The sequence below is a fragment of the Achromobacter sp. 01N37 genome (assembly GCF_056399725.1).
Genome location: NZ_JBFTRX010000001.1, coordinates 458,590 through 515,813, shown reverse-complemented (window position 1 = coordinate 515,813; position 57,224 = coordinate 458,590). Strand labels below are relative to the sequence as shown.

Annotated in this window: 49 protein-coding genes and 2 pseudogenes (2 of these 51 only partly in view); 22 read left to right on the top strand and 29 right to left on the bottom strand. The window is 62.0% G+C overall.

Features of this window, described 5'->3' with window-relative positions; genetic code table 11:
• Positions 1–943: the 3' portion of an NAD(P)/FAD-dependent oxidoreductase gene (locus AC1DSJ_RS02230; protein ID WP_054422382.1), read on the top strand. It extends 671 nt beyond the left edge of the window; the window shows 943 of its 1,614 coding nt (coding positions 672–1,614); its start codon lies beyond the left edge, outside the window; it ends in the stop codon at positions 941–943.
• Between the two features lie 16 nt (positions 944–959).
• Here AC1DSJ_RS02230 and AC1DSJ_RS02225 read toward each other — a convergent pair whose 3' ends face one another.
• Positions 960–1,199, bottom strand: a complete 240-nt coding sequence (locus AC1DSJ_RS02225) for a tautomerase family protein (RefSeq protein WP_054421427.1) — start codon at positions 1,197–1,199, stop codon at positions 960–962.
• Positions 1,200–1,258: 59 nt separating this feature from the next.
• On the bottom strand, positions 1,259–1,969 hold the full coding sequence (locus AC1DSJ_RS02220; protein ID WP_441370912.1) for an SDR family NAD(P)-dependent oxidoreductase: 711 nt from the start codon (positions 1,967–1,969) through the stop codon (positions 1,259–1,261).
• 81 nt (positions 1,970–2,050) lie between these two features.
• Between AC1DSJ_RS02220 and AC1DSJ_RS02215 the strand changes: the two genes are divergently transcribed.
• The 3 genes from AC1DSJ_RS02215 (at position 2,051) to AC1DSJ_RS02205 (ending at position 3,947) form a co-directional block, all read left to right on the top strand.
• A complete protein-coding gene (locus AC1DSJ_RS02215; RefSeq protein ID WP_054421425.1) occupies positions 2,051–2,938 on the top strand; it encodes a LysR family transcriptional regulator in 888 nt (295 codons plus the stop codon).
• A 134-nt stretch (positions 2,939–3,072) separates the two neighbouring features.
• A complete protein-coding gene (locus AC1DSJ_RS02210; RefSeq protein WP_054421424.1) occupies positions 3,073–3,513 on the top strand; it encodes an Hsp20/alpha crystallin family protein in 441 nt (146 codons plus the stop codon).
• A 29-nt stretch (positions 3,514–3,542) separates the two neighbouring features.
• A complete protein-coding gene (locus tag AC1DSJ_RS02205) occupies positions 3,543–3,947 on the top strand; it encodes an Hsp20/alpha crystallin family protein (RefSeq protein ID WP_441370911.1) in 405 nt (134 codons plus the stop codon).
• A 95-nt stretch (positions 3,948–4,042) separates the two neighbouring features.
• On the opposite strand, the gene AC1DSJ_RS02200 is transcribed toward AC1DSJ_RS02205, so the two are convergent.
• Together AC1DSJ_RS02200 and AC1DSJ_RS02195 are read right to left on the bottom strand one after the other, a co-directional pair.
• Positions 4,043–4,825, bottom strand: a complete 783-nt coding sequence (locus AC1DSJ_RS02200) for an SDR family NAD(P)-dependent oxidoreductase (RefSeq protein ID WP_054421422.1) — start codon at positions 4,823–4,825, stop codon at positions 4,043–4,045.
• A gap of 52 nt (positions 4,826–4,877) precedes the next feature.
• Entirely contained in the window at positions 4,878–5,972 is a 1,095-nt protein-coding gene (locus AC1DSJ_RS02195) for an alkene reductase (protein WP_441370910.1), read from the bottom strand.
• A gap of 316 nt (positions 5,973–6,288) precedes the next feature.
• On the opposite strand from AC1DSJ_RS02195, the gene AC1DSJ_RS02190 reads away from it, so the two are divergent.
• Positions 6,289–6,894, top strand: a complete 606-nt coding sequence (locus AC1DSJ_RS02190) for a TetR/AcrR family transcriptional regulator (protein WP_441370909.1) — start codon at positions 6,289–6,291, stop codon at positions 6,892–6,894.
• A 48-nt stretch (positions 6,895–6,942) separates the two neighbouring features.
• Positions 6,943–7,395, top strand: a complete 453-nt coding sequence (locus AC1DSJ_RS02185) for a MaoC family dehydratase (RefSeq protein ID WP_054421420.1) — start codon at positions 6,943–6,945, stop codon at positions 7,393–7,395.
• A gap of 153 nt (positions 7,396–7,548) precedes the next feature.
• Here the strand turns inward: AC1DSJ_RS02185 and AC1DSJ_RS02180 are convergent, their stop codons facing one another.
• Positions 7,549–8,538: a PAS domain-containing protein gene (locus AC1DSJ_RS02180; RefSeq protein WP_054425652.1), complete on the bottom strand. Its 990-nt coding sequence runs from the start codon at positions 8,536–8,538 to the stop codon at positions 7,549–7,551.
• Positions 8,539–8,811: 273 nt separating this feature from the next.
• On the opposite strand from AC1DSJ_RS02180, the gene AC1DSJ_RS02175 reads away from it, so the two are divergent.
• From AC1DSJ_RS02175 to AC1DSJ_RS02160, 4 genes are all read left to right on the top strand, one after another.
• Positions 8,812–10,425, top strand: a complete 1,614-nt coding sequence (locus AC1DSJ_RS02175; RefSeq protein WP_342065752.1) for a BCCT family transporter — start codon at positions 8,812–8,814, stop codon at positions 10,423–10,425.
• A gap of 85 nt (positions 10,426–10,510) precedes the next feature.
• Positions 10,511–11,692: an aromatic ring-hydroxylating oxygenase subunit alpha gene (locus AC1DSJ_RS02170; RefSeq protein ID WP_441370908.1), complete on the top strand. Its 1,182-nt coding sequence runs from the start codon at positions 10,511–10,513 to the stop codon at positions 11,690–11,692.
• Complete coding sequence (locus AC1DSJ_RS02165; RefSeq protein ID WP_346550271.1) at positions 11,689–12,657, top strand: PDR/VanB family oxidoreductase; 969 nt, start codon at positions 11,689–11,691, stop codon at positions 12,655–12,657. Before AC1DSJ_RS02170 ends, AC1DSJ_RS02165 begins: the two co-directional genes overlap by 4 nt.
• Before the next feature lie 60 nt (positions 12,658–12,717).
• On the top strand, positions 12,718–13,794 hold the full coding sequence (locus AC1DSJ_RS02160) for a porin (protein ID WP_441370907.1): 1,077 nt from the start codon (positions 12,718–12,720) through the stop codon (positions 13,792–13,794).
• On the opposite strand, the gene AC1DSJ_RS02155 is transcribed toward AC1DSJ_RS02160, so the two are convergent.
• Positions 13,791–14,678 (bottom strand): methylenetetrahydrofolate reductase, encoded by an 888-nt coding sequence (locus AC1DSJ_RS02155; protein ID WP_441370906.1) that lies wholly within the window; start codon positions 14,676–14,678, stop codon positions 13,791–13,793. The two genes, AC1DSJ_RS02160 and AC1DSJ_RS02155, sit on opposite strands and share 4 nt — an antisense overlap.
• Positions 14,679–14,732: 54 nt before the next feature.
• Positions 14,733–15,665 (bottom strand): LysR family transcriptional regulator, encoded by a 933-nt coding sequence (locus AC1DSJ_RS02150; RefSeq protein WP_342065757.1) that lies wholly within the window; start codon positions 15,663–15,665, stop codon positions 14,733–14,735.
• Positions 15,666–15,808: 143 nt separating this feature from the next.
• Here AC1DSJ_RS02150 and msuE point away from each other — a divergent pair, with 143 nt between their 5' ends.
• The 3 genes from msuE (at position 15,809) to AC1DSJ_RS02135 (ending at position 18,537) form a co-directional block, all read left to right on the top strand.
• Positions 15,809–16,390 (top strand): FMN reductase, encoded by a 582-nt coding sequence (gene msuE / locus AC1DSJ_RS02145; protein WP_342065758.1) that lies wholly within the window; start codon positions 15,809–15,811, stop codon positions 16,388–16,390.
• 103 nt (positions 16,391–16,493) lie between these two features.
• Positions 16,494–17,477 (top strand): DUF1852 domain-containing protein, encoded by a 984-nt coding sequence (locus AC1DSJ_RS02140; RefSeq protein ID WP_441370905.1) that lies wholly within the window; start codon positions 16,494–16,496, stop codon positions 17,475–17,477.
• Positions 17,478–17,508: 31 nt separating this feature from the next.
• Positions 17,509–18,537: a methionine synthase gene (locus AC1DSJ_RS02135; protein WP_441370904.1), complete on the top strand. Its 1,029-nt coding sequence runs from the start codon at positions 17,509–17,511 to the stop codon at positions 18,535–18,537.
• 152 nt (positions 18,538–18,689) lie between these two features.
• Here the strand turns inward: AC1DSJ_RS02135 and AC1DSJ_RS02130 are convergent, their stop codons facing one another.
• The 3 genes from AC1DSJ_RS02130 to AC1DSJ_RS02120 form a co-directional block, all read right to left on the bottom strand.
• Positions 18,690–19,673 carry a Bug family tripartite tricarboxylate transporter substrate binding protein gene (locus AC1DSJ_RS02130; RefSeq protein ID WP_441370903.1) on the bottom strand — a complete coding sequence of 328 codons (984 nt, stop codon included), beginning with the start codon at positions 19,671–19,673 and terminating at the stop codon, positions 18,690–18,692.
• A 406-nt stretch (positions 19,674–20,079) separates the two neighbouring features.
• A complete protein-coding gene (locus AC1DSJ_RS02125; RefSeq protein WP_054428188.1) occupies positions 20,080–20,472 on the bottom strand; it encodes a nuclear transport factor 2 family protein in 393 nt (130 codons plus the stop codon).
• Between the two features lie 4 nt (positions 20,473–20,476).
• The gene (locus tag AC1DSJ_RS02120) at positions 20,477–21,376 is read right to left on the bottom strand and encodes an MBL fold metallo-hydrolase (protein WP_441370902.1); all 900 of its coding nucleotides are present in this window, start codon (positions 21,374–21,376) and stop codon (positions 20,477–20,479) included.
• 212 nt (positions 21,377–21,588) lie between these two features.
• Here AC1DSJ_RS02120 and AC1DSJ_RS02115 point away from each other — a divergent pair, with 212 nt between their 5' ends.
• A complete protein-coding gene (locus AC1DSJ_RS02115) occupies positions 21,589–22,557 on the top strand; it encodes a LysR family transcriptional regulator (protein ID WP_054428190.1) in 969 nt (322 codons plus the stop codon).
• Between the two features lie 44 nt (positions 22,558–22,601).
• On the opposite strand, the pseudogene AC1DSJ_RS02110 reads toward AC1DSJ_RS02115, so the two are convergent.
• The 9 genes and pseudogenes from AC1DSJ_RS02110 to AC1DSJ_RS02070 form a co-directional block, all read right to left on the bottom strand.
• A pseudogene (locus tag AC1DSJ_RS02110) lies at positions 22,602–22,882 on the bottom strand (Arm DNA-binding domain-containing protein); the annotation flags it as partial.
• Positions 22,883–23,194: 312 nt separating this feature from the next.
• Complete coding sequence (locus AC1DSJ_RS02105) at positions 23,195–23,401, bottom strand: hypothetical protein (RefSeq protein WP_441370901.1); 207 nt, start codon at positions 23,399–23,401, stop codon at positions 23,195–23,197.
• Between the two features lie 47 nt (positions 23,402–23,448).
• Entirely contained in the window at positions 23,449–23,982 is a 534-nt protein-coding gene (locus AC1DSJ_RS02100; protein WP_441370900.1) for a DNA-3-methyladenine glycosylase family protein, read from the bottom strand.
• 98 nt (positions 23,983–24,080) lie between these two features.
• Complete coding sequence (locus AC1DSJ_RS02095) at positions 24,081–25,370, bottom strand: site-specific DNA-methyltransferase (RefSeq protein ID WP_441370899.1); 1,290 nt, start codon at positions 25,368–25,370, stop codon at positions 24,081–24,083.
• Position 25,371: 1 nt separating this feature from the next.
• Positions 25,372–26,421 carry a bstEII gene (locus tag AC1DSJ_RS02090; RefSeq protein ID WP_441370898.1) on the bottom strand — a complete coding sequence of 350 codons (1,050 nt, stop codon included), beginning with the start codon at positions 26,419–26,421 and terminating at the stop codon, positions 25,372–25,374.
• A gap of 41 nt (positions 26,422–26,462) precedes the next feature.
• The gene (locus AC1DSJ_RS02085) at positions 26,463–27,062 is read right to left on the bottom strand and encodes a recombinase family protein (RefSeq protein WP_441370897.1); all 600 of its coding nucleotides are present in this window, start codon (positions 27,060–27,062) and stop codon (positions 26,463–26,465) included.
• Positions 27,063–27,178: 116 nt separating this feature from the next.
• Positions 27,179–27,424: a HigA family addiction module antitoxin gene (locus tag AC1DSJ_RS02080; RefSeq protein WP_441370896.1), complete on the bottom strand. Its 246-nt coding sequence runs from the start codon at positions 27,422–27,424 to the stop codon at positions 27,179–27,181.
• Positions 27,425–28,387: 963 nt separating this feature from the next.
• The gene (locus AC1DSJ_RS02075; protein WP_441370895.1) at positions 28,388–29,338 is read right to left on the bottom strand and encodes a replication initiator protein A; all 951 of its coding nucleotides are present in this window, start codon (positions 29,336–29,338) and stop codon (positions 28,388–28,390) included.
• Between the two features lie 28 nt (positions 29,339–29,366).
• Positions 29,367–29,588 carry a helix-turn-helix transcriptional regulator gene (locus AC1DSJ_RS02070; RefSeq protein WP_441370894.1) on the bottom strand — a complete coding sequence of 74 codons (222 nt, stop codon included), beginning with the start codon at positions 29,586–29,588 and terminating at the stop codon, positions 29,367–29,369.
• A gap of 442 nt (positions 29,589–30,030) precedes the next feature.
• On the opposite strand from AC1DSJ_RS02070, the gene AC1DSJ_RS02065 reads away from it, so the two are divergent.
• Complete coding sequence (locus AC1DSJ_RS02065) at positions 30,031–30,516, top strand: hypothetical protein (RefSeq protein WP_441370893.1); 486 nt, start codon at positions 30,031–30,033, stop codon at positions 30,514–30,516.
• Between the two features lie 57 nt (positions 30,517–30,573).
• Here AC1DSJ_RS02065 and AC1DSJ_RS02060 read toward each other — a convergent pair.
• From AC1DSJ_RS02060 to guaB, 3 genes and pseudogenes are all read right to left on the bottom strand, one after another.
• Positions 30,574–31,775 (bottom strand): annotated as a pseudogene (locus tag AC1DSJ_RS02060) (tyrosine-type recombinase/integrase).
• A 306-nt stretch (positions 31,776–32,081) separates the two neighbouring features.
• Complete coding sequence (gene guaA, locus AC1DSJ_RS02055; RefSeq protein ID WP_046805861.1) at positions 32,082–33,674, bottom strand: glutamine-hydrolyzing GMP synthase; 1,593 nt, start codon at positions 33,672–33,674, stop codon at positions 32,082–32,084.
• Between the two features lie 99 nt (positions 33,675–33,773).
• On the bottom strand, positions 33,774–35,234 hold the full coding sequence (guaB, locus tag AC1DSJ_RS02050) for an IMP dehydrogenase (protein ID WP_054425503.1): 1,461 nt from the start codon (positions 35,232–35,234) through the stop codon (positions 33,774–33,776).
• Positions 35,235–35,497: 263 nt separating this feature from the next.
• Here guaB and AC1DSJ_RS02045 point away from each other — a divergent pair, with 263 nt between their 5' ends.
• From AC1DSJ_RS02045 to AC1DSJ_RS02030, 4 genes are all read left to right on the top strand, one after another.
• Positions 35,498–36,130, top strand: a complete 633-nt coding sequence (locus AC1DSJ_RS02045; RefSeq protein ID WP_441370892.1) for a DUF2239 family protein — start codon at positions 35,498–35,500, stop codon at positions 36,128–36,130.
• A 137-nt stretch (positions 36,131–36,267) separates the two neighbouring features.
• Positions 36,268–37,638 carry an HdeD family acid-resistance protein gene (locus AC1DSJ_RS02040; protein WP_441370891.1) on the top strand — a complete coding sequence of 457 codons (1,371 nt, stop codon included), beginning with the start codon at positions 36,268–36,270 and terminating at the stop codon, positions 37,636–37,638.
• A gap of 209 nt (positions 37,639–37,847) precedes the next feature.
• Positions 37,848–38,603: a sulfite exporter TauE/SafE family protein gene (locus AC1DSJ_RS02035; RefSeq protein WP_175169172.1), complete on the top strand. Its 756-nt coding sequence runs from the start codon at positions 37,848–37,850 to the stop codon at positions 38,601–38,603.
• Positions 38,604–38,663: 60 nt separating this feature from the next.
• Entirely contained in the window at positions 38,664–39,044 is a 381-nt protein-coding gene (locus AC1DSJ_RS02030) for a DCC1-like thiol-disulfide oxidoreductase family protein (protein ID WP_441370890.1), read from the top strand.
• Positions 39,045–39,080: 36 nt separating this feature from the next.
• Here the strand turns inward: AC1DSJ_RS02030 and AC1DSJ_RS02025 are convergent, their stop codons facing one another.
• Positions 39,081–39,998 (bottom strand): LysR family transcriptional regulator, encoded by a 918-nt coding sequence (locus AC1DSJ_RS02025; RefSeq protein WP_054425491.1) that lies wholly within the window; start codon positions 39,996–39,998, stop codon positions 39,081–39,083.
• A 246-nt stretch (positions 39,999–40,244) separates the two neighbouring features.
• Here AC1DSJ_RS02025 and AC1DSJ_RS02020 point away from each other — a divergent pair, with 246 nt between their 5' ends.
• Together AC1DSJ_RS02020 and AC1DSJ_RS02015 are read left to right on the top strand one after the other, a co-directional pair.
• Positions 40,245–41,240, top strand: coding sequence for a Bug family tripartite tricarboxylate transporter substrate binding protein (locus tag AC1DSJ_RS02020; protein ID WP_342065770.1), 996 nt, complete (start codon positions 40,245–40,247; stop codon positions 41,238–41,240).
• A gap of 192 nt (positions 41,241–41,432) precedes the next feature.
• Positions 41,433–42,398: a 2-hydroxyacid dehydrogenase gene (locus AC1DSJ_RS02015; RefSeq protein ID WP_441370889.1), complete on the top strand. Its 966-nt coding sequence runs from the start codon at positions 41,433–41,435 to the stop codon at positions 42,396–42,398.
• Positions 42,399–42,453: 55 nt separating this feature from the next.
• Here the strand turns inward: AC1DSJ_RS02015 and AC1DSJ_RS02010 are convergent, their stop codons facing one another.
• The gene (locus tag AC1DSJ_RS02010) at positions 42,454–42,855 is read right to left on the bottom strand and encodes a hypothetical protein (protein ID WP_054425468.1); all 402 of its coding nucleotides are present in this window, start codon (positions 42,853–42,855) and stop codon (positions 42,454–42,456) included.
• A 229-nt stretch (positions 42,856–43,084) separates the two neighbouring features.
• Here AC1DSJ_RS02010 and AC1DSJ_RS02005 point away from each other — a divergent pair, with 229 nt between their 5' ends.
• Positions 43,085–43,285, top strand: a complete 201-nt coding sequence (locus AC1DSJ_RS02005; protein WP_054425465.1) for a hypothetical protein — start codon at positions 43,085–43,087, stop codon at positions 43,283–43,285.
• Between the two features lie 47 nt (positions 43,286–43,332).
• Here the strand turns inward: AC1DSJ_RS02005 and AC1DSJ_RS02000 are convergent, their stop codons facing one another.
• The 5 genes in view from AC1DSJ_RS02000 to AC1DSJ_RS01980 are tightly spaced (at most 15 nt apart) and all read right to left on the bottom strand, a layout consistent with a single transcriptional unit that may run on beyond the window.
• Positions 43,333–44,124 (bottom strand): efflux RND transporter periplasmic adaptor subunit, encoded by a 792-nt coding sequence (locus tag AC1DSJ_RS02000; RefSeq protein WP_441370888.1) that lies wholly within the window; start codon positions 44,122–44,124, stop codon positions 43,333–43,335.
• 13 nt (positions 44,125–44,137) lie between these two features.
• Complete coding sequence (locus AC1DSJ_RS01995) at positions 44,138–46,111, bottom strand: preprotein translocase subunit SecA (RefSeq protein ID WP_054425462.1); 1,974 nt, start codon at positions 46,109–46,111, stop codon at positions 44,138–44,140.
• A gap of 15 nt (positions 46,112–46,126) precedes the next feature.
• Complete coding sequence (locus AC1DSJ_RS01990; protein ID WP_441370887.1) at positions 46,127–48,280, bottom strand: efflux RND transporter periplasmic adaptor subunit; 2,154 nt, start codon at positions 48,278–48,280, stop codon at positions 46,127–46,129.
• A gap of 7 nt (positions 48,281–48,287) precedes the next feature.
• Complete coding sequence (locus AC1DSJ_RS01985) at positions 48,288–50,111, bottom strand: efflux RND transporter periplasmic adaptor subunit (protein ID WP_054425459.1); 1,824 nt, start codon at positions 50,109–50,111, stop codon at positions 48,288–48,290.
• Positions 50,104–57,224 carry the 3' portion of a DUF4347 domain-containing protein gene (locus AC1DSJ_RS01980; protein WP_476760262.1) on the bottom strand. Its footprint extends 25,138 nt past the window's final position, so 7,121 of the gene's 32,259 nt are visible here — the last part of the coding sequence; the start codon falls outside the window, past its right edge; its stop codon occupies positions 50,104–50,106. Before AC1DSJ_RS01980 ends, AC1DSJ_RS01985 begins: the two co-directional genes overlap by 8 nt.

Below are 57,224 nucleotides of genomic sequence, written 5' to 3'. Positions count from 1 at the left end.
CGAAGTGCGCTTTTCCAGCAAGGTTGAAACGCTGCACCGCGAAAACGGCCAGGTGACGGGCGTGACGCTTGCCAACGGCGAGCACATCGAAGCCGACCACGTCGTGCTGGCCATCGGCCACAGCGCACGCGATACGTTCCAGATGCTGCACGAGCAGGGCGTGTTCATGGAAGCCAAGCCGTTCTCGATCGGCTTTCGGATCGAACACCCGCAATCGCTGATCGACCGCGCCCGCTTCGGCCCCAGCGCCGGCCACCCGATTCTGGGTGCGGCCGACTACAAACTGGTGCACCACGCCAGCAACGGGCGCTCGGTGTACAGCTTCTGTATGTGCCCGGGCGGCACCGTCGTGGCCGCCACGTCGGAACCGAACCGCGTCGTCACCAACGGCATGAGCCAGTACTCGCGCAACGAACGCAACGCCAACGCCGGCATCGTGGTGGGCATTTCACCCGAGGTGGATTACCCCGAACACGTGTTGGCCGGCGTGGACTTTCAGCGCAAGTGGGAATCGCAGGCGTATGTGCTGGGCGGCGAAACGTACAGCGCGCCGGGTCAGCTGGTGGGGGATTTTCTGGATGGCAAGGCGTCGACGGAATTCGGTTCCGTGCTGCCGTCGTATACGCCGGGCGTGCATCTGACCGACCTGGCCACCGCACTGCCCGACTTCGCGATTACCGCCATTCGTGAAGCGCTGCCGGCGTTTGATAAGACGATCAAGGGTTTCGGCATGCACGACGCCGTGCTGACCGGCGTGGAAACGCGCACGTCGTCGCCCGTTCGCATCAAGCGTGACAACGACACGCTGCAAAGCCTGAACACCAAGGGCTTGTTCCCGGCGGGCGAAGGCGCGGGTTATGCCGGCGGGATTCTGTCGGCGGGCGTAGACGGCATCAAGATCGCCGAAGCGGTGGCCTTGAGCATCATGGCCCGCCAGGGGTAATGGCGGCCGCTTGCCACTAGGGCTTGTCGGCTTTGGCCTGTTGCGCCCGGTATTCCGGCACCGTGACGCCGCCGACGCCCCAGTTTTCCATTTCGACTTCGTCAATCACGACGAACGTGGAGGCGTGCGGCTTGCCCAGCACCTCAAACAGCAAATCACTGACGCCTTTGATCAGCGCGCGCTTCTGTTCGGGCGTCGTCGCCGTTGCGCCGGGCGCGGTGCCTTCACGCGTGACCTTGATATTGACGTAGGGCATGTTGTTCTCCTTTGAATCAAGCGTTGCCGCGGGGGGATGAGGGTCGTGAATGTTGAAGGTCAGGCGCCCGCCACCTGCCCGCCATCGACATGCAGGATTTCACCGGTCACAAAACCGGCGTCCTCAAGATACATCACCGCCTGCGCCACGTCGGCAATTTCGCCCAGGCGCTTCATGGGATGCAAAGCCGCCAATGCCTGATGCGAATCGGGCGCATGCATGGGCGTCTTGATGATGCCGGGCGACACCGCATTGACGCGAATATTCCGGGTCGCGTATTCGATAGCCAGGCTGCGCGTGGCGGCGGCCAGCCCGCCCTTGGTCAACGACGCCAGCACGGACGGCACGTTGGAATTGGCGTGGTCCACCAGCGTCGTGGTGATTTGCACGATGTGGCCGCCACCCTGCTTCAACATGGCGTCCACGGCGTGCTGCGTCGTATAGAAAAAGCCGGCCAGGTTCGTCGACAGCATGTCGCGGTACTGCTGTTCCGTATAGGCAGTAAACGCGTTGGCGATGAAAATGCCGGCATTGTTCACCAGCGTGTCCACCCGCCCAAAGCGGGCCAGCGCCTGCTCCACCACAGCCTTGCCCGTGGCGAGGTCGCCGATATCCCCGGCGATGGTCAGGTAGTTGGGATCGTCCGACGGCTGGATCGACCGCGACGTTCCCACCACCCGGTAACCGCGATCCAAAAATGCCCGGGCGATGCCCTCGCCCAGCCCTTGCGACGCGCCCGTAACGATGGCGACTTTCTGTTCGTTGCTCATGATGTTTCCTTCTTAACGTGGTTGGTGTGAGAGGAACATTAGGCGTATCGGCGCTGTTCGAAAATCCGCTAATCTTGCGCAATGGCTGATAAAAAACGCACAGACCCCGACTGGCAGGACATCCGTGTTTTCCTGGCGCTTGCGCGCTACGGCAGCCTGTCGGCCGCCGCGCGGGCGTTGTCGACCAACCATTCGACGATTTCCCGGCGGCTGCACTCGCTTGAGGCCACCCTGGGCGAAACGCTGGTCGAACGCCGGCCCGACGGCTACGTGCTGACCGCCGCCGGCTCGCATGCGCTGGCCGCCGCCAGCGACATGGAAGCCGCCGTCCACACCTTGGGCAGAGGCGGCGCGGACAGCGCGTTACGGGGCTTGGTGCGGATCAACGCCCCGCCCGCCTTGTCGCAGGGTTTTCTAGTCGGCAGGCTTGCCCAGCTGCCGCTGCGGCATCCCGGCATCGATATCGACCTGGCCACCGATTTGCGGTCGGTAAGCCTTGAGCGGCATGTCACCGACATCGCGGTACGGCTGGGCCGCCCGCAAGACGGCGACTTCATTGCGAAAACACTGGGGCACATGGGGTTTGGCTTCTATGCCGAACCGGCGCTTTGCAAACGTATGGAAAGCGGCGCCGAACCGGTGTTTGTGGGCTTTGACGAAGCCAATGCCTATCTGCCCGAAGCGGCGTGGCTGGCCCGCCGCTTTCCGCGGGCGCGCATGATTTTTCGCGCCAATAACCAAGTGGCGCAGGCCTTGGCGGCGCAGTCCGGCGTGGGCATTGCGCTGCTGCCGCACTACATCGGACGCACCACGCCAGGGCTGCAAGCATGCCCCCTGGAAGCCCCCCCTGCCCCGCGCGAAATCGTGCTGCTGACGCGCCGGCAAGACCGCAAGGACGCGCCGATCCAGACGGTGGCGGACTATCTGATCCAGGTGTTCGCGGACGAAAAGGCGCTGTTTGAAGCCTGACGCTGCCGCACGGCCTCTTGAAACCTGCAAACCCGATCCCACATTTGCGCTATGGCGGGGTAGCGCAGCTTGAAAGAACTCCATGCAGCAGCGTCCTACGCCCGTCTGAACCAGACCTTTATCGGGAGACGAACATGGCAACGTATCCATTTTTCGATAGCGGCATCCGTTCCGCCCTGGACACCCTGCAACAGCTGGACAACATCCTGCGATCTTCGACCGCGCCTTCCAACCTGCGGTCCACGGCGCGCGCAGGCTTTCCGCCCGTGAACGTGGGCGCAAGCGCCGACTCGATTGAAGTCGTGGCGTTTGTGCCGGGCATAGACCCGGACGCGCTTGAGGTCACCATGGAAAAAGGCCTGCTGACGATTTCCGGCGAACGGCGCGAAGAAGAACCTGCCGGGCAAGCCACCCTGTACGCACGCGAACGCGCACATGGCCGTTTCAGCCGCGTGGTGGAATTGCCCAGCGACGCCGATCCGGAAAACATCCAGGCGCGCTACACCGACGGCTGCCTTTGCATTTCCATCGGCAAGCGCGAATCCGCCAAGCCGCGCCTGATTTCCATCCAATGAACACTGGCCGACGACACAGGAGGATCATCATGGAAGAACGCAACCAAGTGGCCGCCACGCGCGGCTCGGAATCCTTGACCAAGGTCTCGAACGAGAGCAACCGCGCGGCCACCCTGCCTGCGGTGGACATCTACGAGAACGCCACCGGCATTACGCTGCTGGCCGACCTGCCCGGCGTGTCCAAGGACAGGCTGTCGATCAAGGTGCAGGCGAACGAACTGTTGATCGAAGGCGAAGCCGCGGTGCAGGTGCCGGCCGAGGTGCGCCTGGTGCACAACGAACTGCGCGAACCGTTGTTCCGCCGCAGCTTCACGCTGGGCCACGACCTGGACAAGGACAATATCTCGGCCAACTTGAAGCACGGCGTGCTGACGTTGCAGATTCCGCGGCTGCGCGAAGCACAGCCCCGCAAAATCTCGGTCAAGGTGACGTGATCTTGTGACGCGGCTTCGGTCGCCAATGCTTCAATCGTCAACGCGGCAACGATGGGCGGGCATGTCGGGAACGACGCGGCCCGCCCATCGGCTCATCAAGCCATCTTGTAGCGGGCGGCGGCGCTGGCCATCTTGATATCGCCCAGCAGCGCCTGCCGCGCGCCGTCCAACGCCTCCCAGCGCGACGCCTCATGCAGCGGCGGAATCGTCACGGTCTCGCGCCGGTCAAAGCCCACCAGCGCCGCATCCACCAGTTCGCCCACGTCCATCACTTCCGGCAGCGCGTTGATGTCGATGCCCGCGCGTTGCCAGATTTCGGTGCGCGTGGCGGCGGGCAGCACGGCCTGCACATAGACGCCGGCGGGCGACAACTCTTCGTGCAACGCCTGCGACAGAAACAACATATAGGCCTTGGTGGCGCCATAAACCGCCATGCCGAACTGCGGCATGAAACCCACCACCGAACCGACATTCACGATGGCGCCCGTGCCGGCCTGCACCAGCCGCGGCGCAATCGCGCTGGCCAAGCGCGTGGGCGCGGTGCTGTTCAACCCCACCAATTGCGCGACCGCCTTGGGGGTTTGCGCGACAAAATTGCCCGTCTGGGCGGCGCCGGCGTTGTTGATCAAAATCTGGATACGAGCATCGTCGCGCAATCGCGCCTCGACTTGCTCAAGGTCTTCTTCGCGCGTCAGGTCTGCGGCAAGCACGTCGACCGCCACGCCGTGCTCTTGCCGCAAACGCGCCGCAGCGGCCTCAAGCCGGGCGACGTCACGCGCCACCAGCACCAGGTCGTGGCCGCGCTGTGCAAAGCGTTCGGCGTAGGTGGCGCCAATGCCCGAGGACGCGCCGGTAATCAAAACGGTAGGGGAAGTCATCTTGCGATTCTCTTTGTAAAGTGGAACGGAACACGCCGCGATAGGCAGCGGATCAACGCGCGTCGGCGTCGGCCAGCGCCGGGTAGTCGATGTAGCCTGCCGCGCCGCCGCCATAAAGCGTGGCCGGGTCCAACTGCGCCAGCGGCGCGCCGGTCTTCAGGCGCTGGACCAGATCCGGGTTGGAGATGAACGGACGCCCAAAGGCGAACAGGTCGGCATGGCCTTGGGCGAGCTGGGTTTCGGCCAGCTCCAAGCCATAGCCGTTGTTCGCGATATAGGTGTTCTTGAAGCGTTGGCGCAGCGAACCGTAGTCAAACGGCGCAACGTCGCGCGGGCCGCCCGTGGCGCCCTCCACCACATGCAGATAGACCACGCCCAGCGCATTGAGCTGGTCGGCGATGTAGTCAAACTGCGCCTGCGGATCGCTGCACGAAATGCCATTCGCGGGCGACACCGGCGAAAGCCGCACGCCCGTGCGGTCAGCCCCGACCTCATCCGCCACCGCCTGAGTCACCTCAAGCAACAGCCGGGCGCGGTTTTGCACCGAACCGCCGTACGCGTCGTTGCGCTGGTTGGCGCCGTCCTTGGCGAACTGCTCAAGCAGATAGCCGTTGGCGCCGTGAATTTCCACGCCATCGAAGCCCGCCGCAATGGCGTTCGCGGCCGCCCGACGAAAGTCTTCGACGATGCCGGGCAGCTCGTCCAGCGCCAACGCGCGCGGCGCCGACACCGGCTCAAAGCCATTGTTCACAAACGTCTTGGTCTCGGCGCGAATGGCGGACGGCGCCACGGGCGCGGCCCCGTTCTCTTGCAAGTCCACGTGCGACACGCGGCCCACATGCCACAGCTGAAGGAATATCTTGCCGCCCTTGGCGTGCACGGCCTGCGTCACCTGCCGCCAACCTTCGACCTGCGCAGCCGTGTAGATCCCCGGCGTGTCCTGATACCCCTGCCCCTGCTGCGAGATTTGCGTCGCCTCGGCAATCAACAAACCCGCCGAGGCGCGCTGGCTGTAATAGGTTGCGGCAAACCGGCTGGGAACAAAGCCCGCCTCGGCGCGGTTGCGCGTCAGCGGGGCCATCACGATGCGGTTGGAAAGCGTCAGGGGTCCCAGGGTGTAGGGCTGGAACAAAGCGTTGTCGGTCATGGTCAGGGTCCGTCGAAAAGGGTTGATCGCCGCGGCCGAAGGCGGTGCCTTGGGCGGGTCGCGGCGCTTGCTGGGTCGGTCAACGGCGTTAATGATGATGATCAACATCTAAATCGTCAAGCACTTTGATGATGGTCGACATCAATGTATATTCACTGCCTGGACGCGGCATTGACGTGTAGGCACGGGGCATCGGGCTGGCGAAATAAGCTGGCGAACTCAGACTCAGGAAATGAGACTCGCGAACTAAGACTGGCGAACTAAGACTCGAGAACTAAGACTCGCGAAATAAGGGTCACCACATGAAGGTCATGAAATGAAGGTAACCAAGGCGCAGGCGCAGGCCAACCGGGCGCACATCGTTGAGACCGCATCGGCGCTCTTCCGCGAGCGCGGCTACGACGGCGTCGGCGTGGCCGAATTGATGGCCGCCGCCGGGTTCACTCACGGCGGTTTCTACAAACACTTCCGGTCCAAGGCCGACCTGATGGCCGAAACCGCGGCATCGGGGCTGTCGCAATCCCTGGCAATGACGGGCCAGATGGACCTGGCCAAGTTCATCAACGTCTACGTGTCACGCGCGCACCGCGACGGACGCGGCGCCGGCTGCACCATGGCCGCCCTGTGCGGCGACGCCGCGCGCCAGACAGACGACGTCAAGGCCACCTTCGCGGCGGGCATCGAAGACATGCTGGCGGTGCTGGGCAAGGACGACGTTGCGTCGCAAGATTCAGAGCTGGCTGCGGACCCGAATTCAACCGCCAAGCGCGCCCGCGCCAAGCGCATTGATATGCTGGCGCACGTGATTGGCGCCGTCGCGCTGTCGCGCGCCTGCCCCGATGATTCCCCCCTGGCCGACGAAATCCTCGAAGCCTGCCGCAGCGAACTGCTGGCGTCTTTGGCGCCGAAAGCCGCCGGCTGATTCTTCGTTATTCCCGTATTCCCCGCCTATTTGACGGAGCAAGCCGACATGGCCGAGCACTACCTTGAAGACCTGACCCCTGGACAACGCTTCATCGGCGCCGCCCGCGTGCGCGTCACCCGGGAACGCATCAAAGCCTTCGCCGCAGAATTCGACCCGCAGCCGTTTCACCTGGACGAAGACGCCGCCAGCGCCACGCTATTCAAAGGCCTGGCCGCCAGTGGCTGGCACACCGCCGCGCTGACCATGCAGCTGCTGGTCGCCAGCGAATTCAAACCGGCAGGCGGCATCATCGGCGCGGGCGTGGACGAAATTCGCTGGCCGATGCCGGTACGCCCGGATGATGAATTGAGGATCGAAAGCGAAGTGCTGGAGGTGCGGCCGTCGAAGACGCGCCCCCAGCAAGGCTTGGTGAAGGCGCGCACGACGACGCTGAATCAGAAGGATGAGGTGGTGCAGATCTTCGTCAGCAATTTGGTCGTACAGCGTCGCGGGGAGTAAGGGGCGAAGGATAGAGGGCGAGGGATAAAGGGGTGAGGGATAAAGGGCGGGCGTGTCTGGGGCCTTAATCTGGCCGTCACCGCTAGCTGGTCTTCACCGCGAGCTAGCCTTCGCCGCTAGCTAGCCTTCACCGCTAGCTGGCCTGCTCCGCGCTCATCCTTCTTCGACCGCCAACGCAAAGTACGCGGCCGCCCCGTCGTTATCACGCGTCAGCACAGCGCGCACCCGCACGCTCTGCGCGCCGCCATCCTTCGCGCGCATTTTTGCGCCAAAGGCAGCGGTCGGCTTGCCGTGCCGCATCTTCTTCAAACGCGCCCCGCCATCGGCAAACACGCTCATCAGCCCGTCGCCCATCAGCTCTGCCTTGCCGTAGCCCAGCATCTGCGCCAGCGCCGTGTTGGCGGACTCGCAGCGCAGGTCGGCATCCAGCAGCGCCATCCCCTGCACCGTCAACTCAAACACCGCTTCGAATCGCGCTTGCTGGTCCCGTAGCGACTGTTCCGTCAGCTTGCGCGCGGTGTTGTCCATGCTGATGCCCACGATCTTGACGATGCGCCCATCAAAGTCGCGCACGGGCGTCGCGCGCGACGAGATCCAGCGCAGGCTGCCGTCCGGCTGGATCAGGCGAAAGTCGAATTCGTGCGCATTGCCCGTGCGTAGCGATTCCTCGTACGCAGCGTTCATCATCGGCACGTCATCGGCGTGCACGTGCTTCCAGAAGCTCTCGTTGCTGACAATCCGCCAGCCGTACACGGCTTCAACGTTGGACGAGTAGCTGACGTCGTCCGTGATCAGGTTCCATTCCCACGTGACGATGCGCGCGCCCTCTTGCGCCAGCTTCATGCGCGCTTCGCTTTCCATGATCTCGGCCATGTAGCGGCGGCGCGTATCGGTCATGGGCATCGCCACCGCGCTTGATGCGCCTGCCTCCTCCCGCGCCTGCTCGCCGTAGCGCAGCCAGATCCAGTTCACGCCCAGAAACGCCGCCAGCTTGCGCAGCTTTTCGTAATCGATCTCGCCGCCCTTGGTCCATTTATGAACGGCGGGGCGCGACACGTTGAGCGCCGTGGCGACGGCTTGGAGTGTCAGTTGCTTGTGTTCAAGCAGCTCTTTCAAGCGAAACGCAAAGCTGTCTTCGGTCATGTTCACGCCCCTTCAGCCGCGGCAATTCCCCGCCACCGCTTGAAAAACGCCGCGCAAGCACGACGATGAAAAACACCGGTCGTTACAAACGCGCGGTTTTCCGATAGATGCTTGTGCATGGAAGAAGTCTTGCCTACATTGAGTTAATTACTGGTTAATGTAAACCAGTGGTTTACTGACAACAAGAAAAACAAACCTAACAAACACAACAAACACAACAAACACAACAAACACAAAAAAATCTGTGCGCAACGACGCATGAGAGGAGACAACGTGAAAACATCCGCGCCACGCCGCGACGGGTTCCTGACCCTATGCACGCTTACCGCCGTGCTGGTGACCGTCATCGCCATGGTTCGCTGGCCCGCCGAAGCCGCTGCAACCGCTAACGTCTTGTTCGATTGGTCGACGCGCTCGTTCGGGTCGGTCATTCAAATATTTGTCTTTGGCTGTGTCATCGCCTGCATCGCGCTGGCGTTCAGCAAGTATGGCAACGTGCGCTTGGGCGATGGCAAGCCCGAGTACTCGACGCTGTCATGGATCTTCATGTTCATCTGCGCCGGCATGGGGTCGTCAACCTTGTATTGGGGCGTGATGGAATGGGCCTATTACTACCAGTCGCCCGGCCTGAATGTCGCCGCCGGCACGCGCGACGCGCTGGAATACAGCATCAGCTATTCCTTCTTTCACTGGGGCCTGAGCGCCTGGGCGGTATACGCCCTGCCCTCGCTCGCGATGGCCTACCACTTCCATGTGCGCAAGAAGGCGGGCTTGAACCTCGCGTCCATCATCCAGGCCATTACAGGGTTTCGCGCCACGGGTCCGGTCGGACGCTTAGCAGACCTGATTTTCCTGCTGACGATGTTCGGCGCGCTGACGGTTTCCATCGCCCTGACCGCAACCACCTTCACGCGCGGCCTTGCAAGCCTGGCCGGCACCCCCGACACCTTCACCATGCAGTTGATCGTGATCGTCGGCGTGTCCGCGCTGTTCTCGGCAAGCGCCTACATCGGCATCGCCAGCGGCATGAAACGCCTGAGCCATATGGTCTGCTGGGGCGCGCTGCTGCTGGCCGCCGTCGTCTTCGTCGTCGGCCCCACCCAGTTCTCCGGCAACAACATCGTCAACGGCCTGGGCCTGATGCTGCAGAACTACATCCGCATGAGCCTCTTCACCGACCCCGCCGGCGACGGCGCCTTCAACCGCGGCTGGACGGTGTTCTATTGGCTGTGGTGGGTGTCGTACTCGCCGGGCGTGGCGATGTTCGTGGCGCGCGTCTCCAAGGGTCGCAAAATCAAGGACGTCATCGGCGCCCTCTTGCTGGGCGGCAGCGCCGGCTGCTGGTTCTTCTTCGGCGCGCTGGAAAGCTACTCGATGCACCAGTTCATGTCAGGCGCGATCGATGTCCCGCACATCTTGAAGGAGCACGGCGGCGAGACGGCCGTCGAAATGCTGCTAAGCGCGCTGCCCGCCGGCAAACTTTTCCTGGCCCTGTACCTGGCGATCATGATCGTCTTCCTGGCGGCGCACGTTGATGCCGTCGCCTATGCCGTGGCCGCCACCACCACGCGCAACCTGTCCGAAGGCGCAGACCCCACGCCCACCAGCCGCGTCTTCTGGTGCATAGCGCTGACGCTCGTGCCGCTGGCGATGCTGTTCACCAAAGCGTCGCTGGAAACCATGAAGACCGCGGTGGTGCTCACCGCCATCCCCTTCCTGTTCATCCTCGCCATCAAGCTGTTCGGCCTGTTCCGTTGGCTGATGCAGGACTACGGGGATGTTCCGGCGCACTTGATCGAATCGGCCGCACAGCCGGGATCAGAAGAAGCCGTCGTGACGGACCTGCGTCAGGCGGTCCAGAAGCCACGCGCTGTCGCAAACGGATAGCCCTGCACGAACGGGCACGCGGTAAGCGCCGCCCGCTTCCCAATCTATCGCTGGCCCCCACGCCAGCACTTCCATGGAGACCATCATGACCCCCATCCCCCAGTTGCCCGCCAATTTCTGCGCCGACGAAGAAAACGCCTGGACCCTGCCCGCCTCGTACTACACCCAGGACGCGGTCTTCGATTACGAGAAAGAGCAGGTGTTCGCCAACATGTGGATCTGCGTCGCCCATCGCAGCGAACTGGCTGCGCCTAACGACTACGTCACGCGCGACATCATCGGCGAGAGCATCATCGTGCTGCGCGACCGTGAAGGCATCCTGCGCGCCTTCTACAACGTCTGTCCGCATCGGGGCCACCAATTGATGCAAGGCAGCGGCCGCGCCAAGAACGTCATCACCTGTCCGTACCACGCCTGGACCTTCAAGCTGGACGGCGAACTGGCCCTTGCCCGCAACTGCGACAACGTACCCAACTTCGACCGTGACAATGCCAGCCTGGTCCCCATCAAGGTCGAAGAAGCCGCGGGCTTCATCTTCATCAACATGAACCCGGACGCCGGCTCGGTAGAGGACCAGCTCCCCGGTTTCGAAGCCCGCCTGCGCGCCGCCTGCCCGGTGGTGGACGACCTGCACCTGGCCGCCCGCTTCGTCACGGACACGCCCGCCAATTGGAAGTCCATCGTTGACAACTACCTGGAGTGCTACCACTGCGGCCCCGTACACCCCAGCTTCGCGGACTCTGTCCAAGTCGACAAATACAACCACACCATGCACGGCAACTGGTCGTTGCAGTTTGGCCTGGCCAAGTCATCGGAAAAGTCCTTCAAAGTTGACCCCTCGGTGAAGGACCCCAGCTTCGCCGGCTTCTGGACGTGGCCCTGCACGATGTTCAACGTGCCGCCCGGCGCCGACTTCATGACCGTCATCTATGAATTCCCCGCAAGCGCGGGCGTCACGTTGCAGCACTACGAAATTTACTTTCTTAACAAGGACTTGACCGACGAACAGCAGAAACTGGTCGAGTGGTACCGCGATGTTTTCCGCCCTGAAGACTTGCGCCTGGTGGAGAGCGTGCAGAAGGGCTTGAAGTCGCGGGGCTATCGTGGCCAGGGCCGCATCATGGTCGACCGGCAGCGCAGTGGGATCAGCGAACACGGCATCGTGCATTTTCATCGGAGGTTGGCGACGGAGTACAAGGGTGCGCAGTGCGAAGGTGCGACGTCATCCCTTACCCCTGCGCTGGCGTCGCAACGCGCCCCCGCATGATCATGGCAGCCCACCAGACCCTGCTCGTGCGCGTCGCACGCATCGAACAGGTGACCCCGCTGATCAAACGCTTCACGCTGGAATCCCGCGACGGCAGCGCCCTGCCGCCCTTCACGGGCGGCAGCCACATCATCGTGCAAATGCGTAACGGTGAAAGCCACTACAACAACGCTTACTCGCTGATGAGCTCGCCGCACGCGCTTGATAGCTACCAGATAGCCGTTCGGCTGCAGGCGCCATCCAAGGGCGGTTCGGCCTACCTGCACGACAAGGTCGGCGAAGGCGACCTGCTGACCATCACCACGCCGAACAATCTTTTCGCGTTGGACGGCTCGGCCGGCCACCACGTGCTGATCGCGGGCGGCATCGGCATCACGCCGTTCATGTCGCAATTGCATGAATTGCACAAACGTGGCGACTCACACGAACTGCACTACGCCTTCCGCGCGGATGGGCATGGCGCCTTCCAGGATGAGCTGGCCCAGTCTTGCCAGGACTGCGTCAGGTTCTATGACAGCGGCAATGGCCAAACCATGGACGTGGCCAGCCTGCTGCGTGACATGAAACCCGACGCGCACGTCTATGTGTGCGGCCCCGGCACGCTGATCGATGCCGTGCGCCGCGCGGCGCAAGACGCCGGCGTTGCGCCGTGGCGCGTACACGTAGAGAAGTTCGCCGCCGCCAAGCCGTCTGGCGCCGCGTTCACGCTGGTGCTGGCTAAGTCCGGCGCCACCGTGGAAGTGGCCAGCGGCGAATCCATCCTCGACGCGATTGAGCGTGACGGCACGGCCCCGATCGAATGTCTGTGCCGAGAAGGCGTGTGCGGCACCTGCGAAACCCGCATCCTGGAAGGCGAAGCCGTCCACTTCGATCAGTACCTGACTGACCAAGACCGCGCGGCGCAAAAGACGCTGCTGATCTGCGTGTCGCGCGCCAAGGGCGAAAAGCTCGTGCTCGACCTGTAAACCACAACATCGCGCCGGCGCCACCGAATGCCGGGCATCACGGGGGGGAGGAAACCACCAATGAAACAGATAGCCGGCCTTTGGCTGCTGGCGGGCGTCGTGCTGCCTTTCGCCACGCATGCGCAGACCAACATCACCCTGTACGGCGTCATCAGCACCGCCGTGCGCTACACCTCCAACATCGACGGTGAACATGGCAGCTTGAGCCAGCTCGTCTCCAGCGGCATCGGCGGCAGCCGCTGGGGCTTGAAGGGTTCCGAAGACCTTGGCAACGGCAACCAGAGCATTTTCGTGCTGGAAAATGGCTTCGGCACCAACGATGGCAAGACCGCCTACGACGCCCTGTTCGGCCGCCAGGCCTATGTGGGGGTGTCCGGCGCCTGGGGCAGCCTGACCCTCGGCCGGCAATACAACGCCTTGAACAACATCGGCTGGGCATACAACCCGCTGGACCAAAGCTGGGGCAACTTCTGGTCCGACCCGCTCTACACCGGCGGCGACGTCTTCTTTCAGGATTACCGCATCAACAACAGCGTGGTCTATAGCCGCAGCACGGGGCCGCTCACCTTGCAGGTGGACTACGGCTTTGGGCAACAGGCTGGCAGCATCGCGCGCGGCTCGACGTTTGGCGGCGGCCTGATGTACCAGCAAGGCCCGCTGTCAGTCGGCGTGGCCTATGACCAGCATCGCGCGCGCAACGGCGACAACACGCTGCATAACTATTCCATTGGCGGATCGTACGCGGTCGGCAACGCCACGGCCTACCTGGGCCACATGGGCCGTCGCGAAACCGCGCAACACCCGCGCTACGCCATCAGCTTTATCGGCCTGGGCTATCAGGTCACGCCCGCGCTGCACCTTTCCGGCGCCTACTATCGCTACCAGCAGCGCGGCAAGGTCACGACGCAGTACCAGCCCGTGCCGGTGCTGCTTGGCAGCGGCAATGGCGACATCGTTGCGGCCGTGGCGGACTACGCCCTATCCCCGCGCACCAGCGTTTTTCTGGAGCTTGACGCCACCCGCGCACGGGGCGGCGCGGTCGGCCGGGAAACCGAGTACTGGAGCGGCCAGGCAGCAACCGGCGTTGGCAGCACCACGCGCATCGGTGTGATGACGGGGATGCGGCATATGTTCTAAGCGCTTGCGTGACGCAGTGGCTGGGCGCGGGAGCGGTACTGCTCTATCCATCTGACAGACTGTGCAACGCCTCCAAATGGAAAGAAATGCAGGCTCACCTTTCCATGCGCTGCGGTCAGTCCGGCGGCCAGGCGGTCCACAAACACATCCGGCCCCGCCGTGCCAAACAGCTTCCCAAGCGAGATTCCGTACTTGGACCACATCGACGCGCATGCGCTGACGCCGCACAAGGCGGCATAGCGCGCAAGCACCGCGATACCGGCGGGGCCGGGCACGCCCACGCACACGGGATGTTCAATGCCCCGCTCACGCAGCGCCGTCAACCACATCAACACGGCGTCCGCATCAAAACCGAACTGCGTAATGATCAAGGGCGCCATGCCGCGCTCGCTGATACTGCGACACTTTCGTTCAAGCACATTCCACCGATCGGCCGCGCTCATGACCGGGTGGCCCTCTGGATGCCCGCCCACGCCAAGCACCCGGATGCCGGCGCGCTCGAAAACGCCGGTTTCGATCAGCGAAGCACTGTCAGCAAACGGCCCCATCGGGCTCGACGGATCGCCCGCGATCACAAAGCAGCGTTCAACGCCGGCTTCGGCAACCGCGCGCGTGACGAAGGAGTCCAGCCCGGCCAGCGAGACGATGCGGCGTGCCGAAAGGTGCGGCATGGGCTCAAAGCCCAGTCCGCGTACCGCCCGCGCCGCAGCCAGTCGCGCGTCGTCGTCCTGGCCGGGCAAATAGGGAATGGAAATCGTCGAACCCGGCAATATCCGCGAACCCGCGGCGGTCAGCGCTGCAATGTCTCTTGCGCTGACTTCCAACGAATAGGCGTCGGTGATGTTGCGGGCTGGCAGGGTCGTATGTGAGGAAATCAAGGACATCGCTACAGGGCGCGCCAAACCGCTTGGCAAGCGGTTTGCGCACCACGGTGAAGTTCATTCATGGGCGTCTTGTGCCATGGCGGCCATGGCGGCCGGGGCGACAGTGCCCGGATGACGGGCCAGTTCGATGAAGGCCCGCACGTAGTCAATGGCGCTGTCCGCCTCACGCGCCCCCAGAAAAATCTGCTTGGCGATGCCGCGCACGCCCAGCCGCACCGGCACCACATCCATCCGGGCCGCGTATTCCTCGACCAGCCAGCGCGGCAGAGCGGCCACACCGCGTCCGCTGGCCACCATCTGCACCATGATGTCGGTGGTTTCGATGGCTTTATGGCGCTTGGGCGTGACACCGGCCGGCAGCAGGAACTGGTTGTAGATGTCCAGGCGCTCGATGTCCACGGGGTAGCTGATCAGCACTTCCTGGGTCAGCTGCCGCGGCTTCACGTACGCAGCCGTTGCCAGGGGGTGGCCCTTGGGCACGACCAGCACCTGCTCGTAGTCGAACACGGGCTCGAATTTCAGGCCCGGCTTGAACAGCGGGTCGGGCGTAACCAGCAGGTCGATCTCGTAGCCAAAAAGCGCGCCGATCCCGCCGAACTGGAACTTCTGCTTGACGTCCACATCCACGTCGGGCCACGCCGCCAAATACGGTGAAACCACCTTTAGCAACCACTGATAGCAAGGATGGCATTCCATGCCGATGCGCAACGCGCCGCGTTCGCCCTGCGCGAACTGGCCAAGCCGCTCTTCGGCCAGGTCCAGTTGCGGCAACACGCGGTTCGCCACCGCCAGCAGGTATTGGCCGGCCTGCGTCAAGCGCAGGCTTCGACCTTCGCGCAGCCAGACGTCGGTGCCCAACTGCTGCTCCAGCTTCTTCATGCTGTGGCTCAGGGCCGACTGGGTCAGGTTCAACACGCCCGCAGCGGCGGTCAACGACCCTTGCTTTTCGACCTGCTGGACGATGCTGAGGTGGATGCGTTCAAGCATTCAGATGATTCCTGCTCATGGATTGTTGAATTAAAACCATTTTACTTCATCGGTACCCTCCTCTAGCATGCGGTTCCAGCTTGATGCTGCAACTGCACAAAAACAGATGCGGCGCCGGGTAGATCCATTCATGTGAAGCAAAGATGACACGTCCACTCCGTCTAGTCGCAGTTTCCGGCGGACTGCAACGCCCCTCCAAGTCAGCGGCCCTGGCAGAGCACCTGCTGGATCTGATCGCCGATGAAGTCCCGTGCGAACAGCACCTGGTTGAACTGGGTCAGCTCGCCCCGCAACTTGCCGGCGCCGTCTGGCGCTCGCAATTGCCCGACACGGTGGAGCGCGAGCTTGGCGCGGTCGAACAAGCGGACATCCTGGTGGTGACCACCCCGGTCTACCGCGGCTCGTACACGGGGCTGTTCAAGCACTTCTTCGACTTCATTCATCAGGACGCCCTGATCGACAAGCCCGTCTTGTTGGCGGCCACCGGCGGCAGCGAACGCCATGCTTTGATGATCGACCACCAATTGCGGCCGCTATTCAGCTTCTTCCAGGCACGCACCTTGCCGCTGGGCGTCTACGCCACCGACAAGGATTTTGCCGACTACCGCGTGCAGGATATGGCCCTGATCGAACGGGCCAGACTGGCGGTGCAGCGCGCATTGCCCTTAATCGAATTGATGCGCCACCCACGCACCGCCGCCGCAGAAGAAGCGGTCGCAGCCTGACGCAAAGCCAATTCAGCCGCCGCCCGCAGCGGCGATAGCGTCCGCCGCCAAGCGGCAGCCGGACTCCGTATTTCTTTCGCCAAAATCAGCACACCCCAACACCATGAGCAACGCGTTCACATTCAACATCAAGAGCATTCCTTTTGATGAAAACTATCAGCCCTCCGACAGCACGCGCATCACGACCAACTTCGCCAATCTGGCACGGGGCGCGAGTCGCCAGGAGAATCTGCGCAACACGCTGAAGATGATCGACAGGCGCTTCAATAATCTGGCGCATTGGGACAACCCCAAGGGGGATCGCTACACGGTCGAACTCGAAATCATCTCCGTTGAAATGAACATCGCCGCCAACGGCGGCAGTGATGTGTTTCCGCTGATTGAAATCCTGAAGACCAATATCGTTGACCGCCAGAACAACGAACGCATCGAAGGGATCGTCGGGAATAACTTCTCTTCGTACGTGCGCGACTACGACTTCAGCGTGCTTTTGCAAGAGCACAACAAGAACAAATCCACCTTCAGCTCGCCTGACGGTTTCGGCGAGCTGCACGGCAAGCTGTTCAAGCACTTTGTCAGTTCCAGCGCTTACCAAGAACGGTTCAGCAAGCCGCCGGTCATCTGCATCAGCGCCTCGAGCAGCAAGACGTACCTGCGCACTGAAAACCAGCACCCCATCCTGGGCGTTGAATATCAGCAAAACGAATTCTCGCCGACGGACCAGTACTTCGAAAAAATGGGCTTGCAGGTCCGTTACTTCATGCCTCCGGGCAGCGCCGCACCGTTGGCCTTTTACTTTCAGGGCGACCTGCTTGGCCACTACACGAACCTTGAGCTGATCAGCATCATCAGCACGATGGAAACGTTCCAGAAGATCTACCGTCCCGAGATCTACAACGCCAATTCCGCCGCGGGGAACTTCTATCAACCGAGCCTGAAGAATCAGGATTACTCGCTGACGCAGATTGTCTATGACCGCGAAGAGCGCAGCCAGCTTGCCGTGAAGCAGGGAAAGTTCACGGAGGAGCACTTCATCAAGCCCTACAAGCAAGTGCTGGAAAGCTGGGCCGCCAACTACGCGCACTAATCACTCAAAAAACACACGAGACCCGCTGATCATGAAAAAACTACTGCCCACCTCCACCGCCGGCAGCCTGCCCAAGCCTTCGTGGCTTGCTCAGCCTGAAAAACTCTGGTCGCCTTGGAAACTGCAAGACGACGAGCTGATCGAGGGCAAACAAGACGCCTTGCGCCTGGCGCTGCAAGAACAACAGCACGCGGGCATTGATATCGTCAGCGACGGCGAGCAAACCCGTCAGCACTTTGTCACGACGTTCATCGAACATCTCGACGGCGTCGATTTCGAAAAGCGCGAGACCGTCCGGATTCGTGATCGCTATGACGCGAGCGTGCCGACCGTCGTGGGCGCCGTCAGCCGTCAAAAGCCGGTGTTCGTTGAAGACGCCAAGTTCCTGCGTCAGCAAACCAAGCAACCCATCAAGTGGGCGCTGCCAGGCCCCATGACGATGATCGACACGCTGTACGACGCCCACTACAAGAGCCGCGAAAAGCTGGCATGGGAATTCGCCAAGATCCTGAACCAGGAAGCCCGCGAATTGGAAGCCGCAGGCGTGGACATCATCCAATTCGATGAGCCGGCATTCAACGTGTTCTTCGGCGAAGTGAACGACTGGGGCATTGCCACCCTGGAACGCGCCATCGAAGGCCTGAAGTGCGAAACCGCCGTGCACATCTGCTACGGCTACGGCATCAAGGCCAACACCGACTGGAAGAAGACGCTGGGCTCCGAGTGGCGTCAGTACGAGGAATCGTTCCCCAAGCTGCAACAATCCAGTATCGACATCATCTCGCTGGAATGCCACAACTCGCACGTGCCGATCGATCTGCTCGAACTGGTTCGCGGCAAGAAGGTGATGGTCGGCGCCATCGACGTGGCGAGCGACAAGGTTGAAACGCCGGAAGAAGTGGCCAATACGCTGAGAAAGGCGCTGAAGTTTGTGGATGCCGACAAGCTGTATCCGTGCACGAACTGCGGCATGGCACCGTTGTCGCGGGCTATTGCGAAGGGCAAGCTGCTCGCTTTGAGCGAAGGCGCGGAAATCGTTCGCAAGGAACTGTTGGGCTGATGCTGAGCTGAAGCGGTAAGGGGTGCGAAAGGCTTAAAGCGATAAGAAGCCATCTACGGTTTCACCCAACGCAGCCTTCCCCCCTCACGCCCATGAAAAAAGGCGCCGAGGCGCCTTTTTTCGCGATGGAGTCAGTCTGACACCTGATTTCTCTACTGTTCCTTCAACCCCAACGACTTCATCAATGGGGCGAACAATTTCTTCTCGTCCTGCACACGCGCGGCGTAGTCGGCCACGCTTAGCGGTAGCGCCTCGGCGCCGGCGTCCAGGAACCGCGCCTTGATCTCCGGCCGCGCCAGCACCTTATTGATTTCGCCGTTCATGCGATCGACCACATCATCGCGGGTGCCGGCGGCGGCATAAACGCCGAACAGGCTGTCCGCGAAAACGCCGTCAATGCCGGCCTCAGAAAAGGTTCGTATGTCGGGCGCGACAGCTGCCCGTTGCCGGCTCGCCACCGCCAGCACCTTCAGTTTGCCCGCCTGCACCATGGGAAAAACCGTGGCCGGTCCAAACGCAAAGTCGATCTGGCCCGCGGCCAGGTCTTGTATCGCCGGCGCCACGCCGCGATATGGCGCATGGGTGGCCTGCATGCCGGTAGCCTGCTTGAGCAGCTCGCCAGCCAGATGCGGCGTCGTGCCATTGCCCGCCGACCCGTAGTTAAGCGGATTGGGCTGTTTGCGGGCGTATTCGACGAATGCTTCGAGCGTATCGACACCCAGCGAGGACCGGACGAACAGGAACAACTGGCTGTTGGCCAACAAGGCGACCGGCCGCAAGTCCCGCTGCGGATCGAACGGCATGCTGGCGAACATCAGCGGGTTGACCGATTCGGTCGTCGATGGATTGAGCAAGAAGGTGTGGTTGTCTCCCCCGTTGCGCACGACCTCGGCGCCCGCCAGGTTGCCGCCCGCGCCGCCCCGATTCTCCACGATGACGGTCTGTTTCAATCCCTCGGCCAAATGCGGCTGTACCGTGCGCGCCAGCACATCAACCAGCCCGCCAGGGGCCAGCCCCACGACCAGGCGCACCGGCTTGACAGGCCAGGCCTGAGACGGCGTTTGCGCTTGGCTGCCCGTCGCCCAGCCAGTCAGCGCCAGCATCATCAAGGCCAGGCAATGTCTACGCAGCAGCATGCGATTCTCCTATGGGGCGCCACCGCGCGATCCTGCGTACGGTGCGTCAGGTGCCGCACCCCGGTGAACCACCTTGATGCCTCATCGCGGTGGAGCCCTGCATCTGGCGCTTATTCTTCACAAAAGTTTAAGCATAAAGAATCCCGGATAACCCTAGTTTGTAGGGGATGAGCAAGCGTGGCTGGCAAGGCCACAACGTACTCATGCGTCCGGCCAATGTCCGCCTTTAAACCGGGTTCGTAGCTGTAGCTTCTCAAAGCCCTGCTTTCGTCAAAGCCTAGGCGAGACCTTGTTGCACAAGGCTCGCATGTCATTGGAGCAGACTCGGCGACTAGACTGTTTGAACGCCGGCAGATTGTCTTCGATCAACGATGCGTAGGCCAGCAGGCGCGTCAAGGCAGGTATCTCAATCGACCATGGCCCGGCGAACCATTTCACTGTCCACATACTGCTCCATGCTGGCAATCTTGCCATTCTCTAGACGATAGAGATGGGCAAAGGTAGCTCGCATGGATCTTCCAGTCCTCAGATACGTTCCGGAATAAACACCGAAGGCAGCGACTTGGTCGCCGTCGGCCAGATAAGTGTGGACCTTGGCCTGATAGCCTTCCCATTCGGTCGCCAGCCGGTGGAACACCTTGGCGAAAATTTCTTCAGGCCCAGTGTAAGTTCCGGCATAGGGAAACCCCGCCGCCTCGGTCCAGGTGGCATCAGCGGCCAAGGCGGCAAGCAGGTGCTTGCCGTTCTCTTCGGATGGGCCTTCATAGGTCGCGCGGATGATGTCCAGGTTGGTCGTCATTGTCTCAACCCCACTTCATCTCGCCGGTCGCTACCTTGGCACCGATCTGCAAGGCAATGCCCATGCCGGCGTCTGGATAGCGTTGGGTCATTGCCGCGACGAGGTCGGCGCTGTTGGCGGCCTTGGCCAGTTCTTGTTCGAACGCCAACAGATAGTCACGCGTGTAGAGAATCGCCGAAACGTCGGTGGCTACGTTGACCGCCATGTGACCGGGGACCACCACGGCGGGTTTGCGTGCGGCAATGGCTTCGAGATTCTTCACCCACGTGGCGCGGGCCTCGGCACCCTGCGTGTCCGCAGTCCAGACGTGCACGCCAGAGAACACCAGAACGCCGCCGAACACGGCTTTCAACGAAGGCACCCAGATGTAGCGGCGGTTGGCCAGGCCATCGGCGTCGACGAATTCGATGTCATGACCTTCCAGGCTAAGCGCAGGACCATCGAAGGCTTCCGGCATCACGATATCGTCCAACGTCTGCGGACCGTTCTCCTTGAGCTGCGGGCCCCAGGTCGCCAGTTTCTTTTCCACGTTGCCCTTGATGGCTGCAATCGTGGACGATGCGGCGATGACCCGCGCCCGGGGAAAAGCTGCAGTGATGGGTGCAAGGCTGAAGTAGTAGTCGGGATCGCTCTGGCTGATATAGATCGTGGTCAGCTGCTTGCCGCTGGCCTTGATCGCTTCGGCAAGCGCCTTGCCGTTAGGAAGCGTGAAGCCAGCATCGATCAGCACTGCCTCGCGCGCACCGGCAATCAATACGGGAGCACGGAAGAAACCGTTCTCGCCGGCGGGAAAGTGTTTCCAAGTCAATTCGGTAGTAGCGGCCATAACGTTCTTTACTCCCAGGATGGCGGTCGCGACAGTCGCGGCCGCTACGGTTCTTAATACATCTCTTCGTGTTGCCATGATTGCACCGGCTAAAAATATAGATGGAAGGTTCAAGCCGCTTGAATCTGATCCAGCAGCGCACTTGGGTTGGAATAGGCAGCGCTCAGGCTCAACAGGATGCGCTTGACCTCGCAATGCAGGGCCTTGTGCATGGTCTTTTCCTGTGACTAAGCGGCAGATGTTAGCTCTCTAACATTGACTATTAAACACATACCGGATATATGATCTGTATGTCAAAAGCATACAATCCAAGTGAAACCGGCCCAGGCGGCCTCGGCAACCTCAGGCGGCTGGCCTATTTCGTTGCAGTGGTGGAAACGGGTTCTTTCACCGCCGCCGCCGAGCGCCTGGGCATTACCAAGGCCGTGGTCAGCCAACAGGTTGCAAGGCTGGAGCAGGAGTTCCGCACCTCGCTTCTGGTTCGCACCACGCGCAAAGTGCAGGCCACCGACGCCGGGCGTGCGTTCTATGAGCGTTGTGCCTCAATCCTGCACGAGGCCGATGACGCCTTCACCGAATTGGCAGAAGCATCAACCGAACCCGCCGGCAAGTTACGGCTTACTGCTCCCTTCGACTACGGCGTCGGCGTAGTGGTGCCGGCCATTGCTGCTTTCACCCTGCGTTATCCGGCCTGCAAGGTAGACGCTATCCTCAGCGACAAGACGCTGGATATGATGTCCAGCAATATCGAGTTGGCGATTCGTGTTGGGTGGCTAACCGAGACGGGATTGCAAGCACGAAAAATCGGCTCATTCCGACAGTTGCTCGTTGCTTCGTCCAGCTTGGCGTCGAGAGTGGCGCGGATTACCCGCCCGGAGGACCTCGACAAGCTTCCCTTCATCGCCAACACCGCGTTGAGGGACCATCTGCGCTGGAATTTTTCGCGCGAACAAAACCAGTACCGACCTGTGACCATGCAGGCGTCCATTTTCCTGGACGCCACGCTAGCCGTACGCGAAGCGGTACACGCAGGCGCAGGCTTGTCGGTACTGCCAGACTATCTCGTCGCTGACGATCTTGCCTCTGGGCGATTGATCGAAGTCCTGCCGCAGTGGTCGCTGCCCGGCGGTGGCATCCATGCTGTCTTCCCGTCCACACGCTTTCGTCCTGCCAAAGTGCGTGCATTTGTGGACTTGCTGAGGGAAAGAGAGGAACAGCGACAGGGCGTGAATCTCGCTCTCAAGGGCAGTGGCACCTAGATCCCTCCACCTGCGTCAGATATCAACCGAAGGTCAAGTACGCTTTTTTCCAGCGCAGGGAACTTGCCCTGCACAACAGCTTTTTTGACGTCGAGCAAATTTTCACGGGCGAGAGCCAGCGAAATTCCGGCAGGACCGTAGCGGCCATTGTGAGGATTTCGCGGCGTCCGTTGAGATGGGATTCGTAGCGGAACGTGACGGCACCGGTACTCGATACCGTCACGTACATACCATCGCGGTCTGAAGCCTTATAAATCTTGGACTTAGGCCTGAGATTGCGCAGTGCTGGTCGGCAAAAACCGAGATTTTTCTCCTGTTTCGTCACGGCTTTTACCGTCAGGAGCCAGGAGACCTGCTGATGCCGGGAAAGCCGCATAAAACTAGCTTTCCCAAGCAGACCTTCACCGTCAAAGACGGGTTTGGTATGGATAGTGAATGGGACGGTCTTAATCCGACCCTCAGTTCTTACCGCCAACTTCACCGCCAACCCGTTCTGCTGGCCGGCGATGGCTAGCGATAGCCCCCGAAGGACCTCAACTCACTCCCACTCCATCATGAACAAGCATAAGAATACATTTTATTCCAACAACTTAAGGACGATCATCTATCAGATACCATGAAAACTACCATACTCAGATCATGAGGGTGAACACTGCTTGCCCTGGTGCCGAGCAATGGCCTCTTCCAGCGTCTCGCCCGGCTGCCATCCGAACAGGTCGCGGACGCTCTTTGTTCTGGCATGACCGGACGGCTTGAACTCGTAGCCGGCGGCGGCCATCTCGGCCGCCACGTCTTCGGTAACGAAAAACGGCTCGAACTTGTCTTCCTGACGCGCTTTCGTCACCTTGCTTCCCCTGATGTTCATCCATTGACTTCGGTTGCGGCAGATGCTCAAGCGTCCAAATGCCGCCATAGATACCAAGACGCCACAGAACAGAAGGGCCGCCATGACTGCCCCACATGCTCTAGCTTGGCATCATCCCCAAACAGCAGCCGAGCCGCCCTCTGCAAACCAGCATCCCCTAAGGACAACACATCCGGCCTGCGCAGACCGAAGATCAGGAACATTTCCGCTGTCCATTGGCCAATGCCAGGAAGCTCCACCAGCGCGGCGATAACGTCTGCGTCTGGCGCTTCCTGCATGGCCTCCAGGTTCAGCCGTCCATCGCTAACACGCTGGGCCAGTTCGACTATGTAGCGGGCCTTGGCCGATGACAGCCCGGCAGCGCGTAGCGCCTCGGGCGGAACAGCCAGAAACCCGGCAGGTGTGAAGCCAGGCACGACGGCCTGCACCCGGCGCTCTATCGTGTCGGCGGCCTTTGCGGATAGCTGCTGACTGATGATCGAATTAGCCAACGTCTGGAAGGGCCAAAACTCACGATCAGCAAGACGGCAAGGGCCATGTGTGCGTATCAAACCAGCCATGACTCTGCATGACTGGCTTAGATACGCTTCCGCCTCTCCTGCCACGGTCGGGGTCAGTTGACCAGATATGCTCATCGAGCTGCGAGCGCCTCTATAAGTTATGACGACTTAGCAACACGCCGACTCTTCTTAGCAGGCCTGTCACCCTCTACTACCGGCACAGCCTCAGTCTCTGGTTCGTACAGAACAAAGTCGGTTATCGGTTCATGCAACGACAGCACACCTTGCTTTTTTGAATTCACAAAGTCGCCCATGCGCTCAGTGCCAAGCTCGAACCGATGCAGGGTCGTTCTGATTGCTTCATCACTACGGTCTACACCAATCCAACGACGTCCAAGACTGGCTGCAATTGCAATCGTCGTTCCTGAACCCGAGTAACAATCCATGACAAGATCGCCGGGGTTAGATGATGCTTCAATTATTCGTGCCAACAATGCGGGGTTTTTCTCGGTTGGATAGCCGGTGATATGGATGTTCTGATTGTGAGCATCCCTCATATCCATCCAAATATCCTGCACCGGGATTCCAGCGCTATTCTCTAAATAAATCTTTCGCCGGGGGTTTCCGGTGGCTGACCAGTAAATTTCACCTCTGGCGTCCATTTCATCCAAGGTCGAAGGCAGATACTGCCAGTGCTTGCCGGGTGGTGGCGGCTTACCCCTCCAATCCTTGCCCGTCTCGCCATTGCGAACACCTGGAGCATGGACAGGCACTTTTTTATAGCGGCGGCCATCAGGATCAACGTATTGATACTCCTTTAAAGCCTTGGCGTCGTCCCATTGCTCCACAGGCCGATTCCAAACATAGCTGTCGCTCTTCGTATAGAAAAGAATGTAGTCAGCCACATTTCCGTAGGTCTTACGTGTGTAATTCTTTGGATTGCACTTTTTCCGGGTAATGCAGTTTCGGAAATTCCTTTCTCCGAAAATCTCATCAAGAACAACCCGAAAGTGAAAGATCATCCTCTCATCAAGATGGAGGTAAAGCGACCCATCATCAGCAAGCAAGCGATGAATTAGCACAAGTCGCTCACGCAGAGATTCCACGAAAGCAGGCCCGACTAAATGATCATCGTAAGCATGCTTTTGCTTGCGCGACTCAAAGGCCGATGCAGTTGCAAACGGCGGGTCGATGTAGACTAGCTTAACTGTCCCTACGACCGACTCATCCTGAGCAAGCGCAGACAACACAGCGAGGTTATCCGCATGGTAAAGCCTGTTATCGCCGCCAACGTAGGCCGGATTTGGTACATATCGACCCGCTGGAGTTGACAGAATTTCCTCTTCCGACTTCTTGCCGGGGTACTCTAGCCGGAAGCCGATGGCATCCGTGAGGAAACCCTGTGCGCCGTTGCTGCGCTTTCCCTTGCCGGGAATAGGAACTGCCATATCAAGACCCCAACCATTCGGCAGTGATTCGATCAGGCACCATTCGCAAGGTCACAACCTTAACGCGGCCCGGCCATTGATCTTCGATGTAGGAATAGTCATTCCACATCGAGCCAAGCAACAAGCCTGGCCCATCGTTCACATAAATGACCTTGATATGCGGCATCCCGTGGCTGTCGGCGTACCCAATGATCTCTTGTGCAACCTCTCGATACTGCCCGGTTCGATCATCCTCTTGAGCACCGCCACGATCTGAGTCATAACGCGCCAAACCGATTGCCAGCACCTTCTCACCGTCGTGGATTACAAAATCCACAGGGCGATCAGGCTTCGGATAGTCCTTGAATATATTGCCCAGCAACACATCTTTACCAGCACGCTCAGGCCCGGTAAAAACAAACCCAACGTGCTGACTACGCAGCACGTCAAACAGGCGCTCCGTCAGATCATAGCCCTTCTTGCCCCGATCTTTGTATTCCCACAAAACAGCACAGAGAGCTTCATCCGGCATTGGTCGCGTATCAAACTTCTGCTGAACCTCTACGATACTGCGGAACGCATCACCAAACTGAGCGCAGATTTTGGCGGCATCACTCTTGCGCTTGAGCATTTCAACCGGAGTTTGCGGGCTGACATACTTTTTGAACACCCGGCAAAGCTGCGTTCGCATCCACTGATTTCCTGTTTCCATGATGGAGCTAAAAAAATTTGTAGATGAATGCGAGGCTTTCAACAACAGCCCAAACTCCACCAACACAGGCTCATAGAGACGGCAGGCGTCCGGCAAAATGTCCGGGTAATACTCACCAGTGGCAAGTGTGATCCATGCATCGGCTTCGCCTTTGTAATCTCTAAATTTCTTTTCTGAAGTCACATCACTCTCCAATTCTTCATCTTCACACTTAATATCTTCATCTTCAATCCAAAAACATTCAGGACAAACATCCGCAACAATCGTCCCCTCGCCATAGGATTCATGACATTGCGCGAATGGCTTTTCATCCGTCGGGTCGTATCCGGTTCCGCGACAATTCGGGCATTCAATTTCCACGTTCTCTGGACGGCCTCGACACGTTGAACAGCACCCCTCACTCACAGGCCACCTCTCTTCGATGGATTTCCTTCATGCCTCGGCTGTACCACGCCACAATGCTTGTAAAGCGTTGTTCGAGAAACACCGTAATCTCTCGCTAGTTCCGCCACACAAGTATCTGGGTCGCTCAATAGCAACCTGATTTGATTTATCTGCTTTGCATCCAGCTTCGGCTTGCGGCCACCGGCCCGGCCACGGGCACGGGCGGCAGCTAGACCGGCATGTGTGCGTTCGCGGATCAAGCTCCGCTCAAACTCCGACAGGGCCGCGAACACATGGAAAATCAGCTTGCCCGCTGCGTTGTCCGTCTCTATCTTCTCGGTTAGGCTTACAAAGCCGATGCCGCGCTCTTTGAGGTCGTCAACGATCCGCAGCAGGTCTTGCAGGCTGCGCCCGAGTCGATCCAGCCGCCACACGACGAGGGTGTCACCAGCTCGCAACACCTTGAGGCACTGGTCAAGCTCCGGACGGCCTGCCGTCTTGCCGCTGACCTTCTCTGCGTAGATGACGCTGCACCCGGCTTTCGTCAGCACGCCACACTGCAAATCAAGGTGCTGATCGTCCGTCGAAACACGGGCATAACCGATGCGTTGATTCATGGACAGTATCTAAACATTGAAAAATTGACGACAATTTTAACAGGTACAGGCACCCAAAAATAGGCAAAAGCGGCTTGATTTGCAGTGTCCAAAAACATACCGTCTTCTGAACATACTCACCCCGGCACACTTATATAACGATCAAACACCGCCTGCATTTCGATCCAGGCACGCGCCGTACTGAACCCAGCCCTCTCCAGACCTGCCGCCAGCGTCGCATTGATCCTCGCTCGCTTCGACAGCACATCAGCAAGATACTGAGCCTCTACGCCAAACCTACTGGCCGCGCCTGACAACGAGAGGCCGAGCGGGGCCATCACATCGTGTTCAATCAATTGCCCCGGGTGGGGCGGGTTGTGCATGCTTATGCTTCTATCCTTTCTTCTTACTGCTACTCGCAAGCTCTGGGCACAGGCGTCGCCTGACGCACGTGGCACCTAGAAAATTCTTGAGTCGCGGTAGCGAGTGTCTGCCTCGCAGAGCAAGATTGACGTCGAACCGCAGGCGAGTAAGGCCGGTGTTGTGGGCCAGCAAGCGACGCTTGTGGGGCCACAACACATATCTTGCCGTCTACCTCTAGGCGAATTAACGCAAGTTTACGCAACTCACTGCGAAACCTAACGATTTGCATGGCAGTTTGCCTTCAGTTGCCTTCAGTTGCCTTGGCTTGCCTTAAATTGCCTTAAATTGCCCTAAATTGCCTTGAACTGCCTTATTTCGTCAGAACATTGAAGGCCATCTGTGAAATGCCCTGCCCAAACCCATATGGCGGCCCCTAATGTACAGAAACATGCTCTGGACGCTCGGAAAGTAAGGGGGTAAAGCCCGGAATTGGCAGCCTAAAGGCTATTTCTCAAGCGGATATGAACGATTTCGAGGCACCGCTTTGTACATTAGGGGCCAAGCTCGTCGCCACCTGTTCGCTATCCCGTACGGAGTATCGGTCAGCCATTGATGCGCGGTCTTGGCCTACCCATTCCTTTGGTGCTGTTTTTTGTGTCGCCCGACGTCTCCATTTTGATGCACCAAATAGCAGGGACTACGCAAACCAAAGACTTGAAACATCCGTCTGCCATCTAGCAAATCAATGGGTCGTTTCTGTGAAACGCGTTAAATAATATATATAAGTTAAAACCGCGCGCGCGTTACGGTTTCGTATCCCATTGATATTGAATGAAAATTCAGACCTTTTGTTCCTAAAAGCACGAAGAAAGCGTTCCTAAAAGCACGATACTATCCACAGGCTAGCGTTCCTAAAAGCACGATGTGATTCACAGGGCACGGCCACTTATCCACAAGGCCCGAGAGTGGCCCGGCTGCGAGCCCTAAGCGGACGACGGAGGCCTTCTTGCTCTGCTCATCCGGACTTTTTGATGGGCCTGCACAGAGGCGTGAGGCCGACCATCAAGCATGTCGCGTACCTCTGCTAATCTGCCCTTGGGGCCGTTGGCGTAAAAAGTCACTTGATCACGGCGTGGATCGAATCCAATCAGATAGTCCGGAAAATTACCAGACTCGGCGAGTGTCTTCACATTGAAGCGAAAACGTCGCAAGGTGCCTGCACAGCCACTCTTTTGATACAGCACCGCCAAGGACACTCTCCATATCGCTTGTCCACCGCAGTGCTTGCGAGCTATCTCGTAGATGCGTCTATCCAGGGATTTGCGCAGATTGAAATAAGAGCGAGACAACGTCAGCACTTGTTTGGTTTGTACTGAACGAAATAGCCATCCAGGCAATGCCACCTCAACGGCTGCCATACGCCGACTGTCATCCGGCCTTTCGACGATGCGCCAACTGTCGATCAGGCCAAACCCACGGCGCTCACGCTCTCCGCCTGTTGCAGCGTTAGTTTCGATCACAGTCCCTTTCAAACGACGCAGCATGTCTGCCATGCGTTCATAGGCACGACCACTGGTGTCGCGGTGGGTGGCGACCAAGAAATCAAACGCGGTGAAGCGAACCGTAGGGGATATCTCCCTACCTCGATTGGCAGCCTCGATGAGCTGACTGATGCAATAAATCCATAAGTCCTTGTCATGAATCGTCGCGCATCCCACCGTGCTAGGGATTACGGTGACCGTTCTGCCATTTCGCTCATAGGTACGGATGCGAGTGTCTTTCGAGCTCAGAGAAAATACAGGATGCTCCATGCTGACGATGTCATTTTTAAGTGGCACATCGACGATATCAGCCACAAAAACACCACTCCCATCTAACTGAGTGGGCAGGCGACCCGCGACGGGCAGACTTGCTGCGCACGCATCCTGAGCCATGTTTGCTACAGCGAACACGGATAACGACCTACGAGCCCATTCCGGATTGGGGCGCGCAAATACTCGCCGACTTTCTGGATTCGATCCACGCTTCAACTTCTGCCAAGTCCCAGGCGACGTTTCGGCTGGTCAGGGCGATACGGCGTGGAAACTCGCCTCGCTGCTCCATGTTGTAAATGGTTCGTTCAGCCAGAGGAATCATGGCGTGAAGCTTCTTGCGGTTAATCAGTATTTTGCGTTCCATCAGCATTGGACTTTCCTCTCAATCAGTTGCCTGACGATACCGGCCAGTGCCTGCCGAGACTTGCAAAAAAGTTAGAATGAAGTTGACGAAACGGCACCGCAAACATTGCTATGAAAGACCAGGGCTTTGATCCCATCTACCAACAACTATCAAGAGTCTCCGAGACTTCATCTCGGCGCATCCAAGCCAAGCTGAGTAGTCCATTTACTTGGTGTTTTTGCGAACTTTGCTGGCGCACGACCGAATACTCTGTCAACTTGGATTCGCCATTGATCGTCAAAAAACTGCTGAGAGGAAATGCGAAAGTCGTGGGTCTGACGCAGGCGATCAGAGATGCTGCCGCAAAGAAGGCCGATGCCATCGTGAAGCGGTATGAGCAAGCCTTTCGGGCAAGCTGGGGCGCTATACCGCATCTCGGCTATACGGTAAGTATTGTGATGCGGTCGAAATGCGCGGTGACCGCTCGGTCTCCGGCTTTCGGGACCGTGTTGAGCGGATCACTTTGTATCAGGAGTGGGCAAAGCATGGTGAGTTAGCCTGGGGTACGAGGAAACCTGGCCAAGATGAGGCTGCCGCGAAGCCAAGCAAGCTTTATTGCGAATTTCATAACCCAAGACGCAGCTCCGAGGCACGGCGTGCCTACCAGCGCGACCGACGATTTACGGCAGAGTATGAAATTGTGATGGATGAGGTATGGTCTCAAGGCATCAATAGTGGCACGCTACCGACCTGGGACATTGAAGCGCACGCCTATGTTCGACGAGAGGCTTATCGACTGCTTCAAGAGATCAAAGCGCCTCGGGCATCTATTGAAAATATCCAAGCCTTACTGGCTCAAGGCATGAGTCAGGCAGACATTGCCAGACAGCTCAACGCTTCGCGACAAGCGGTCTCAGCCGCGATCAAACACCAGAAACAGAAGCCCGTGCTCTGATAGGGCTCACAGGGCCGCTGGCGCGTTTCTTTGCGATCTCACCAGCACCTGCCATATTCATGACTGAGGGCGCTTGCTGGTCCATTCATCAATCATATTGGCCCAATCTTGCAACATGCCAGTGCGCTGCTCCCGGTACTCTGCCTTGTTGTAGACCGCTCGCACACCACGCTGCTCGTGCGCCAGACACTTCTCAATCCAATCCGTGTTGTACCCCGCCTCATGCAGCAAGGTGCTCGCGGTACGCCGCAAATCATGCGGCCCGAACTTAGCGAGTGGTTGCCCTTCTTTCTGTGCCAGCTGGTAGGTCAAGGTTAGCACCTGATTGAGCGTCGCGCTGCTCATGGGGAGATCGGTGTCGTAACGAGATGGCAAGATGTACTCAGAGCCACCCGCGAAGGTCTTCAAGGCGATGAAGATGTCTAACGCTTGACGAGACAAGAACACCAAATGAGGGTTGCGGCGCTTCATTCGCTCCTTCGGGATGGTCCACAGCGCCTCTGTGAAGTTAATCTCACCCCATGTGGCGTTGGTCAGCTCACTCTTGCGTACCATCGTCAACAACAGAAGCTTGGCGGCAGCACGGATGGAAGGTGTAGTACCTATGCGCTCGATGTATTGGTACATCAAGCTGATCTCGTCCGGCGTCAAGGCGCGGTCACGCGGCTCAAATCGGGCGATGCTGGCTGGGCGCACCAACTCTGCGGGGTTATCAACCTTCTGGCCGCGCTCAATCGCCCAGCGAAGGTTTGCAGTACCAGTTCACGCGCATGCACGGCGGTGGCAGGAGCGCCACGCTCAACGATGCGATCCGTCAGGGCGCGTAGATCCTCATGGCCAATCTCTGGCAGCTTCAGTTTGCCGAATGTGGGTAAGAGCTCGCGTTCATAGAAGGACCGGCGCATATCGCGTGTCGAATCTGCCATCTGATAGCCGCGCAGCCACTTCTGCGCCCACGCATCGAAGGTGTCCGCATCTTTGACACGTGCTTTGTCACGGGCTTTCTCTTTGGCCGGGGACTTGCCCGCCGCGATCATCTTCTTGGCTTCACCAAGCTGCTCACGCGCCTCTGCCAATGTGATGCCACCCAAGCCGTAGCGCCCAAACGTGATCGTCTCCTGCCTGCCGTGGATGCTGTAGTTGTAGCGAAACGAGATCGCACCCGCAGGCGTGACAGCCACATACAGGCCATCTCGGTCGTTTGCCTTGTATAGCTTGTCCTGAGGCTAGAGGTTGCGCAGCTTGGTATCGGTCAGCATCAGGGGGGGCTCCAGATCTATAGGAATACCATGATTGAAAACCTAGCAAATAGCCAACTAATATCCATTTAAAACAATGGCTTATCTGTTTTCTATACCATGCGATCCTCAACTCGGTAGACATGGTATTGACGAAATTCATGGTATCTAGCGTCCATGATACCAAGTTTGGTACCACACAAAATACATGCTTGGTGCTGCCTGAAGATGCCAGATAGTGCCACACCAAAAAAGAAAAAAGCCCGCAGTTACGCGGGCTTAGCGGCTTTTTATGCCTAACGTTGCCTGGCTATGCCAGACGTGGGATCACTCCCACTCAATCGTCGCCGGCGGTTTACTCGATACGTCATAAACCACGCGGTTAATCCCGCGCACTTCATTAATAATCCGCGAAGAAACCCGAGCCAGCAGCGGGTGCGGCAGCGGTGCCCAATCAGCGGTCATGAAGTCAAATGTCTGGACAGCACGCAAGGCAACCACGTACTCATAAGTCCGCCCATCGCCCATCACGCCCACCGACTTCACCGGCAGGAACACGGCAAACGCTTGGGACGTCAGCTCGTACCAGGTCAGGCCACTAGCTTCATCCTTGGTATTCCGCAATTCTTCAATGAAGATCGCATCGGCACGGCGCAGCAGTTCGGCATATTCATGCTTCACTTCGCCCAGGATGCGAACACCCAGACCCGGGCCCGGGAACGGATGGCGGTACACCATCTGCGGCGGCAACCCCAGTGCCACACCCAGCTCGCGGACTTCGTCCTTGAACAGTTCGCGCAGCGGTTCCAGCAGTTGCAGGTTCAGCGTGTCCGGCAGACCGCCCACGTTGTGGTGCGACTTGATGGAGGTGGCCTTGCCCGTCTTGGCGCCAGCGGATTCGATGACGTCGGGGTAGATCGTGCCCTGGGCCAGCCACTTGGCGCTTTGCTGCTTGCCGGCTTGTTCCTGGAACACTTCGACGAATTCGCGGCCGATGATCTTGCGCTTGGCTTCGGGGTCGGCAACGCCAGACAGCTTGCCCATGAATTGGGCGGTGGCGTCGACGTGAATGATCTTCACGCCCATGTTTTCGGCGAAGGTCTGCATGACCTGTTTGCCTTCGTCCAGGCGCAACAGGCCGTGGTCGACGAACACGCAGGTGAGCTGGTCGCCGATGGCCTTGTGGATCAGCGCGGCGGCTACCGAGGAATCCACGCCGCCGGACAGGCCCAGGATGACTTCGTCGGTGCCGACTTGCTCGCGGATGCGGGCGACGGCTTCGGCGACGTAGTCGGGCATGTTCCAGTCGCCCTGGCATTCACAGATCTCGTTCACGAAGCGGGCCAGCATGGCCTTGCCTTGGACGGTGTGCGTGACTTCGGGGTGGAATTGAACGGCGTAGAAGCGGCGGTCTTCGTCGGCCATGCCGGCGATGGGGCACGACGGCGTGGACGCCATCAGCTTGAAGCCCGGGGGCAGCTCGGTGACCTTGTCGCCGTGGCTCATCCAGACCTTCAGCATGCCGTGACCTTCGGGCGTGGTGAAGTCGTCCAGGCCTTCCAGCAGCTTGGTGTGGCCGTGGGCGCGCACTTCGGCGTAGCCGAATTCGCGGTGGTCGGAAAAGCTGACCACGCCGCCCAGTTGCTGCGCCATGGATTGCATGCCGTAGCAGATGCCCAGCACCGGCACGCCGAGTTCGAAGACGGCGTGCGGCACGCGCATCGAGCCTTCTTCGTAGGCCGAGGCGTGGCTGCCGGACAGGATGATGCCCTTCAGGCCTTGCGCCATCTGGTCGCGCACGAAGGCGTCGTCGACGTCGCCGGGGTGCACTTCGGAATAGACGCCGGCTTCGCGGACGCGGCGCGCAATCAGTTGGGTGACTTGCGAACCGTAATCAAGAATGAGGATGCGCTGGTGCATTGAGCTCTACCGATTAAATAAAACCGCACCGGCAGAACCGCTATTGTTATTGCGATTCTGCCGGTGCGTGATGCATGACATTGTAGTTGACTGTACGGATCAGTCGGCGCGGTAGTTAGGCGCTTCCTTGGTGATCTGCACGTCGTGTACGTGGGACTCGCGCACGCCGGCGGAGGTGATCTCCACGAATTCGGCTTTGGTGCGCATGTCGTCAATGGTGGCGGCGCCGCAGTAGCCCATCGAGGCGCGGATGCCGCCGACCAGTTGGTAAATGATGGCCAGCACGCTGCCCTTGTAGGGGACACGGCCTTCGATGCCTTCGGGGACCAGCTTGTCGGCGTTGTTGGACGGGTCCTGGAAGTAGCGGTCGGCCGAGCCGTCCGTCATGGCGCCCAGGCTGCCCATGCCGCGGTACGACTTGTACGAACGGCCTTGGAACAACACGACTTCGCCCGGGGCTTCTTCCGTGCCGGCGAACATGCCGCCCATCATGCACGAGAACGCGCCGGCGGCCAGCGCCTTGGCGACGTCGCCCGAGTAGCGGATGCCGCCGTCGGCGATGAGCGGAACGCCCGTACCTTCCAGCGCCTTGGCCACTTCGGAAATGGCATGGATTTGCGGCACGCCCACACCGGCGACGATACGCGTGGTGCAGATGGAGCCGGGGCCGATACCGACCTTGACGCCGTCAGCGCCGTACTCGACCAGCGCGCGCGCGGCGGCGGCGGTGGCGATGTTGCCGCCAATGACTTCAACCTTGGGGTAGTTCTGCTTGACCCAGCGCACGCCTTCCAGCACGCCCTTGGAGTGGCCGTGCGCGGTGTCGACGATCAGGACGTCAACGCCAGCGGCAACCAGCTTTTCCACGCGCTCTTCAGTGCCTGCACCCACGCCAACCGCTGCGCCAACGCGCAACTGGCCTTGGCCGTCTTTGCTGGCCATCGGGTGTTCGGTGTTCTTGACGATGTCTTTGACGGTGGCCAGGCCACGCAGCTCAAAGCCGTCGTTCACGATCAGCACGCGTTCCAGACGGTGCTTGTGCATCAGGGCCTGCGCTTCGTCCAGCGTGGCGCCTTCCTTCATGGTGACCAGGCGTTCCTGCGGCGTCATGATGTTGCGCAGGGGCTGATCCAGGTTTTCTTCGAAACGCAGATCGCGGTTGGTCACGATGCCGACCAGCTTGCGGCCTTCAACGACCGGCAGGCCCGAAATGCCATGCTGGCGCTGCAACGCAATGGCGTCGCGCACTTTCATTTGGGGGGTGACGGTGACCGGATCGATCACGATGCCGAATTCGTGGCGCTTCACGCGAGCCACTTCACGGGCTTGCTGATCAGCAGTCAAATTCTTGTGGATGATCCCGATGCCGCCCTCTTGCGCCATGGCGATGGCCAGACGCGATTCGGTGACGGTGTCCATGGCGGCGGACACAAGCGGGATATTCAGGCTGATATTGCGGGTCAGGCGGGTGGCCAGGGAGGTGTCGCGCGGCAACACCTCGGAATACGCAGGCACCAACAACACATCGTCGAAGGTGAGCGCTTTTTGAACGAGACGCATGGGTAACTCCGGGCGCAAAGCAAGATTATACGCCGCCCGCATGTTTTGCCTAGGTGTTGACCCTAGGTTTGTACGGAATTTTTGCGACGGCGGCGCCGCTGAACCGGCACCAGAACGCCGGTAATCCGACCCCGTTTTATAGCCTTGTTGTCGACATTCAACAAGGCGATTTTTTTACCCGGATTATATTGACGATAATTTTTACCCGGATCATAATCCGCAGCGTGATTGATTTGAGATCAAACGAATCGGAACCGGACATCATGACGACCCACCCTACCCCGCGCTACACCGCTTTTGACGGCCACCGCATTCTGGCCGCCGGCCCCCTCGCCGACGTGGCGCTGGCGGTGAAGCGTGCAATGCACACGAGCAGCAGCAGCAGCAGCAGCAGCACCCCCCTGGTGTTCAACGACAGCACCGGCCAGCAGACCGACCTGGATTTGCGCGGCGACGATGCCGACATCATCGCGCGCCACACGCCATCTGCGGCCGGCAGCGCGCCCCCGATGGAAGCAGACGTCGCCGAGTCGTCCAACGCGCAGCCGCGCGGACGCGGCCGTCCCAAGCTGGGCGTGGTGCCGCGCGAAGTGACGCTGCTGCCGCGTCACTGGGACTGGCTGGGCGCGCAACCCGGTGGCGCATCCGTTGCGCTGCGCAAGCTGGTGGAGCAGGCACGCCGCGACAACGAAGCGCAAGACCAGCAGCGGCAACGGCAAGAGGCCGCGTATCGCTTCATGTCGAGCATAGCGGGCGACCTGCCCGGCTTCGAAGAGGCCACGCGGGCGCTGTATGCGGGGGACGAAAGCCGCTTTGTTCAGTGCGTGGAAGCGTGGCCGCAAGATGTGCGCGGCTATGCGATGCGCCTGGCCTGGCCGGCGCAAGCAGCGGCTTGATCGCAGCGAAATCCGGATCGGCAACACGGCAAGGTTTCGGTACGATGCTGACTTCGGCCGTACCCACTTCGGCCGTACCCACTTCAGCCGTACCCACCTAACCCTTCAGCCGTACCCACCTCAACCGGATTGCTGGCATGCCACAACTCGTATTGCTGTTGTTGGGAGTTCCCTATCTGCGCAAGCGTTGGCGTGCTTTGGCGGGCGCCGGCGTGATCTTTCTCTTGGCGGGCATCTTCCTCTTGGTCGATGCGCTGGACAACGCCCTGTACTTTCCGCTGAACGCGTTCGCCGTGCTCTTCATCATCGAAGGGCTGGCCACCTTGTTGATTGCGTCCAGCGGCGTGGGCGGGCAGCGCGTGCTGCGCTACGCCAAGGGGATGTTCGTGTTGCTGGCAGGCGGTTTGATTCTGGCTGGCCACCATCATGGGCACTTCGTGCTGTCGATGATCTTTGGCTTGCTGTTCCTGATCGACGGCGTGCTGCAATGCCTGGCCGCGTATGTCGTGCGCTACAGCCGCTGGCGCTATGCGTTTGCCGGCGGCATGGGCGAAATTCTGCTGGCCATCTTTTTCTTTCAACCCTACCCCACGAACTATGTCGGCACGGTGCCCTACTGCCTGGGCCTGTTCCTGTGCATTGCGGCGATCAAGCTGCTGTGGCTGGCGCGGCGGGTGCGGCATCTGGCATCCAACCCGGCTTTTGCGGAAAACGATTCGTCCGACTTCATGCCCGCATCGCCTGCGGCCCCGGCCCCGGTGTGGGATGGGCCGCCCAGTGATTCCGAACGCGCGTTGACCGTGCATGTGTGGACGCCGTCGGGTTCGGCCAAGGCGCAAACGCGCAACTATCCGGTGGTGGACCGCTACATTGCCGCGGTGGACGTGAACGGCGTTATCTCTACCGGCCACGCGGCGCTGGAGTCACCCGAAGGCATTTACATCAGCCTGTACCCGAAGGACGAAATCGACCGCTCGCCCGACGAGTTCGGCAACCTGCTGCGCGCCACGACTGAAAACGATATCCCCGGCGTGTACCAGCCGGATTACGCCACCGAATCCCAAGCCTGGTGCCCGTCCACCGCGCGCGTGCGCATTCGCAATTACGACGCCGAAAAGCTTGCCGCGTTCTGGAACGTCTATCGGCAGACCTGCATCTACAACCTGACGCACCGCAATTGCTCAAGCTCGGTCGCCCGCGCCTTGGACGCCGCGTTGGACGGCGTGGTCGGGCGGCTGCACGGCAGCCAGGCCGGTTGGCGCGTGCTGATTCGCTTGTTGTTGACGCCGGAATTGTGGGTGGCGTCGCAGATCCGCAAGCGCGCGGTGACGATGGCGTGGACGCCTGGGCTCACGCTGGACTACGCCCGCGCGATGAGCATGCTGGCCGATCCGCGCCCGTTTGGCTGGTGGAAGATGTCGCAAGTGGCGCTGCGCCGCATCGCGGAACTGCGCGCCAATTGGCGCCAGCAGGACCGCGACGCGCCACTGCGCCGTCCGCCGGCCTGATCATTTTTACCTCCCTTGTCTCTTCTGCCTTGCCTGCTTCCCGCCCCCCAGCCTGCGCTGCCTGCCCTGCCTGCCTCGCCCGCAAGCATTAGCCTCACCTTATCCATCTATCAAGAAATCGAATTTTTTCCTTATGGGTCTGAATCAGAATGCCTTCAGCCCGCGATCACTGAAACACGCGAGGCACCCATAACAATTCGAGGATGACGATGGATTCGGTGTATCTGGTCGTGGTGGTTGGGGCGGTGGCCGCTGGATTTGTGCAAGGCTTGTCGGGCTTTGGCTTCGGGCTGGTCGCCATGTCGTTCTGGGCCTGGGCGCTGGAGCCGCGGCTGGCGGCGACTCTTGCGGTGTTCGGCGCGCTGGTCGGCCAGGTGCTCGCCGCGGTCACGGTACGGCGCGGCTTTAATCTCAAGCAATTGGCGCCCTTCGTGCTGGGCGGGCTGGCGGGCATTCCGCTGGGTGTGGCCGTGCTGCCCCACCTGGACATGGACTGGTTCAAGGCAATGCTGGGCGGCTTTTTGATTTTGTGGTGCCCGGCCATGCTGCTGGCTCGCAACATCCCCAAGATCACGGCGGGCGGACGCGCGGCCGACGGCGCGGTGGGTTTCTCGGGCGGCGTGCTGGCGGGCATCGGCGGGTTTTCGGGGACGTTGCCCACGCTGTGGTGCACGCTGCGCGGCTATGAAAAAGACAAGCAGCGCGCCATCATCCAGAATTTCAACCTGTCGATGCTGGCCGTGACGATGGGCACGTACCTTGCTACGGGCATCGTCACCCGCGACATGCTTCCGCTGTTCGCCATCGTGGCGCCCGCTATGCTCGTGCCCACGCTGCTTGGCGCCAAGCTCTATATCGGTATCAGCGAGGCCCGCTTTCGGCAGATTGTGCTGGGCTTGTTGACGCTATCCGGGGTAGCGCTGCTAGCGGCGTCCTTGCCGCGGCTGATCGAACGGCTGGCCTGAATTCCCCCATCGCCGCCCGTTGCGCTTTAATGGACCCGTGCATTTCAACCAAGGAGCATCATGTCCACGCCCAAGAACTTCCTGCTCTACGACGGTGACTGCCCCTTCTGCTCGAACTACGTGCGGATGCTGCAATTGCAAAAAGCGGTAGGCCCGATCGAGCTGCTCAATATGCGCGACCGCCCCGATCTGGCCGTGGCCTACAAGGCGCAAGGGTATGACCTGAACCAAGGCATGCTGCTGCATCTGGACGGCCAGGATTATTGGGGCGCCGACTGCATCAACCGGCTGGCGCTGCTCAGCACCGGCAACGACTTCTTCAATAGCGTGAACGCCGCCGTCTTCCGCAACCGCTGCCTGTCGACCGCGCTGTACCCCTTCATGCGCACCGGCCGTAGCCTGGCGCTGACCTTGCTGGGCAAGAAGAAAATGCAGATGTAAGCAAGACGCAGAGCACCGGGCGTGGCGCTGGCGCAATCAGGCCGGCGTATCGCTCCGGGTCTCTTGGTCTTCCGCCGCACCCACCCCCACCACGCGTGTCAGGAAGGCGTCCAACGCCGGATTGTCGTGCTGCGCGTGCCACGCCAGATACATGTCGGCGTACAGATTGCGCTGACCAATCGGCCGGAATTCCACGCCTTCAAAGCGCAGTTCACGCGCCGAATCCGGCACGATGCCCACGCCCAACCCCGCACGCACCAGCGCCAGCAGCGTATGGGTTTGCCCCGCCCGCTGTACGTAGTCGGGCTGCACATCCGCCAGGCCGAACGCCCCCACGATGCGGTCATAAAAGTACTTCCCTTCACGCGGCGAATACAGCACGAAGGGTTGGCCCTGCAACAGGCGCAGCGGCACGGTCTCGTGTTCGCATAGGGGCGATCCGGCGGGCAGCGCCAGCACCAGGGGCTCGCGTTCAATCAAGCGGGATTCAATGCCTGCCTGCTGCGGCACGCTGCGCGCCAGAATGGCGTCCAGCTCGCGGGCAACCAGCAAGCGGTCAAGATCGGTGCTGACCGTTTCGCGCAGCTGAATCTCAACGCCCGCCAAGAGCTTGCGCGCCTGCATGATCATCGACGGCATCAAGCGGTACGACGCCACGGCGGTAAAGCCCAGCGTGATGTGGCCGGCCTCGCCGCCTGAGGTGCGCCGCGCCGTGGCCGCCGCGCGCGCGGAAAATTCCAGCAAGTGGCGCGCATCGCGCAGAAAGCGCCGGCCTGCGGCGCTTAGCAGCACTTGGCGGCTATTGCGTTCGAACAGCGTCACGCCCAGATCCTGTTCCAGCAACTGGATCTGGCGCGATAGCGGCGGCTGCGTCATGCAGAGCCGTTCGGCCGCGCGGCCAAAGTGCAGTTCTTCGGCAACCGCAATGAAACACTCAAGCTGACGGAACTCCATCGATTCAATCCTTGAATTGATCAATGCTATTTATAGCTCGAACGGCTATCCATCGATAGCCGTTTCTATACTCCGAAAAAACGGCCGGACCCCGTCGCCCAGCAATCGCCAAGCCTTCGCGCAAGCGGACACCTGGCAAGCGGCTGCCGGCCCGCAGAACCCAAAGGAGCATCCCCGCAGCACGCAGTTTTTTCACGGCGCAAGCCGCTTGTCAACGCAAATTCACCCCAAAAAAAGAGAAGAGACATGGAGACAACCCCCATCGCCCGCCCTCGCGTCCGGCTCATCGCCGCGGCGCTGGCCCTGGCCGCCACCGCCGCGTTGCCCTGGAGCGCCAACGCCGCCGGCTACCCCGAGCGGCCGATCAATCTGATCGTGCCGTTTTCGCCAGGCGGCGGCACCGATATTTCGGCACGCCTGTTGGCGGCCGCGCTGGGCGACAAGCTGGCGTCGTCGGTGGTGGTAGACAACCGGCCGGGCGCAGGCGGGCAGATCGCCGCCGATCTGGTCGCGCGTTCGCAGGCCGATGGCTACACGCTGCTGTTCGCCAATTCGGGCATGCTGGCGATCAACCCGTGGATCTACAAGCTGCATTCCGACCCGGCCACCGCGTTCGCGCCGGTGTCGCTGTTCTCGGACTTGCCGTTCGTGCTGGTCGTGCCCACCACCCTGCCCGCCAAGAACGTGGCGGACTTGGTCAAGCTGGCCAAAGCCGAACCGGGCAAGCACACGTTCGCCAGTTCCGGCACGGGCGGCGCGCCGCACTTGTCGGGTGAAATTTTCCAGCAGGCGACCGGCGTGGATTTGATGCACGTGCCGTACAAGGGCGGCGGCCCGGCCATGACCGACCTGATGGCCGGACGCGTCGACATGCTGTTTGCCTCCGTGCTGGAGACCATGCCCTACGTCACCGGCGGCAAGCTGCGTGCGCTGGCCGTCACCGGCGCCACCCGTTCGCCCGCCATGCCGGACGTGCCGACCATCGACGAAGCCGGGGTAAAGAACGCGCAATCGGGTTCATGGACGGCCGTGCTGGCGCCCGCCGGCACGCCGCCTGCCGTCATTGAAAAGCTGTCGCAAGCCATCCGCGACATCACCGCCGACCCCGCCATGAAAACCAAGCTGGAATCACAAGGCGCCGTGGCGCACGGCTCGACTCCGCAGCAGTTGCAAGAGCTGGCTGCGAGCGAACGCGCACGCTACGGGCAGATCATCAAGACTCGCAATATCCAAACCAATTGATCCCCGGCGGCCCGGTTTCGGGCCGTTGAACTCAACCTCATTGGCCCGGTTTCGGACCGCGAACTGAACCTCATTGGCCTGGTTTCGGGCCGTCAATCTGAACCTCTTTGGCCCGATTTCGGGCCGTCGAACTCATCCTCATTGGCCCGGTTTCCTGGCCATCTCACCGCCCCTTCCAAATAAGCCGTATCCATGACAGATTCCCTGCCCTCCTCCGCCGCCCACCTGCTGATGGTCGGCCCCTTGCTGCCTGATCTGGTGGCGGACCTTGAGTCGCGCTACCACGTGCATCGCCTCTGGGAAGCCGCCGACGCCAGCGCGCTGCTGCGCGAACACGGCGCGTCCATACGCGGCATCGCCACCAGCGGCCGCTTTGGCGCCACGCGCGAATTGATCACCGCCCTGCCGGCGCTGGAAGGCATTTTCAGTTTTGGCGTGGGCTACGACACCATCGACCTGGCCGCCGCCCGCGAACGCGGCGTGGTCGTCACGAACACCCCGGGCGTGCTGGACGCCTGCGTGGCCGACACGGCGCTGGCCTTGATGCTGGCCGCGCCGCGCCGCATCGCTGAAGCCGACCGATTCGTGCGCGCCGGCCGCTGGCCCAACGATGGTTTTCCGCTGGGCACGCGCATGAGCGGCAAGCGCTGCGGCATTGTCGGCCTGGGCAATATTGGCTTGCAGATTGCGCGCCGCGCCGCCGCGTTCGATATGGAAATTCTGTACACGAACCGCAAGCCGCGCGCCGACGCCCCCGCGGAATATCGCTACGTGCCGGACATCGAGTCGCTGGCCGCGGAGTGCGACTTTCTGGTGCTGGCCGTGCCGGGCGGCGCCGCCACGCGCCACATGGTGAACGCGCGCGTGCTGGACGCGCTGGGCCCGAAGGGCTGGCTGATCAATATTGCGCGCGGCACCGTCGTCGACGAAGCCGCGCTGGTCAGCGCCTTGCAGGGCAAGCGTATCGCCGGTGCGGGCCTGGACGTGTTCGAACACGAACCCGCCACCCCGGATGCGTTCAACACGATGGACAACGTGGTGCTGCTGCCGCACATCGCCAGCGGCACGCACGAAACCCGCCGCGCCATGGCCGACCTGATGGTGGCCAACCTGGACGGCTGGTTCCGGGAAGAGAAAGTGCTGACGCGCGTCGTTTAGACCCTGCGCGTCAAGCCGGCGGCGCCTGTCGAACAGGCAGAGCGCGCCGGCTGGGCTATTCGCTGACCCATTTCAAATCCGGCGACGGCGCGCCTTCTTGTTGAAAGTACAAGATGGCCGCCGCGGCCAGCTCGCGGCTCACGCACTGATATTGCTGGTAGCTGCCTGACTGGCCACCCACCACCACATTCTCGTCATGATCTTCCGAGCGCGACGGATCAATCAGCGTATAGATGCGCGCGTCGTCGTCCAGCGTGATCGACACCACGAATGTGCCCGCGCCGCCTCCCACCGCCAAGACGGTTTCGTCTTCGGTCACAAACGCGATGGAACTGAACTCTGCGCCGTCCAATTGATCCAGCGCGGCAAGCGCTTCCGCGTCCGACGGATCGGCGCTTTCCCGGACGGCGGCCCGGTCGCCCTGGCGCCGTTCTTCAATGAGTTTTTTTATTTTCATGATCGTAAATGCCCCTGGTAATGCGCGCCGGGTCTCCCGCTTGGGCCGGCGTCTGATTGGCGCCGCGTCCTGAAAATCAGCACGGCGGCGTTCGCCAGTCTACCGGCTAACCGCCGCACGCGGGGTCCGACCCTTTGCGGCCTGTTGCAATTGACCGCTGGAAGCCCCGCCACGCCAGGCGTAACGTGAATGCACGGCATATGCCGCGTCACCTTGAGAGGGTCGCACCATGACGTCCCCGACTTCCCGCACGACGCATCCGCAAACGGCGCCCGCCGCCGACACGCCCCCGCACGCCGATAAAGATCGCGCGCGCGCCGAGCATCTGCAAGAAGAGGCGCGCCGCAAGGCAATGGCTACCGCGCAACATAAAGAAAGCCCGCGCAACTTGTCCGCGCCCCGTTACCACGGCGGCCACCGGGGCGGTTAGCCGTCCGGCAGCACCCCGCGCCTAGCGCCGTCGCGCCAGGCGCGCCATCAGAACTTGACCGAGCACCGGATGCCCGACGGGATCGTGTTGCCCTCGTTCGGCACGCGCAACAGCACGGTGAACGTGCCGCTGGCCGCATCCATCACCCGGTCGATGCGCCACACCTTGCCTTGCAGCGGCTTGTCGCTGATGGCGGCATTGACCGTGACCTGCGCGGCTGCATCCGCCTTGATCTGGCCATACAAGCCTTCCGGCACCACTACCTTGACCAGCAAGGGATTGATCTGCGCCAGCTTGACGATCTTGTTGTCGTTGACGCGATCGCCCGGCCCGGCATAGCGCTCGGCAACCACACCATCAAACGGGCTCTTGATGCTGCGTTCAGCCAGAATCGCCTGTTGCAGCGCCACTTGCAGCTGCGCCTGACGGCTGCGCGAGGTCATCTCGTCGTAGTCGCCTGCGGGCAGCAATTGGCGTTTAAACAGGTCCGCGTTGCGGTCCACGACGCGGCCCAGGTAGGCGGCTTCGGCGCGGCGCAGGCCCAACGTGGCTTCATCCACGCTGGTGTTCAGTTCGGCCACGACTTGGCCTTTCTTCACCACGTCGCCACGCTGCACCAGCACATTGCTCAGCACACCGGCCGACGCACTGCCCAGCTCTGACACCTGAAAAGGTTCGATCAGGCAGGCCATCGGCGTTTGCAGGGTGTCGCCCTGCGAGGACAAGGCGGGTTCCGCCAGCACCGGCAGCCGCGCATCGGGCGGCAAGCCCTGCGCGGCGGCGCTGGCGATCAGGCCGCTGAATAGACCAAAGCAAAAGAAGCGTAGGCGATGTGTCATAGGGTTGTGGAGATCAATCCCCCTGCCCGGAAAAGGACAAGGAGTTTTCAAGTTCTTCATCCGCGGCCACCATATGGCGGCGCTCGCGGGCCAGTTTCTTTTCCGTGCGGGCCTGGGCGTAGCGCAGCCAGCGGGCGGCCACGCCATGCCCGCCCATCGAACGCAGCAGTTGCGCAGGCTTCGCCCACGCCTTGCCCGCCACGCTATCCAGCACCGCATCTTCCCAAGACAGAATGGCTTCGACGTGGCCGGGGTCGCCCTGGCGGCCGCAGCGGCCTTCCAATTGGCGGTCAATGCGCGCCGACTCGTGCCGTTCGGTCAGAATCACATGCAGCCCGCCCGCCTCGCGCGCGGCGTCCGACAGCGGAATGTCGGTGCCGCGCCCGGCCATATTGGTGGCGATCATGATGCTGCCCATCTGGCCGGCCTGCGCAATCATGTCGGCCTCGTCCGCGTCCTGCTTGGCGTTCAGCACCACCGCAGGCAGACCGGCTTCGCGCAACACTTGCGCCACCTGTTCCGACGCCGCCACCGAACGCGTGCCGATCAGCACCGGCACGCCTTGCGCGTGCAGGACGCGGGTGCGGTCGCGCACGGCGGCCCACTTGTCGTTCAAGGTGGCGTACACCGCATCGGGCGCATGACGGCGGCGCGAGCGGCGATGCGTGGGAATGCGCACCACGGGCAGGTCATACACACGGCCCAGTTCGGCACGGATTTCCGCCGCTGTACCCGTCATGCCTGACAAGAGCAGATAGTGTTTGAAGAAACGCTGATAGCTGATGCTCTTTAACGTGGAACGCGGTTCGCTCAGCGCCAGCCCTTCCTTGTGCTCCAGCATCTGGTGCAAGCCCTGGCCCCACGAGCGGTCCGGCATCACGCGCCCGGTGAACTCGTCCACGACCATGATTTTCTCGTCGCGGATGATGTATTGCTCGTCCAGCCGGTACATGTGCAGCACCGTCAACGCACTTAGCACCAGCTCTTCGCGGCGAAACGGAATGCTCCAGGGCGCGGGCAAGGCGGCGCATTCGGCGCGCAGATGTTCGCGGCCCAGCTCCGTCAGCGTCACCCGGCGTTCGCCGCGCAGCAGCCGGTAATGCGCGGGGTCCATCGCGCCGGCCAGCGCCATGGCCTGGCGCGTCACGTCGGTAGTGTCGTCTTCCTGCACGCCTGAAATAATCAGCGGCGTGCGCGCCTCATCCACCAGCACGCTGTCGGCCTCGTCCACAATGGCAAAGCACAGGCCGCGCAGGTACAGCTGACTCAGCCGCCCCTGTTCGCCCCGCAGCCGTTCCAGCCGCAAGGCGTCTTCGTCCTTGCCGCCGTCCAGCACAATCAGGTCACGCAGGTAGTCAAACACCAGCGTCTTGTTCGAGCAATACACCACGTCCGCCTGATACGCCTGGCGGCGCGTGGGGATGTCCATCTCCATGCTGACCCAGGCCACCGACAGGCCCAGCGCTTCGTAGATGGGGCTCATGATCTGCGCATCGCGCTCAACCAGGTAGTCGTTGGTGGTGATCACATGCACGGGCAGCCCCGCCATGGCGACCGTGGCGGCGGGCAGCGTGGCGGTCAGCGTCTTGCCTTCGCCCGTGTTCATTTCGGCGACCATGCCTTGCAGCATGGCCCAGCCGCCCATCAGCTGCACATCAAAATGCGCCTTGCCCACCGTCAACCGGCCCGCCTGCCGGATCAGCGCAAACGCGCGTGCGGCGCTCGCGGGGGTGATGCCGTTGCAGCGCAGGTCATAGGCAATTTCGTCCGCACGCTGGCGCACGCCAGCCAGGTCAATGTCGCCCAGCGCCTGAGTTTCGCGGTGCACGCGGGCCACGATGCGGCGGGTTCGCGACAGCGGCTGGCGGCGCTTTCTGCCCAGCCAGCGCAAGGCGGCCGTGCCCCAGGCTTCGAGCTTGTTCGGATGCCGCTCGCTCTCTTTTTCAGGATAGAGCGGGTCCGGGTTCAGGGTGGCGAAGGCATGCATGTCAGGGCGCGCGCATCAAAAGCGGAACTGGCGCAAGACCATCTGCCGGACGGCGTCATACGCTTGCAGCGCAATCGGCCGGGGCTCGTGCGAGAACTTCACGTACACGCGCGCGCCCAAATACGCACGCGGCGCATCCTCGGGCAAACGCAAGTCCATCACGAACAGGTTCTCGGACGACTTCGCCCGCCCTTCCTGGGACTTGCGCGGGTCCACGCCAATGCTGCCGCCGCCCTGCAAGCTCAGCGCCAGGCTGGGCAGTTCGTCGGTCGCGGCCGGCACTTCACGCGAAATCTGCGCGGTGAATTCCTGCCCGCTGTCCTGCACCAGCCGCACGCGCACATCCTTCAGCGACCGGTGAATGCGCTCCAGGCTCGACTGCGGCACCACCACGCGCACCGTTTCGGCATCGGTCAGCACATAACCCAGCAGCTCACCACGCTGCACATAGCGGCCAGTCATGTCCTCGGGCTGCGCCGACACATAGCGGCCCGCGTGCGGGCTGCGCACCTGCTGCGCCTGCACCTGTTCCTGGATGGCGCGGCGCTCGGTCTGCAAGCTGGTCCATTGATGGCGCATGATGGCCGCCTGCACCTGGTTCTGCGCGTAGGCCTGCACATAGCGCGCCTGGTATTCATCCACCTGCGCGGCCAGCATGGCGTCGCGGCGGATGAGTTCATCGTTTTCCAGTGCCATCAATGGCGCGCCCAGCCCCACGGGCGCATCATCCGCCGCCTGCCGCGCGCGCACGAAGCCGGCCACCGGCGCCCGCACCTGCGCCGTGGGCGGCACCCACACCACGCCTTCGGTATCGGTGGACGACGGCATCGGCACCGCCCCCACCAGCCCGACGATGCCCGCGATGCACAGGGCGCAGATGGCATAGGAACGCAAACGGTGCGCCTGGATCTGCGGGTCGGCATAGAACTGCCGGCCCAGCCGCCACAGCGGCATCACGATCGTGTTGAACAGCGCCCACATGGCCAGCAGGACGCCAAAGAAGAAGAACTGCCCGGCCATGATGAAGATGGCCAGGAACATGATGAACATGCGGTAGCAGAACGACAGCAGCGCATAGCCCACGAACCAGGCGCGTTCGCCCGGCGTCGCGCGCGGGGCTTCCACGCCGCGCAGCCCCAGCGCGTAGCGCTTGAACAGATAGCCCAGATAGCCATTGGCCCGCTGGCCCAGGTTGGGAATTTCGATGCCGTCTGACAGCACGTAATAGCCGTCATAGCGCAGCAGCGGGTTGCCGTTCATGAACAGCGTCGACACCCCGCACAGGATGATGACGGTATAGGCCAGCGAGCGGCCCAGCCCCGGCTCCAGCTGCGTCCACGCAATCATCGCAACCGCCGCGAGGAACAGCTCCACCAGAATGCCCGCGCCGCCCACCAGCATCCGCCAGCGCTTATCGGCAAAGGCGGATGCCGCCGACGCATCCACATACGGAATGGGCACCAGCAGCAGGAACATCAGGCCGATCTCATGCACCTCGCCCCCGCGCGCCTTCACCGCGCAGGCGTGGCCAAGCTCGTGAATGGCCTTCACCACCGGATACACCAGCGCCATGGCCAGCACATTGCCCGTGGAAAACACCTGATCCCAGATGTTGTGGGTCAGCGTCTGCCAATGCATGGCGCCCAGCGCCGTGCCAGCCGCGACCACCGCCAGCCACAGCAGCGCGCCCACCCACGTGAACAACCAGCGATACCAAGGCAGCGTGCGCGTCAGCCAGCGGTCGGGGTCCACCAGCGGCATCTTCAGCGCGCTGGGGTTGCCGATGTATTGCTTGATCTTCTGCATGCGCTGGCGCTTGCGGCGTTCAACCAGGTCGCGCACATCGGGCGCGCGGTCGGTCGTCAGCACGTCAGCGCGGTGCAGCTGCGCCATCAGCCGGATGACTTCATCTTGCGGCATGGCGTCGTCATCCAGCTGGCCGCAGGCAATCTCCCAGATATCCTGCACCGTGCGGCGCCCGTCCATCAGGCTGATCAGCAGATTGGCTTCGGGCGTGTAACGATGGAATTCGCCATTGCTCTGGTCCTGCATCACGTACCAGACTTCACCGCGATACACGTGGCGATGAATATGAATGTGCGAACGCAGCCGCGGGCGCAGCGTGCTGACCCGGTGCCAGGAATTGCTATAGAGCGCGGTACCAGACATCTTCTTATCAGCCGAACCAGCCCCACCACTTCAGGCGGAGCCAATCAAAAAACCCGTGCGTCCAGATCCAGACGTAGCGGCGCTCGTCGATATCGATCCGCCCCACGCCTTCCATGCCCGGGCGCAACGCCTGCGCCGCCTGGGGTTCCAGGCTGGCCTCCAGGCGGAACACGGTCTTGCCTTCCTGCACCTGCGCCAACGGCACGATGCGCGTCACCGTAAAGGGAATCTGCCGGTCTGGCATCGCGGCCAACGCCACGCGGCCGGTCTGGCCCACCGCCACGTCGTCAATCAGGCGGTCTTCCACATCCAGCCACAGCCGGTAGCCATCGGGCGGCGACAGCTTGAACAGTTCCTGGCCGCGCTTGACGGCCTCACCCAGTTGCTGGCTCAGGTCGCCGCTGACGATGATGCCGTCAAACGGCGCGCGCAGCGTCGAACGCTGGATCTGTTCACGATAGAACTGAATCTGCGCCATGGCTTGGCGCGCCTGGGCTTGGGCGATGGCGGAGGCCGCGCTGTCACCCCGCGCCGATGCCTCTTCGGCTTGCCGGCGGTACTGCACTTCCAGGTTGCCCGCGCGCAGCAATTCCAGTTCGGTTTCGCGCGTGTCCAGCGCGGCCAGCGCATCGCCCTGCTTCACGGCATCGCCCGCGCGGCGGGACGCATCGCTGATATAGCCATCGAACGGCGCGGCCAGCACGCGCTGCACCACGCCTTGCACCGTGGCCGTCGCGCTGATGCGATACGGGCCGTGCGCGAAGACGGCAAACGCCACCAAGGCGACCAGCGCGACGGCCGCCAGCTTGCGGCCAATGTAGCGGGGCCCAAGCAAACGGCCGGATTCGCGCAACACCGCATCGCGCCACTTGCGCCAGAACGGGCGTTCCTGCTGCAAGCGCTGATACAGCACGCGGCCGGCCAGCAGCACTACGCTTTGGCAAAGTTCGATGCTGGCTTTGTCGAACGGCAGGTCGTCCGGGCGCTCAAACACCAGCGCCCCGCGCGCGTCGCCATCGGGCGCGAACGGCACCGTCAGCACGTTGCGGTTGCCAAATTCGCGCGCAAGCTTCTGGTGCGCGCGCAGTTGGATGGTGCGGCCTTCGTCCTGCGGCACGCACAAGGTGGAGTTCTGGTCGATGGCTTCGTCCATGGCCTCGGCCACGCTGCGCACCAGGTTCATGTTCTGCACCAGCCGGCTGCTGTGCGACAAGGCGTAGACCTTGCTGCGGCCATCCTGCCGGAAGCCGATGCTGACCCGGTCGCATTCCAGCCGCGTCGCCAAGTCAGTAACCAGCGTCAGCGCCACATCCTTGAACTGCCCTTCCTTCAGCGAACGCGCCACGCAATTGATCACCACCATCAAGCGTTCGACCGTCTGCGCGCTATCGGTTTCCTGATGCTGCACCAGCCACGCTTCCAACACGCCCGCTCCCCAGCGCAGCGCCTGCACCAGCGGTTCGGGCGCCTGCATGGGGGTTTCGAACGCCGCCACGCCATGGATGCGGCCGCCCAGCACGATGGGGTAAGCCACCACCAGCCCGCTGGCATCTGCCGACACAGCCACTTCGCGGCCCTGCAAGGCTTCGTCCACCGCGCTGTAGAACACCGCGCCTGCGCGGCTGCCCGCCGGGGTTTGCGACACCGCTTCAAATGGCCCGGTGTCCGGCTCGCCCAGGATCAGCGCCGCGTGACGCACGCCCGGCAGCTGACCCGCCTGCAAGGCGAGCCAGGCGTCCAGGAAAGACTGGCGGTCGCTCGCGGCCGACAGCGCCGACCACCAGGCCAGGTCCGCGCGCTTCACCTGCGCGGGCACGACAGCATCATTCATCCTTGCTTCCACTCTCCGTGAGCGCCGGCTGCCGCACGCTCAGTCCGCGCTTGCGGCTGGCCTTCGGCTCCCAGGTATTGGTTTTTGAATTGAACACGACCGTGGCGTTGCCCGACTTGCCCAACGCACCGCTCAAGCCCAGGATGCCCACGCCCGCCGCCATGGCGACGCGCTCGGCCGTGGTGGATGCGTGGGTGTTCTCGGCGGCAGCCACGTTGTCAGCCGGCTGATCCGATTCCGACACCGCCGCGCCTTGCGGCGCTGCGTCCTGGGTTGCTGCGTCCTGTCCTGCCCCGTCCTGTCCTGCCCCTTCCTGCCCTGCCAAATCAGCAGCCGGGTTGGACGCGTCCTGTGCGGGCTTCGGAGCGGGCTTAGGCTCTGGCTTCGGCGCCGTTTTCGCGCCGCTGGCGTAACCCTGGCCACCCCCGTCCTGCACCGTTTGATCGGTGCGCATGGACACCTCGTCCGGCGCGCCCGACGAAGCATAATCGGAAAGTCCGCCGTCGTGGCGTGCAATCACGATGTCTGGCGACGCCGGTCCCAGACGGATGCTGTTGACCGCATCCCGCATGCCCGACAGGTACCACGCGCCCGCGTTGGGGCGGGTCAGCAGCGGCTCGAACACCGGGCGCTGCCATTGGCCGAAGTTGCCGCTCCAGGAATACAGATCCTCCAGCGCGCGGGTGATCAGGTCAGGCGTATTGCCGCCCATGCCGAAGCGGGTCAGGTTCACCACGCGGCCGCTCTCCGGTTCGATATAGATGGCGGCAAAGTCGCCCACCATCACGTCCTTTGAGAAGCTGCCGCGGAAGCTATCGGCCCCGATGCCGCCCAACATGTAGTTGCCGCCCGTGCCTGCCAACAGAATGTCGTTGCCGCCAAACGCGATATCGACGGTTTCGATCAGGCTCCAGCGGTCGTTGACGAACACCACGCGGCCGCTGTCGCCAAACATCACGTTGTTGCCCGCGCCGCTTTCCAGCTGGTCGGCGCCCATGCCGCCGATCATCACGCCTTCGCCGTTGTTGTAGAGACTGTCCGAGCCGCCCACCGACGGGTAGGTGGATTCGAACAAAGCGATCCGGCCGGCGGCGGTGAACACCGCCCGCGCGCCGTCGCCGGCGATCAGGTTGAAGCCGCCCGCGCCCACCGCCCGGATGATGTCGTCGCCCATGCCGCCAAACAGCGCATTGCGGCCCGCGCCCACCGTGATGGTGTTCACGCCGCCCGACGGCAGGTTGATGGTCTCCAGCAGTTGCAGGCCGGCGCCCGACAGATAGCGCGCGTCCGCACCCGGCGCGGCCGCGTCAATGAAGTCGCCTCGATTGCGCAGGTAGTTGACCGGCTCCACGTTCACGATGCGGCCGAAGTTGGCGAACACGATGTTGTTGCCATCGCCCGCCGTGATCGTGTTGGCGCCCGCCGACAAGCCATCCGCCGACGCGCCCACCGCCAGCCCCGCCGCCTGCTGCGGCGTCAGCACCAGCGTCAGCGCGGCCAGCGACTGCTGGTCGGCCACCGCCGCCACGCCCATGTTCATCGGCGTATCCAGGTTGATGTTCATGCCGGCGTTGCCGAACACGATGTTGTTACCCTGGCCTGCATGGATGACGTTGTTGCCGCCGCCGCCCGCGATCAGGTCATTGCCCAACCCGCCATAGATCACGTCGTTGCCCGCGCCGCCGTACAGGATGACGCCCTGCGTGGTGGTGCGTGCGTCCAGCACGTTGTTGCCGCCGTTGCCAAAGTGCAGCGCCTGGCCAGCTACGCGTTGACCGGGCAAGGCGGTGTAGTAGGCGTCGTCCTGGCTGGTCGAGCCAAACAGCAGCACCGGCCGGTCCGTGCCGCCCACCGTATTGCCTTCGGCCACCAGCAGGTTGTTGCCGCCGCCGCCCTGCACCAGCGTGACCGTGCCGACCGTGGCGTGGCGCACCGTGTAGGTGTCATCGCCCTGGCCCAGCATCGTGTTCACCGACTGCACGCCGTGGAAGACGATGCCGCGGTCGAACACATGCGTGCCCGCCTGGCTCGTCTGCAACACCGTGCCGCCCGCGCCGCCCAAGCCCGGCGTCATGCCCAGCCCGGTGATGCGGCCGAAGTCGCCAGCTTGCGCGTTGCTGTACACGCGGTCGAGGCCACTCATGTTGTCGACCTGATCCTGCATGCCAGTCTGGCCGGCCGTGGTGCCGTCATTGAAAATGCGGATGCGGTCATTGACGGGCGCGGTGGACGCCACGCCGTCATTGCGCGCACCCAGCACGCCATCGGTCTCGCTTGGCAGGCCCACGCCCGCGTGCAGCGTGCCGTCGTAATCCGGGCGGTCCAGCGTATCGCCCTCGATCAGCAGCGTGCCTTGGATGCCCGACACGTCATGCGGCTGGTCGCCGTAATTGGCGTAGCTGATGCCCGTTACCGGGTCCACCGTGATGATGGGCTGGTCGCTTGCGCGCGGGTTGCGCACCTTGCCCGGTTCGTTGGCGGGGCCGGCATAGGCCGGGTCCGCCACGCGCACCAGAATCGGCGGCAAGGCGACGTCTTGCAAGCCGGGCAGCGTCGTAAAGAGCGATGCCGACAGGTGCAAGTCAAGGCCAGCCAGGCTCAGCGGCGGCAGGCCTGCGCCCGCGCCGTCTTCCACCTTGACCAGCACCTGCTGCATGGCGCCCCACGCTTGCGCGCCGACACCGTTGGCGTCAAACGTCAGCACTACGCTTTGGTGCCAGGTCAGCCCGCCGTCGGTGGACAGCAGCAGCCCCCGCCCTTGCAGGCTTTGCAGGGCAGCCGCCATCGAATCCGCCGCGTTCAGGCCCACGCCTTGCGTCAGCGAGCCATACAAGGCGGACGCCACCATCGCACTGCTCAGCGACACATACGCCTGGCCCGACGCGGGGCGCGGCAGCACGCTGGCATCCAGATTGATCGCCAGCGACAGCGTATTGCCGCCGTTGGCGTCCAGCTGGCCCGGCTGCGCCGTGATGTTGACCGGCTGCGCGCCATCGAACACGTCGCGCGAACCGCCGCGGCCGGTCACGATGGTGTTGCCCGCCACGTCACCCGACAGATCGAAGGTGTCGCTATCGCGTCCGCCGATCAGGGTCGTGATGACATTGCTGCGCGTGGACAGCACATAGATGTGGTCATTGCCTTCGCGCGCATCCAGGTTGACGCGCTGGATGTTCTGGTAGCTGGTGTTCAGCCCCGCGCCGCGGATGCCTTCTTGCGTCAGCACAAAAGCGTCGGCGTATTCCGAGCCCAGCACGGTGTAGGTATTGATCCCGTCGCCGCCATCCATCGACACCGCGCCGTTGATGACGTAGTTGCGCTCGCCGTTGGGCTGTTGCTGCGCTTCCTTGAACGCGTAGACCATGAACTCGTCATCGCGCTTTCCGCCAAAGAGCGCCAGCGGCGCGGCGTTGCTGTAGATGCGGAAGACGTTGCTGCTGTTCTCCGCGCCGTACAGCGTCAGGCCGAAGCTGTTGCCGCGTGACAGATAGCCCTGCGTGGTTTGCACCGTGTCGATCTGGTCGCCCGCGCCCACGTTCGGGAACTGGCGGTCCAGCGCGTACAGCTGGCCGACCTGGTATTCGTTGTGCTTGGACGCATCGCTACCCAGGCCGCCGTCGATGACCACATAAGTGCTGGTGTCATCAATATAGAAGCGGTCGCCGCCGTCAACCGCATTCAGGCGCAGCCCGCCCGTCATGCTGCGGTCGTAGTTCACGCGCTGCACCTCATTCGCGTAGCCCGCCCCTTGCGGCGTTATCTTCGCGACGAAGTGCTCGCGCACCAGGAAAGTCTCGTCCTGCGTGGTGCCGTTGATCGTCAGATGGTTCACGTCCGACAGGTTTTCAAGGCCGTTGTCGTCGGAATCATGCACGTTGATCAAGATGGACGTCAGCGCTTCGGCCAGGTTCACGATGACGTGATCCGAGCCTCGGCCTCCATCCACATCCACGCGGTCAGTCACGCCGGCCAAGTTCTGCTGGCTGGTCAGCGACGGCAATTGATCCAGCACGATCAGGTCGTTGCCATCATTGCCGTGCAGCGAAATACCGCCGGCCAGCGCGCGCGCCGACAGGTAGATCGTGTCGTCGCCCTCGCCCGCCAGCACGGTTGCACCGCCGCCCAACAGAATGCGCGACATCCAGATCTTGTCGTCGCCGGCGCCCGCGTCCACGGCCAGGTGGCCCAGGAAATCGGAGTCAGACAAGGTGATCAAGTCAGCGCCTGCGCCGGTGGTGATGCCGGTGTTGCCACCCACCGTCACTGTGTCCAGCAGCACGACGTTGCCGCCGCCGCCCGCGTCTACGGTCAAGGAACCGGCCAGATCCGAGTCCACCAAGGCGATCTCGTCCACGCCCGCCCCGGCCATGATGGCGGTATCGCCGCCCACTGTCGCGGTTTGCAGCACGACGACGTTGTCGCCTTCACCAGCGCTTACCGTCAGTGAGCCTGCCAAACCGCTGTCCACCAGCGCGATCAGGTCATTGCCCGATCCGGTAGTGATGAACGTATCGCCGCCCACCGTCACGGTTTGCAGCACGACGCCGTTGTCGCCGTTGCCGGCCACGACCGTCAGGTCGCCCGTCAGGCCGCTATCCACCAGCGCGATCACGTCATCGCCCGACCCGGCGGTGATAGACGTGTCGCCACCCACCGTCACAGTGTCCAACACCACGATGTTGTCGCCGTTGCCCGCGTTCACCGTCAACGCGCCGGTTAGCACGCTCAGTTGCACGGTGATCTGGTCCATGCCCGCGCCCGCCGTAATAGCCGTCGCGCCCGCGATGGCGACGACGTCCAGCAGCACGACGTTATCGCCACTGCCTGCATTCACCGATACAGCGTCGCCGAAATCGCTGTGCGTCAACGTGATCAGGTCAGCGCCCGTGCCTGACAGCAGCGTCGCACCGCCGCCTACGGTGACGGTATCCAGCAGCACCACGTTGTCGCCTTCGCCCGCGTCCACCGTCAACGTGCCCGTCAAATCGCTATCCAGCAGCACAATCGCATCCAGGCCCAAGCCGGTGGTGATGGCGGTATCGCCACCCACCGTGACGGTGTCCAGCAACAAGGTGTTGTCGCCGTCGCCCGCCGTGATCGTCAGCGCGCCGGTCAGGCCACTGCCCACCACCGTGATCTGATCCGCGCCAGCCCCGGTCGTGATCGACGTGTCGACACCCACCGTCACCGTATCCAGCAGCACGATATTGGCGCCTTCGCCGCCGTCCACCGTCAGCGTGCCAGTGATAACGCTCTGCTGGAACGTGACAGCATCGTCACCTGCTCCGGCCAGCACGGTGATATCGCCGCGCACATCCGTGGCGTCGAACGTGACCGTGTCGTCGCCGTCCGAGGTGCGCAGGGTGGTTTGCTGCTGATTGATCAGCAGCGCGTTGACCAGAATCTGGTCTTGACCCGAACCGCCCGTGATATCCAGCAAGACGCCTTGCGTCAACGCGTCATTACCGTCCAACGCGCCCCCAACGTCGGCGGTGTTGCTGAAGGTGATGGTGTTGTTGCCGCTGTCGCTGCCGTACACATAGATCTCGGGCGCCACCAGGCGGCCGTTGATGTCCACCGCCGAGGCCTTGCCGTAGCCGGCCGTGCCGCGGTCATCGCGGTCCACGCGCAGGTTCAGGCGCTGGCCGGCCTGGATCAAACCGCCTGCTTGCAAGCCGCTACGGCCCGCAACCGACAGGTTGTTGCCCGCCAGCAGGCTCAGCACGCCCACGGTGCTGATCACCGCATCCGGCGCCAAAACGATATCGCCCGAGGTGCCGGCTTGCGCGCCTTCGTAGCGCGCCACCAGCCAGGCGTTGGCCGCGTTGATCTGGCCAACGTTGAACGACAGCGCCTGCGACACGCCTTGCGCATCGGTGGCGGCGCCCACTTGCACCAGCGCCACGTCGCCAACCGCCTTGACATTGATGGTCGACTGCGCGCCCACCGACGCCACGATCAGCGCGTCGTTGACCGCCGCGCCCGCCGTGTCGGACTGCACGTAGCCGCCCACCGAACCACCCGCCACAAAGAACAGGCTGCCGCCGGTCACGACCGCAACGCTGCGCGTGTTCGACAAGCCCGGATGCGCGGTCTTGTCGCTGACGATGTTAGTAGCGCTGCTCAGGTGGACCTCATCGCGTGACCGCGACTCCACCCGCGCCAGCACCAGATCATTCGCGCCCAGCTGGCTGATCGACACCGACCCCAAGGCCGACGCCACCAGATAGCCCGACATATCCGTCAACAGCGGCGAGCCCAGCTCCCCGATGGTGCCGGACAGCGTTTCCAGCCACACGTTGCGCGCGGTGATCGCGGCCTGGCCCGAAGCCGTGCCGTTCAAGATCGCGTCCAACGCATAGATGCGCACATCGCCGCGCACCCCGCCGGCATCGACCACATCGATACCGCCCAGGCGCAAGCCATGCATGCCATACAGGTTGACGCCCTGCGTGGCCGACGCCCGCACCGTGGCCTGCGTATCGGTTGCCGACACGCTGACCAAGAGCGGCCTGCCTTCCTGCGAGACGTCGGCCCCCATCTGGCCCACCGACTGCCCGGCGATCAGCGCCACTTCGCGCACGTAGCCCAGGCCCGCCAGCTCGGCGGCGCTCAGGTCAGACAGCACCACGTTGGCGTACTGGCGCTGGCCTTCGGACGTGGCGTTCAGGATGGACAAGCCCGCCTTCAACGTTACGCTGCCGGCCGACACCACTTGGCCCACGCGCAGGTTCGCGTCGGTCTGGTAAGACGAGCCGCCTGCCGCCGTGCCCTTGGTATTGGCCAGAACCAGGTTCAAGTCCTGCGCGCCCAACTGCGACACGCGCGCCACGCCACCCGCTTCCACGTACAGCGCGTGGCCGGCGGACAGGCTCAGTTGCAGATGCTTCGAGGCGTCGTACTGATAGATGCCGTTGGCGTCCCGCGTGCTGCCCACGATGTCCTGATCCGCCACCAGGCTGACCTGGCCGGCGCTTTCCAGCGTGCCCGCATCGGTGCCGATGATGGAACCGCCCTGGACGCTGACCGTGATGGTGATGCCGTCCTTGGCGTGGATATCGCCCAGGCGGATGCTGCCCTTGGGCGAATCCAGGCCGACGGTGGTGTCGCTGT

Bases quoted from the DNA above. Each gene is read 5' to 3' on its own strand.
- AC1DSJ_RS02225 (WP_054421427.1), bottom strand. From the start codon at position 1,199: ATGCCCTACGTCAATATCAAGGTCACGCGTGAAGGCACCGCGCCCGGC.
- AC1DSJ_RS02220 (WP_441370912.1), bottom strand. From the start codon at position 1,969: ATGAGCAACGAACAGAAAGTCGCCATCGTTACGGGCGCGTCGCAAGGG.
- AC1DSJ_RS02215 (WP_054421425.1), top strand. From the start codon at position 2,051: ATGGCTGATAAAAAACGCACAGACCCCGACTGGCAGGACATCCGTGTT.
- AC1DSJ_RS02210 (WP_054421424.1), top strand. From the start codon at position 3,073: ATGGCAACGTATCCATTTTTCGATAGCGGCATCCGTTCCGCCCTGGAC.
- AC1DSJ_RS02205 (WP_441370911.1), top strand. From the start codon at position 3,543: ATGGAAGAACGCAACCAAGTGGCCGCCACGCGCGGCTCGGAATCCTTG.
- AC1DSJ_RS02200 (WP_054421422.1), bottom strand. From the start codon at position 4,825: ATGACTTCCCCTACCGTTTTGATTACCGGCGCGTCCTCGGGCATTGGC.
- AC1DSJ_RS02195 (WP_441370910.1), bottom strand. From the start codon at position 5,972: ATGACCGACAACGCTTTGTTCCAGCCCTACACCCTGGGACCCCTGACG.
- AC1DSJ_RS02190 (WP_441370909.1), top strand. From the start codon at position 6,289: ATGAAGGTAACCAAGGCGCAGGCGCAGGCCAACCGGGCGCACATCGTT.
- AC1DSJ_RS02185 (WP_054421420.1), top strand. From the start codon at position 6,943: ATGGCCGAGCACTACCTTGAAGACCTGACCCCTGGACAACGCTTCATC.
- AC1DSJ_RS02180 (WP_054425652.1), bottom strand. From the start codon at position 8,538: ATGACCGAAGACAGCTTTGCGTTTCGCTTGAAAGAGCTGCTTGAACAC.
- AC1DSJ_RS02170 (WP_441370908.1), top strand. From the start codon at position 10,511: ATGACCCCCATCCCCCAGTTGCCCGCCAATTTCTGCGCCGACGAAGAA.
- AC1DSJ_RS02165 (WP_346550271.1), top strand. From the start codon at position 11,689: ATGATCATGGCAGCCCACCAGACCCTGCTCGTGCGCGTCGCACGCATC.
- AC1DSJ_RS02160 (WP_441370907.1), top strand. From the start codon at position 12,718: ATGAAACAGATAGCCGGCCTTTGGCTGCTGGCGGGCGTCGTGCTGCCT.
- AC1DSJ_RS02155 (WP_441370906.1), bottom strand. From the start codon at position 14,678: ATGTCCTTGATTTCCTCACATACGACCCTGCCAGCCCGCAACATCACC.
- AC1DSJ_RS02150 (WP_342065757.1), bottom strand. From the start codon at position 15,665: ATGCTTGAACGCATCCACCTCAGCATCGTCCAGCAGGTCGAAAAGCAA.
- msuE (WP_342065758.1), top strand. From the start codon at position 15,809: ATGACACGTCCACTCCGTCTAGTCGCAGTTTCCGGCGGACTGCAACGC.
- AC1DSJ_RS02140 (WP_441370905.1), top strand. From the start codon at position 16,494: ATGAGCAACGCGTTCACATTCAACATCAAGAGCATTCCTTTTGATGAA.
- AC1DSJ_RS02135 (WP_441370904.1), top strand. From the start codon at position 17,509: ATGAAAAAACTACTGCCCACCTCCACCGCCGGCAGCCTGCCCAAGCCT.
- AC1DSJ_RS02130 (WP_441370903.1), bottom strand. From the start codon at position 19,673: ATGCTGCTGCGTAGACATTGCCTGGCCTTGATGATGCTGGCGCTGACT.
- AC1DSJ_RS02125 (WP_054428188.1), bottom strand. From the start codon at position 20,472: ATGACGACCAACCTGGACATCATCCGCGCGACCTATGAAGGCCCATCC.
- AC1DSJ_RS02120 (WP_441370902.1), bottom strand. From the start codon at position 21,376: ATGGCAACACGAAGAGATGTATTAAGAACCGTAGCGGCCGCGACTGTC.
- AC1DSJ_RS02115 (WP_054428190.1), top strand. From the start codon at position 21,589: ATGTCAAAAGCATACAATCCAAGTGAAACCGGCCCAGGCGGCCTCGGC.
- AC1DSJ_RS02100 (WP_441370900.1), bottom strand. From the start codon at position 23,982: ATGGCTGGTTTGATACGCACACATGGCCCTTGCCGTCTTGCTGATCGT.
- AC1DSJ_RS02095 (WP_441370899.1), bottom strand. From the start codon at position 25,370: ATGGCAGTTCCTATTCCCGGCAAGGGAAAGCGCAGCAACGGCGCACAG.
- AC1DSJ_RS02085 (WP_441370897.1), bottom strand. From the start codon at position 27,062: ATGAATCAACGCATCGGTTATGCCCGTGTTTCGACGGACGATCAGCAC.
- AC1DSJ_RS02080 (WP_441370896.1), bottom strand. From the start codon at position 27,424: ATGCACAACCCGCCCCACCCGGGGCAATTGATTGAACACGATGTGATG.
- AC1DSJ_RS02075 (WP_441370895.1), bottom strand. From the start codon at position 29,338: ATGGCTCAGGATGCGTGCGCAGCAAGTCTGCCCGTCGCGGGTCGCCTG.
- AC1DSJ_RS02070 (WP_441370894.1), bottom strand. From the start codon at position 29,588: ATGCTGATGGAACGCAAAATACTGATTAACCGCAAGAAGCTTCACGCC.
- AC1DSJ_RS02065 (WP_441370893.1), top strand. From the start codon at position 30,031: ATGCGCGGTGACCGCTCGGTCTCCGGCTTTCGGGACCGTGTTGAGCGG.
- guaA (WP_046805861.1), bottom strand. From the start codon at position 33,674: ATGCACCAGCGCATCCTCATTCTTGATTACGGTTCGCAAGTCACCCAA.
- guaB (WP_054425503.1), bottom strand. From the start codon at position 35,234: ATGCGTCTCGTTCAAAAAGCGCTCACCTTCGACGATGTGTTGTTGGTG.
- AC1DSJ_RS02045 (WP_441370892.1), top strand. From the start codon at position 35,498: ATGACGACCCACCCTACCCCGCGCTACACCGCTTTTGACGGCCACCGC.
- AC1DSJ_RS02040 (WP_441370891.1), top strand. From the start codon at position 36,268: ATGCCACAACTCGTATTGCTGTTGTTGGGAGTTCCCTATCTGCGCAAG.
- AC1DSJ_RS02035 (WP_175169172.1), top strand. From the start codon at position 37,848: ATGGATTCGGTGTATCTGGTCGTGGTGGTTGGGGCGGTGGCCGCTGGA.
- AC1DSJ_RS02030 (WP_441370890.1), top strand. From the start codon at position 38,664: ATGTCCACGCCCAAGAACTTCCTGCTCTACGACGGTGACTGCCCCTTC.
- AC1DSJ_RS02025 (WP_054425491.1), bottom strand. From the start codon at position 39,998: ATGGAGTTCCGTCAGCTTGAGTGTTTCATTGCGGTTGCCGAAGAACTG.
- AC1DSJ_RS02020 (WP_342065770.1), top strand. From the start codon at position 40,245: ATGGAGACAACCCCCATCGCCCGCCCTCGCGTCCGGCTCATCGCCGCG.
- AC1DSJ_RS02015 (WP_441370889.1), top strand. From the start codon at position 41,433: ATGACAGATTCCCTGCCCTCCTCCGCCGCCCACCTGCTGATGGTCGGC.
- AC1DSJ_RS02010 (WP_054425468.1), bottom strand. From the start codon at position 42,855: ATGAAAATAAAAAAACTCATTGAAGAACGGCGCCAGGGCGACCGGGCC.
- AC1DSJ_RS02005 (WP_054425465.1), top strand. From the start codon at position 43,085: ATGACGTCCCCGACTTCCCGCACGACGCATCCGCAAACGGCGCCCGCC.
- AC1DSJ_RS02000 (WP_441370888.1), bottom strand. From the start codon at position 44,124: ATGACACATCGCCTACGCTTCTTTTGCTTTGGTCTATTCAGCGGCCTG.
- AC1DSJ_RS01995 (WP_054425462.1), bottom strand. From the start codon at position 46,111: ATGCATGCCTTCGCCACCCTGAACCCGGACCCGCTCTATCCTGAAAAA.
- AC1DSJ_RS01990 (WP_441370887.1), bottom strand. From the start codon at position 48,280: ATGTCTGGTACCGCGCTCTATAGCAATTCCTGGCACCGGGTCAGCACG.
- AC1DSJ_RS01985 (WP_054425459.1), bottom strand. From the start codon at position 50,111: ATGAATGATGCTGTCGTGCCCGCGCAGGTGAAGCGCGCGGACCTGGCC.